The organism is Mesotoga sp. BH458_6_3_2_1, from assembly GCF_003664995.1.
Classification (GTDB): domain Bacteria; phylum Thermotogota; class Thermotogae; order Petrotogales; family Kosmotogaceae; genus Mesotoga.
Genome location: NZ_JFHL01000008.1, coordinates 1 through 47954 on the forward strand (window position 1 = coordinate 1; position 47954 = coordinate 47954).

Consider the following 47954-nt stretch of genomic DNA (forward strand, 5'->3'; position numbering starts at 1 on the left):
ATTTCCGGGAATGCAGGTTGTATCAGCTTTGATACTATTCAATGGTCCAATGGACTGGACATCTGCCCAGAGTACCTCTTTGATCATTCAAGGCCTATAGCAGCACTTGGCTGAGAAAACAGGATATGAATTGAAGAAACATGATAAACGCTCTTCGAAAGAGCGGGAAAGCGATTCTTTTTCTTACTTTCAGGAGCGTAATCAGAAGTCGACTATTAAGAAGATGGTGTTCCTTTTATCGGATTGAAGCATCAACAATCTGTCTCAAAGATTCTTGTATACATTTCTGCGATGTCCGACATGCAGAATAGTAACTGACTTATCTTGCTAACAAATCTCATAGATAATCCGATAGTCACCAGCTCTTATCCGCCATCCCTCTCTTCCGGTCAACTTACTTGAACCTCTTGGACGTGGATTCGATGCTAGCAACAATATCCTTTGCTTGATTCTGCTATAGTTTGGCTCTCGAAGAGACTGAAGCTCTTATGCAGCTTTGCTAAGAATAAGAAGTTTGTATGAGTCAGACATCTTTGCGCTTGGATTTTTCTAAAGCTTCTTCAAACGGAAGAATCTCGTCGGCTGACTTCTTAGCTTTGTCGTATGCTCGAATCTCTTCCAATTCTTCCAACTCATCAAGAATCTTCTTATATGTAGAGATACTAAGAATCACGCTAACAGGTTTTCCATCTTCATTAACAATCATGCGGGGTTCTTTCATTAAATCACCTCATCTGGAATTGTAGCATTTCGAAGAGCGGTTCTCCGTTTCGACGCTGTACGTACAGCTTTTTTGCTAAGAACTATGAGAATAGGAGAGAGGAAGAGACTGGAGGGAAGCAAACTCTTTTCTCGGAGGATGGCGGACCGTTGACGGACAACGTTGTCTTTACAGCGATCAGCGGGTTTTGCTTCTATGCGTATAGCGGTTTCCGAATGTGAGATCCCGTACAGGATCCCTGAACAGGAACGCTTCAGGGCAGGCTTTACGGGATGACAATGTCAGACGATTATGGGATTCTTTTGTAGGGGCGAACGGCTGTTCGCCCGTGAGTGGATTTCAGGGCAGGCTAAAGGGATGACAGAAGAGGCGCTCATCAGAGAAGATCCTAGGGGATGACAGTAACGCACGATTGCGTAAAACGGGACAGACCATAGCAAAAGTCGCAATGCGCCGAAGATCATCGGCGGACGCAAGGCCGGCAAGTTCATCCCGGGACGCAGGGCTGGCAAAGATCATGCCAGGACGCAAGGCCCGCTTCGCGGGGAAGAGCCGCTTGGATAAAAAACACTGAAGGCTGTACGCTGGAAAAAGGAGAATATGGCTAATTAGAGCGGGTTTTAAACAGAAGACCGCGTTAGGAAGACCGGGTTGATAGAAGCGGGTTATGGTAACCGGGTTTTGAAGAACAATATGCAAAAAGGGGACTCAATTTCTCCTACTCAGGATTCCGGACTGTCCTTCTTTTTCGTTTTTTGACTCGAAGTGTACAGGTTAAACTGTAATTGCATTGTAGTTCCTATTCGATGGGACTGATGCTTGCTTTGTTGTCACAAATACTATATACTCTTTGTGACAAGAGGAGTGAACCTTATGAAAGAAATAAGCACCAGGGAGAAAATAACGAATTATATAAAGAGGAATCCAAAATCAAGGATTTACTCTATCTCTGACTTTTCAAGATTTGGTACTTATGATAGTGTTCGAAAAGCTCTATCACGGCTGGAAATCGAGGGGAGGTTAATTCGTGTTTCGAGGGGCTTCTATAAATCCCAGGAATTCAACATACTTGTAAATGAGGAAGTCGCTTCAGATCCTGATCAGTTTGCTAGAGCCTATGCAGAGTCCTACGGCTGGAAAATCGCTCCGCACAAGGAAACAGCTTTGAATATGTTGGGTTTGTCAACTCAGGTACCAAATGTCTTTCAGTACGTAAGTGATGGCCCATATAGAACTGTATCTCTCAATGACGGACGGAAAATAGAGTTCAGACATAGAACTATTCGCGAAATAAGCAAACTTAGCTATAAGGAAGCGGCCCTCCTTGAAGCACTCAAGACTCTGGGGAAGGAGCGGATTTCTCCTGATGTCAGGAGTAGGATCCTTCGAAGATTCAGTAAGAAGGAACTAGAAGCTTTGAGAAAGCGAGTTCAGAAGAGCAGGAAATGGATTTATGAGGAAATCTGCAGATTGATTGAAAGGAGCGAGAACAGTGTATCGCATCGCTAACGAAACTAGCTCAAACCTGAGAGCCATTTTCGGAAATACTGCAACTAGAAGAGGTATCAGTCCGGCAATTATAGAGAAGGACTTTTGGGTATGTTTCCTGCTTGAGGTTCTCTTTCATCACAGCAAGTATTCAAAGCATTATGCCTTTAAAGGTGGAACGTCTCTTTCAAAGGTATATAAAGCAATAGAACGTTTTTCTGAAGATATAGATCTGATAGTTGATTGGAGGCTTCTAGGATATTCGTTAACACAACCATGGGAATCAAGATCTAGAACTAAGCAAGAGAGTTTTAATCAGGAGGCAGCTTTGAGAACTGAACGGTTCGTCGCTACCGAGTTTGTTCCGAGTCTAGAAGAATCATTGAGTTCGTTCATTAAAGATTTCGATTTGCATGTCGATCCGGATGATTCTCAGACCGTTCTCTTTAGATATCCACAGATATTCGCTGACCAGAGCCTACTGCAAGAAATTAGATTGGAGATCGGACCCTTGGCGGCGTGGTCTCCATCTGGCGATAAACCCATTACTCCATATGCCGCCGAGGAGTTCCCTAAAGCTTTTCGCATGCCGAGTACTCTTGTAAGAACAGTAGAAGCAAAACGTACATTTTGGGAAAAGGCAACTATCCTCCACCGTGAAGCCAACAGGAAGAATGGAAGGTTACCGCTTAGGTATTCCAGGCACTACTATGATCTTCATATGTTGTGCAACACCTCAATAAAACGCGAAGCACTTGAGGACATCGAATTGCTTTATAAGGTTGTGGCATTCAAGGACAAGTTCTTTCATTGTGCATGGGCAAAATACGAAGAAGCACTCCCCGCAACGTTGCGCCTAGTACCGCCCAACAATGTACTAAAGAAACTGGAAGAAGACTTTGAAAAAATGAAGCCAATGATATTTGGTTCGGTCCCTTCTTTTGAACAAATACTTGCCACTCTTCGCGAATTTGAGCAAGAAATGAGAACTCGTTAAGAGCTGTCCTTGTTTCGACCAATAGCGTGGATCCGTCCTCGACAAATAGGGGCTCTATTATTGAATAGACGGGGACAGACGTCAGGAGCTCGTCAGTCCCCTATTTGTGTTTGAAGACGCTAATCGCTAGAAAAGCAAGACAACAAGAAGAACAAGATCCCGTACAGGATCATTACGGGATGACAATGTCAGACGATTATGGGATTCTTTTGTAGGGGCGAACGGCTGTTCGTCCGTGAGTGGATTTCAGTGCAGGCTAAAGGGATGACAGAAGAGGCGCTCATCAGAGAAGACCCTAGGGGATGGCACCCTTCACGTCATCCTGACAACGCTCCAGGTCAGGATCCCTGCCCCTCGCGAAAAAGGGACAGACGTGAAGAGAATCGTCAGTCCCTATTTTCGCTTAAAGCGTACAGAGGTTCTAATGGACCCGGTAAGTTTCTACTTTCGAAAGTTACTTAGAATCAAGTAAGGATCACAGAGTGCTTATGATACTTCAGCAATGGTGATGAATGAAAGAGTAATTTGACCCGTTAAGCATTGTATGACGAAATTTCTTCAAGGGTCACGCTCTTTTTGAAAACTCAAAAACGAACATTGACAATACTTAGAGCGTTACTTTGCTGCTGGAAGAGACTGACGTTGCGAAAGTATAGTCCGGCTCCTAAAGGAATAGCAGACATGATTTTCAAGTATAGTAGTATATGATGTACTAACGTGTGGTATGTGATATACTAAGGTTATGAAGATGAATATGAGTTTTTCAGATATTGAAGTTGCTTTGAAGGCTTTGAATTCTCAGTTAAAGAGAATTGGAAAGAAAGTCGGCCTGGTTGTTTGTGGCGGTACCGCATTGAACGCTCTTGGTTTAGTCCAGAGGACAACTGCTGATATAGATGTAGTTGGTTTCGCAGAGGAAGTCGAGGATCAGATCGTTGTCAGCAGGGCCGAATTCCCGGATTGGCTTCTAGATTCTGCCGGAAAAGTGGCCAGGGATATGGGCCTTCCCAAAGACTGGATAAACAACGGGCCGACATCATTAGTTGAACTCGGTTTACCTGAAGGATTTTCAGAGCGACTAACCAAGGTTCAAATTGGGAGCTCTCTTTCTGTTTATTATATTTCGCGAACAGATCAGATTTACTTTAAGTTGTACGCTTCAGCTGACCGCGGCGGGTATCACGTAGATGATCTGATGAAGTTAGAACCAACGGAGAAAGAGATTGTAGAGGCAGCGAAATGGACAATGAGTCATGATGTCTCGTTGACTTTTAGAGGAATCATGATTGATCTTTTGCGGAGGCTTGGTTTTGATGATGCATCCAAAGAGCTTTAAGAGATTGATTGTAGATAATGCCGTTGGGATGCTGTGGAACCAGTGGGTAAATCTTGGTGCATGGTCGAGAGCTGAGCAAAGGGTGACCTCTTTTAGTGATCCGGAGTGCGCTATTGCCTTTTCGAGTTATTTCTGTAAATACGAAAAGCGTCTAGAAAAGATCTCTCTGGACTGGAGCAAAGTGAACCTCCAATACATTAATCATTCTCGCTTGAAAAGACTTTGGAAGACTGTGACCGATCATATTGAACTACGCGATAATTTTCACGAAATCCAAGCTGCCACTACTTCCAGCAAGTATATCACTGAGCCTAATGCAAAAGACATGGCGAACTTGCTTGTTAGACTGAGACTGCTCTTTGGATCTACTACCAGAGCAGACGTGATATTCCATTTGCTGACCAAGGGAAGCGCAAATTCGAATCAAATAGCAACCTATCGCTTTCTCAATCAGAAGGCGGTACTTCTGGAACTAGAGAAGCTGGCTAAGGCCGGTGTTTTGGTAGAGAGAAGATCATCGCGGGAGAGACTCTTTTCCGCTCAAAGACAGTTCGCCAAGTTTTTTGAATTCGAAATTCAGCCGATTAGTTCTCCATGGTTTCTTCTTGCTTCGCTACTGATGTTAGAAGGATGTCTCACAGATGAGCTCATTGATGATGAATATCTAGTCTTTTCAGCATTCATGGATATTAAAAGAAAACTTTCTGACTATCTTCAGAAGGCTGGCGAATGCAACTTAAGTCTCTCAGGATCAACAGCAGACGAGTTTTATGAGAATGTTGCTGAGTACTACACATGTCTTTGTCCGGTCTGTGAGAGTATTAACGCCCGCTAATATACTCAGATGGAGCAGGTGTCAATTTTTGTGAATATCACCGAATGTGAGGCAGCTTCGCAGGAAGCCTCTCAGGTCAACCGTCAACGGTTCTCCGTCCTCCGACAAGAGTTGCAAGCAAGACGCAAGGCGCCGAAGATCATCGGCGATCAATTAAGAAGTGATGCTGCTCCGCAGGAAGTGAGGCCCGGAAGACCATCCGGGGAAGTGATGCCGACTTCGTCGGGAAGTGATGCTGGCGCTTTCGCGCCAGGAGGCAAACAACAAAACAAAATGACTGCATGAAAGTACTTGAATGGTGAGTTTTCAGATGATATATTATCCTCAGTTCATTTTGAGGAGGATAGATCATGGAGATCGAAAGGCTTAATATCTGGAAGCTGGGTGTTGAGCTTGCAAAGGATGTTTATGTTCTCACAGAGAAATTCCCTAAGAAAGAGCTCTATAGTCTAACCGACCAAATAAGAAGAGCTGCGGTTTCTGTACCCTCTAATATCGCAGAAGGGAAAGGTCGTTCATCTGCAAAGGACTTCATTAACTTCCTGAGTGTTGCCAGAGGGTCACTCTATGAATTAATAACCCAGCTCTATATTGCGAGGGAGATTGGATACCTGACTCAAGAAGATTTCTCAACTCTTCAAAAGAGAATCGAGGATCTTTCGCATAAGATAGTTGCTATGACGAAGTACCTTAGGAATAACAAGTGAGCTCGACTTTGTCGGGAAGTGAGGCTGCTGCGCAGGAGGCAGAAAAGAGACAGTCTGCTGACGCAGGCCATTTCCGCTATGCGGGAGATGAGATCCCGTGCAGGATCATTACGGGATGACAATGTCAGACAATTATGCGATTCTTTTTGTAGGGGCGAACGGCTGTTCGCCCGTGAGTGGATTTCAGTGCAGGCTAAAGGGATGACAGAAGAGGCGCTCATCAGAATAAGCTTAAGTGATGACATCCCTTCACGTCATCCTGACAATGCTCCTGGTCAGGATCTGGGTCACAATAGCTTCATCTAATTTCTAAACCTGAAGTTGTCATTGACTTATGCAGATCAAGATGCTGTATCTTTTTGTATCTAACGATAACTTTCTCTTATGTCTTCCCAAAGGTCTCGAAGGTCTGGATTTCTTGTCTTAATCAGCCTCAGTTTCCATTCTCTCTTCCAGCTTTTCAGCTGCTTTTCTCTTCTGATAGCCTCTTTGATTGTTTCAAAGTACTCATAGTAGACAACGACTACACAATTGTACTTATGAGTGAAGCCTTCTATCATCTTGTTCTTGTGCTCAAAGACCCTTCGAAAGAGATTGTTTGTTACACCAATATAGAACACATTTCTGGAAGGATTTGTCATTATGTAAACAAACCCCGAATTCATTACATCACCTCATATGAATCAGAAAATGAGTATTATTATGATAGCATTGTGATTTGCTCTTGATGAGTGCCTGTGAAGAGAAGGACTAGATCCCGTGCAGGAACATCACGGGATGACAGAAGAAACGTCCATCAGGGCAGGCTTTACGGGATGACTCCCTTTCACGTCATCCTGACAACGCTCCTGGTCAGGATCCCTGCCCCTCGCGAAAAAGGGACAGACCATAGGACCCGGTCCGTCCCTATTTTCGCTTACAGCGGTCAGCGGGTCTTCGTTCTCAGGCGCAGAGCGGTTCTTAGTGCGAGATCCCGTATAGGAGGATTACTGGATGACAGTCCCTTCACAGAGATCTTATCACTCCGACCTGGCCGACAAGTCCGTCAAATTCTGGACTGCTCCGACAAAAGCGAGAAGAGCCGTTCTGGAAAGAGACGCGAAAAATGGGACATGCGAAAAAGCGAGAAGAGGAGAGAGGAAGAGAGAGAAGAGAGACGCCTTCTCGTGAGCGTAGCGAATGTCTCTACCATGTTCTTTCTCGATTGGTCTTATCGGAGAACGGGTCCTCGCTCTTGGACGGCCAACTGAGGACTGCTATTACAGCCTACAGCGGTTTCTAAAGTGTGTTGAGGTAATCGGTGAATGTTAGGGTGGGAAGTTTTCGTCGTTTCTTGATCATTTGGCTCCAAATGGTATTTCCTTCAGATTCATCTACTAAACCTTTGAGTAACGCAGTATGAAGAATCATCGGAGTCGTTAGGTTTCTGAGATGAAATAACTGAATATAGTATTGAATGTCCTTCAAGTTGTTGCTTGCCAACACTCCTTTGCGTACCTTTGCTAGTGCTATTGCTGAAGCCTCGCCTTTTCCTATACGTTTCTGTCCACTCTGCGGGTTTCTTGTCAGCATGTAGTAAAGTTTGAATTCTTCTGTACCGACAAGCATTTCGGCCTTTCTAATTTCATCTTGAGACAGCAGCTGATTCACTTTGCTTGAAAGATGACTTATGCTTGGATTTGAAAGCTCGTCTAGTACTTGTTCTGGAAGAACTATTCTCTTTGGGTAAAGGCTTATCAATATGTCTGTCCTGTCGACCCACAAGAATGAAGAAATACAGTCGGTGTCAAAGAATATTGGCTCAATCATATCTCTCTTCGTCTTCTTCGGTTCCGTATACGATATCTGACCTGAAAGCTTCAAGAAGGTATTGTTCATATAGCCCTTTGGAGATCACTTCTCTTTCCCTCAGTGTTTCGGCAAGTTTCACATACTTGCCGAATGTTGTGGCTTTCTTCTCCCCAGAAGAGGGTCTGTACAGTGATACATCATAACCCTGTTCTTGAGCTGACTTGATAACTCCAGTTTGCATTTCAGCTGCCTTTGCTTTCGTCAAGTATCCTTCTCTGATAAGTCGAATTAGTGTTGCCTGCCTGCTTAGGCCGTAATACTGCTCAACCCGTACCACATCTTCCAGCGTAATTTCTTCTTCTTTCTGAATTCGCCGTTCAAGAAATTCTCTAAGTGATTCATACGGGGCCAGAAAATACGACGCGAATTTGTTGGCTTCGATTTCAGCCGCGTCTTTTTCATCAAATGCTGCTGGGCAGACAACTCTATGGAGTTCTTTGTGGAAATAGATGTGGCAGAGCTCGTGGGCCGCAGTGAAGCGCTGTCTGCCGTATGTTTGCTCTGAGTTTATGGCCATTATCTTGTTGTCTTTATCTCTTAAACACATCCCGCTGATTCTTTTGCCCAAAGGGTAATAGACAAGAGTCAAATCATGTATGCTACCAAGAACAGCGAAGATGTCTATTGGAGAGAAAACATCTTCGCCAAGTTGTTTTCTCATCCAAAGAGCGTTTGCATTTATCTGAATATCATCAAGCATTGTCTGTGTAGACCTCTGCCATTCTCTGCATATCCCTAAGGTTCAAAGCAATTCGGTTTATGACAGCAATTGATTCCAGGTCCTCAGATTCCAATTGTCTAGCTCTCATTGCAAAGGGAATCTGCTCGAGACAAAACTCTCCTTCCAGTAATGATTCGACAGGCAGACCAAAAAGATTAGCAAGTTTTTCGAGAGAAAGCACACTTAGCTGTCGCTGACCGCTTTCGAATTTCGAGATGTAACTCTGATCCACCCCGAGATACTCTGCAAGTTGACTCTGGGTTATTGAGCTCTTCACTCGTAGTTCCTTCAACCTCGCGCCTAAAGCTTTCCCGCCTAGCATATCGATCCCCTCCCAGACAATATTATATCACTTGTCATATCTACAATAGTCATTTATCTTTATTGTATGACACATTGAATGAGTTGGTTGGTTGAGAATGGAGCGAAGTTCCACTTTGTCGGGAAGCTCTTTCTGGTTCACCGTCAACGGTCCTCCGTCTTCCGACACGAGAGAGTTGCAAGACGCAAGGCGCCTTTAACAGGAGGCGAGGCCGACTTTGTCGGGAAGTGATGCTGGGAAGTGCATCCCAGGAAGTGATGCCCGGAAAAACATCCGGGGAAGTGAGGCTGCTTCGCAGGAGGTATCGCAGGTCAACCGTCAAGGGTTCTCCGTCCTCCGATAAGAGCATATTACATTTGAAAGATCTTCAGCGCAGTCTGCTGACGCAGGCCATTTCCGCTATGCGGGAAATGAGATCCCGTGCGGGGGCATCACGGGATGACAATGTCAGACGATTATGCGATTCTATTGTAGGGGCGAACGGCTGTTCGCCCGTGAGTGGATTTCAGTGCAGGCTTAAGGGATGAAATCGCATAGGCTCACTGTATGACTGCCCTTCATGTCATCCTGACAATGCTCCTGGCCGTCTCGCCTTCGGCTAGGCCAGTTCCGCTACGCGTCATCCTGACAATGATACTGGTCAGGATCTCGATTCATAAAGCGAAAAATGGGACAGACCATAGCAAAAGTCGCAATGCGCCGAAGATCATCGGCGGACGCAAGGCCGGGAAGTTCATCCCGGGACGCAAGGCCCGCTTCGCGGGGAAAGAGCCACGTCTAGGAACGGATAATGAAGATCGGGTTGTGGAAGCGGGTTGTCAGAACCGGTTCTTGAAGAGAAAGATGCTGAAACAAGTTCAGACGAATTTGTGGGCTAATTCGGAGAACGGAGGACCGCTGACGGACAACGTTGTCTTCCCAGCGATTAGCGGGTTTTGCTTCTATGCGTATAGCGGTTTCCGAATGTGAGATCCCGTACAGGATCATTACGGGATGACAATGTCAGACGTATATGCGATTCTTTTTGTAGGGGCGAACGGCTGTTCGCCCGTGAGTAGATTTCAGTGCATGCTAAAGGGATGACAGAAGAAGTGCTCATCAGAATAAGCTTAAGTGATGACATCCCTTCACGTCATCCTGACAATGCTCCTGGTCAGGATCACGGTCTCTCTCTTCTCGTGAGCGAAGCGAGCTCTCGGATATGCTTTTTCTCGGCTTTTTAAAGCGTTCTGCGGTTCTTTAGGCGCCGGGTGCGGACTCCATAATTCGATTCTTTATAGTATTATCGTCAGAAGCAACTTAAGCTAGATAGTTCATACGATCGACTCGTGATGTTCATTACGGATTGGTTTGCATTAGTTGTATACTATGGCGAATACAATCTTGGGGGTGATTATATGAAGAGGAAGATTGCCCTATCCATCGGCTTGATTGTTTTAGTTGTTGCTTTTTTGGTTTCAGGGTGCGTGAAGACTATTGATGTTCCTAATTCTGATACTACAGACTGGTCTCTGCAAGCTGTGGATGGGCAGGCGAGGGTGATCATAGGTTTCTCCGGTCTGCCCGACAAGGCTCTTGTCAAGGCTTTCGGTGGCGAGGTCTACGCGGAGTTCAACTTTATCAAAGCTTTGTCCGCGAAGATTCCCGTTGAGGCGATTGACGGATTGCTAAGAAATCCTCATATAGTCTATGTAGAACCAAACATTCAACTTCATGCTCTTGAAGAGCAGTATTTGTGGGGTATGGATAGGATCTTTGGAGACGAGTCTTTCGAGTTCCCAACATGGGTCACATCAACTGGAGACGGTGTTAAAGTCGCTATTCTCGACACTGGAATTGATGGAACCCATCCCGATCTCCAAGGCAAGGTTGCAGGAGGGGATGACTTTACAGGAACTGATTCTTATTCCGATAACAACGGACACGGGACTCATGTTTCAGGAACTGTTGCTGCGATCTACTCCAATAATAGCGGAGTCTACGGTGTTGCGCCTTCTGCGTCTCTTTATGCTGTTAAGGTCCTCGACTCAACAGGAAGCGGTTATCTTGATTGGATTATTGCTGGAATTCAGTGGGCAATAGTCAACGACATCGATATCATCAATATGAGTCTGGGTACTACAAGCGATGTGCAATCCCTCGAGGATGCATGCAACGCAGCCTTTGCCGAAGGAGTTCTCATAGTCGCAGCGGCAGGGAACAGCGGCAATAGACCTGGAAATAGGGACACCGTTGAATATCCCGGAGGATACGCTTCTGTTATTGCTGTCGCGGCTTCCGATTCCAACGATGCGCGAGCTTCTTTCTCGAGTACAGGACCCGACGTAGAATTAATTGCGCCCGGTGTAAGCATATTGAGCAGTATTCCCGGAGGCGGTTATGCTTATTACAGCGGGACTTCTATGGCTTCGCCCCATGCTGCTGGAGTTGCAGCCCTTGTTCTTGCTGCAAACTCTTCATTGACTAACGTTGAGGTAAGATCGATTCTTCAACAGACGGCAGAAAATCTGGGGCTTAAACAGGAACATCAGGGATATGGGCTGGTCAGAGCGGATCTAGCAGTCCAAGCGGCCTCTGGAAGCACTCCACCTGATCCGGATCCTGATCCCGAACCCGGTACAGTAACAGTCTCCAATGTCAGCTATTCATTGAGCAGAAATGCCAAGCATATGTATGTTTCAGTTCACCTGGAGCCGGTTGTCGGCGAAGCAAGTGTTTCGATAGAGGTCTATCTCAATAACGGTAGCTCCTCGTACTTTGTCGGAACGATCACAACAGATACTTCGGGAGTCGCCAAGTTCACACTTGTCAATGCACCGTCGGGGACTTATTCGACTGTTGTCACGGATGTCACGGCAGCTGGGTACACTTGGGACGGTGTATTTCCTGAAAATGGTTTTGAGAAATAGGAGATAGCCGGGCAAATCAAGAACATAGATTTCCAAACATTATGCAAGGTCATAATGATGACTATTCGCATATGATGGTCTAATGATAGCGGCTTCTAGTTTCAAGATGTTCCTGATGGCTATTTACTAGATGCTACTGTGAAAGAAGGATTGAAGCTCTTGATTCATCTATGGAGAGAAAGGGTCTTCTGCTTTCTTATTTGGAACTTTTCTTTTATTTCGTATCGCAATCTCTACTCCATCAAGTATTTCATAGAGTCTTCTGCTTTCCCATGTTACAACATATCTTTGAGGCACTCAAACTATAGAATCTAATTGACAATTGGCTCCAAGGGAGTAATAAGTATAGGCACTTCAGAACGGGTTTCTGCGTACGTTTGGCAAGAAGGGTTTGTGGTTTTTTGAGTTGACAATCAGAACTGCACCTACCAAGCTATAAGTGATTCAGCAAATGATGACAGGATTAGTCTATTGTGATCATATCTCTAATTCATGCCACCGTTACATTTCACTTAGTGATCTAGATCAATCCATTGTACTGAATTAAATATTCTCCACAAACTGTGTTTCCCAACATCTGGAAAATCTAGGATAGTAACTTCATCCGTTCAATGCAACATAAATCATTAGTTCAGGGATAACGTTTCTTGAATAATCCTATAGTACAATAAATTTAACCTAATTGTCTTTCATTTCATTTTTCAATCAACATGTGCTATTAATAGATACGGCATTTGTACCAAAGCGATCTGCTAATTTGGTGTTTGTTTAGAGTACGCTTTTTAATTGCAGACTGTTGGGAGAGATACCGAATGAACGTATTACATGTTGCTGCAGGGAAATATCCTACAGAAGATAATCCAATTTCATGTATCTTTGTGAAGAAACTAGTAGAAATGCAACGATCTAGAGGGCTTGACAGTAGAGTTCTCGATGCAGCTGAGTACATGCTTGCTTACTTCAGTCACGACGTTCAGGTTCGTGAGGAAAAGTTAATCATAAGATCCCAAAAGGGACTTGGAAAACTCCCATCGTTTCTACAGGAAAGGTATTTTGAGAGTGTTTTCTCAACGCTTCATAACCGGTACAGCTTGAGACCAGACATTATTCACTGCCACTTTTCAAACAACGCACCTTTAGGTAAGGAATTGTCTTCAAGGTTTGATTGTCCTTATTTGGTAACTCTTCATGAAAACCATTGGTGGTTTGAAGACCTCATTGTTAAGGACCCAAACAAGTGCAAGGAAGCCATAGTCGCTAGTGACATGGTAACTAGACCAAACTCGATAGATATCATTGACCTTTACAGATGGGAGATTCTCAGTAAAAAGATCATGCATTTACAGAACTATGTCGATGAGAAATCTTTCAGAATTCCTTCAGCGAGTGAACGTGCAGAAAGGCGTTCTGAAATGGGAGTAAGTGATAAGAAAGTAATTATAAACATCGCATCTTTGCACAAGAAGAAAGGCCACGAACTTCTCATTAACTCAACAGCAATCCTGAAGAAGCAAATACCGGAACTTGAGATTTGGATTGTAGGTGAAGGGCCAGAAGAGAAATCTCTCCGACAGTTGTCCAGTAATCTCCGGCTTCAAGAACGCATTAGGTTTCTTGGAAGAATAGACAACAGTAAGATACAGTCCTACCTTTCCTGCGGAGATCTGTTTGCGTTCCCTAGCATAGCGGAAAGTTTTGGAATAAGCCAAGTCGAAGGAATGTTAGCTGGCTTGCCCGTTGTTGCAACTCGTAATTTCGGGAGCGAAGACATTGTTCTAAATGGGCATAATGGTTTTATTATCTCTTCAAGGGATCCTAAGGAATACGCTGATTGCTTGTTGGAGGCCCTTACAAAGACTTGGGATCAGTATTCCATCAGACAATCTGCAGTAGAAAGATTCGGTTCAGACATAGTTTACGACAAATTACTCAAGCTGTATGAGTCACTGATAAAGAATCACTATCGGGATACTTAGCGAACATAGATCACCTTTTTTTAGGTTAGATTCTTTTGATAATTGATAATAGCGCCTTAGCAGACTCTGGTTGAAGACATCAGATCGCTTCTTTGTAGAAGACAAAATGATTCCGTGAAATCGTTGACTTAATCTTCGTATGAATAACGAGAAGTAAATCTAACTGCGTTTTTGAATGAATATTTTATAATCTTGAATCTATCCTCGATGCATTTATTTCTACTAGCTCCGGATACTTTCTTAGAAGATCTATGATTTCACGCCAGTTCATTTTGTTGGCGTCATACTTTTCAACCATGATTCTCGTGAATTCCAGATCTTCGGGATAATCAACTGTGAGCCTGTAGTGCGATAAATCCTCTTGCAGAGGCACCTCAATGAGTTTGAATAGCTCAGGGTGTTCAATTATGTAAGGTGTTACATGCTCTCTCTCTCTCTTTTCTTTTCCGTTTTTCCAGGCAATTTCCAAAGCGTCGAAAGTGAATACTTCAATATCCAAACCATGCGGCCAAGTCCTTTTCTTCAATCGATTGGAGACATAATCGGCACTTAATACCTTTTGGGTTAAGATAAGCAAGTCCATTACTTCTGGATCAACAAATGGGCAGTCAGAAGTGACCCTTACAATGATATCGGCTTTGAAATTTGAAGCAGTTTGAAAGTATCTATCTAGAACATCATCTTCGCTTCCTCTAAGAAAATCAATTCCTTTCTCCTTGCACCATTCTGAGATCAAATCATCTATATTTGAAGTAGTAGTTGCAACTATCACTTTATCGATATACCTTGCCTGTTTAGCTCTATCTACTGAATATTCAAGAAGAGGCTTATTACCAATCAACTTCATTGTTTTGCCCGGACTTCTTGTGGAACCGAGTCTTGCTTGTATAATTGCTGCTACCATCGTTTATTCACCTCATCAACTATTGCTTTAGCAGTTCTCATTACGCCTTTCCCATCAAATTTTGAGAACAACTCCGCTAGGTCATTCTTCTTTGCTTCTTTGATATCTGTTTCCCGTTGGATTATTTCAGGAAGTTTTTCAAAATCAATATTCTCATGCCATCCAAGATTCGTTATGCCAAAGCCCTCAAGCTTTTTGGATATCATTCTCTGGTTATCTGCGATAGTAAAGATTACGGGCAAACGCTTCATTGCGAGTATCTCATAAATAGTTGAACCAGAGGCAGAAAGAACAATCGAGGAGTGAGCAATGTAGTCCTTCAAGCTAGAAGGTGTATATATTAGTTCGGAGTCTGTCATGTATTTGGATAACATCTCCAGTTTCCAAATTTGACTCTGTGAAAAGCCGGGGCCAACGATAACTTTCTTTTTCACTGGCAATGTTTTCAGAGCCTCCAAGAACTTTGGCATCAGATCAAAGAAATCTGCTCCACCAGTAGTTATAATTAGACTCTTCTCGCTCTCATCGGAGCTTTCAGGACTCCAGTATTCACTTTTCATCACAAGATATTCCGGGCCTAGCAAGAATCTTGTCCTTTTCTTCTTGGAAACATAGTTCAAATCTCCGGCATGAATATTGCCGTTGATGAGAATATCTGCGGAAATCTCGCCGCAAATGTCGTTGTTGTCATCGAACTGAACGAGAAAATGCTCTTTTGCCAATCCTTCAATATAACTTGAATTAGCAAGATACGAATCAACAACCACAACGTCGGGATCAATAGTTCTTATTCTCTCTATATCGTTGTAGTTGAAGCTTTCTGAGCACATAAAAGCAAATCCATATTCGGAGATCTTATTTTCAGCTTCTGCATTCGCAAGAAAGACACTGTTAATACCGTACGATTCTAGCGCTTCTGCAAGAGAGAGACATCTGAATAGGTGGCCAAAACCGATACTATTACTTGCGACAGTTTTGAATAGAACTTTCTCTATCTTGTTTTTATCCATTTTTCTCTCAGGATAGACATCCTAATTGTATCTTTGAATTCGCCACGCTTAAAATACTCTTGCCTAAAACGACCTTCTTCGCTAAACCCCAATTTCTCGTATAGTTTAAACGCAGGTATGTTGTTTGCAAATAGCTCAAGGTAAATTTTATTAATAGGAAGATTTCTGAATACGTATTCTATGAAGATCTTACTAGAACCAAATGCGATCCCCTTTCCCTGGAAATCCTTCGCAATCAGTATTCCAAATTGAGCTTTTTGATGTCTGTAGTCGATATCGGTCAATCTTATCTGTCCAGCTCTTTCTGATTTGAATTCTACTATCAATTCTATGTTATTCTTTGCTGCGGATTGGAGCCAACTATTATGAGAGAAGTCATATACGGGAGGATCGGAAAAGAATTCATCGGCAAATTCAAGATCGTTTCTTATACCAAGCAAGAACTCCGTGTCCTTTATACTTAGCGGACGCAGAAGTACATCTCCCTCTTCTAAAATCATTCAGGAACCCCCTTCTTGCAGATATCGGTACAATTTCAGCAGATTTAGATTCTAGTCTATTCTTTACTTACTAAACTCCAGCTCAAAGGAGTACCACATTCTGTGTCATTAACAGCTTTTTTTCCAAGAATTTCTGGCAAGTACTTTGGATGCATACCATATCCCGGTCTTATGGATTTCACATTTTCTTCCGTGAATATGTCTCCCTTCTTCATATTTTTCACCACAAAGAGCGATCTTGCCATAAGACGACTTCTCTGCTGTTTCTTGCTTAGTTCATATGTCGTTTTCCCTATTGCCTTTTCGGCTTCTCTAACAGCATTCACCATTGTTTTGAATTCATCTGGTTCGAGAGAAAATGGTGCATCTGGTCCGCCCAGATTTCTATCAAGAGTTAGGTGTTTTTCGATAATCTTTGCTCCAAGCGCAACTGAAAGAACGGCGGTCGTAATCGTATTTGTGTGGTCGGATAAGCCAGGGACGACATTAAAAGTCTCTCTAATGTTCTCGATTGTCTTCAAGTTAGTCTCTTCTATCGGAGTTGGATAAGCACTAACACACTTCAAAACTGCAATATCGTTGTTCTCGTGCTTCCTTATCGTTGACAAGGCCAATTCAATGTCAGCTAGCGTGGCCATTCCAATTGAGAATATTATGGGTTTTCTCTTCGAGGCAATACGGTCTATGAGAGGGATATCCGTTATCTCATACGAAGCGACTTTATAAACAGGGATATCGAGATCTTCAAGAAAGTCAACTGAAGTCCTGTCAAACGGAGTGGAGAAGAAGATTAGTCCTTCCTCTTCAGCAATCTTCTTTAGTTTTGGCTGCCATTCCCAAGGCGTGTATGCTTCCTTGTACAGCTGATACAGATTCTTCCCTTCCCAGATGGTTTCATTCAGCCTGAAATACTTGTTGTTGCAGTCTATCGTCATAGTGTCCGGAGTGTATGTCTGAAGTTTAATAGCATCTGCGCCTGCATCTTTAGCTTTCTTTATGATTTCAACTGCATAATCGTACTTCTGCAGATGGTTGCACGACATCTCGGCAACAACAAAAACTGGATGATCGTCGCCTACAAGACGATCTCCTATCTTGAACTCCACAAAGATCACCTCACTTTCCCAGACTCTTTATGGACTCTATTACGCAGTTCACTTCTTCGTCAGTCATTCTTGGATACATAGGTATAGAAAGCTCATGTTCATAGTAATACTCAGCATTTGGATAATCGCCTCTCTTGAAGCCAAAGTTATCTCTGTAGTACGGCTGCAAGTGGACGGGTATGTAGTGTACTTGGGTAAATATTCCCCTTTCTCTCAGCTTCATATAGGCTTCTTTTCGATCTATTTGGGTCAGCAAAATCGGGTAAAGATGATATGCGTGCCGCGAGGTTTGTTGGGCTGGTTTTGGAGGAATCACAAGCCCTTCGATATCCTTGAACGCTTCATCATACATAGAAGCTATTTCGTTCCTTCTATCGAGAAAACCCTCTATCTTCTTTAACTGCGAAAGTCCTAGAGCACACTGGAAATCCGTGAGCCTATAGTTGAAACCAAGTTCTTGCATTTCGTAGTACCATGGCCCATCATTTCTTCTCAAAAGGGCTGGATCTTTCGTTATACCATGAGTAACAAAGATCTTCATTTTCTTGTAGTATTCCTCATTGTCAGTTGCTATAGCTCCGCCCTCTCCAGTGGTGATATGCTTCACTGGATGAAAGCTAAACAAAGACATCCCTGCTTCTGTTCCGACCATCTTGCCATTCCTTTTAGCTCCGAGAGCATGAGCCGAGTCTTCAACAACGACTAAGTTATGCCTTCCAGCAATCTCCATAACACTTTCAATATCCACTGGATACCCGGCAAGATCGACCGGGGCAATCACTTTGGTGTTCTCAGTAATCGCTTCCTCGATTCTTGAAGTATCGATGCAGTAAGTATTCAGATCAATATCCACAAATCTCGGTCTGGCTCCCAAATAGATCGCTGAATTTGAAGTAGCCACGAAGGTTATTGGAGAGGTAATTATCTCATCTCCAGGTCCGATTCCAGCCGCAAACATTGCGCCGTGTAGTGCGGAAGTTCCCGAACTGAAGGTGACAACATACTTGGCACCAACATAATTCGCAATAGCTTTTTCGAACTCTTCGATATCTGGTCCCTGAGTCAACCAATCACTGCCAAGTACTTCTGCAACTGCTGATATATCTTCTTCATCTATCCATTGTCTGCCGTAAGGGATATTGGTCACGATTCGCCCCCTATAGTTCTGGATTGCTTTCAATCCATTTTTTCGTTTTCTCAATGCCCTTCTCGAGTGAGAATTTTGGTTCCCACCCTAGCAAGTCCCTAGCTTTGCTAGAATTGCACTTGAGTTTCATGATTTCAGCTTGCGGGTGAATATGTGGAACGTGCTTAATTAGTTTAGAAGTTCCTGCAATCATAAGAGCGAGATTGTTAATCGCAACATCGTTTCCCGTTCCCGCATTTATTATTTGGCCAAGAGCAAGGTCGTTGTTTCCTGCCCTTATTATAAAATCTACGCAATCTTCCACGTATAACAAATCTCTTGTTTGTGTTCCGTCCCCATATATTCTCAAAGGTTCATTCTTGAGAGCTTGCTTGACGAATATCGCCACTACTCCTCCCTCGCCGTTCGTTTTCTGGAAAGGACCATAAGTGTTGAATGGTCTGATAACAGCAGTTGGCAACCCGTAGGCATGAAAATATGAAAGTGTGAGCGCTTCGCCGCTAAGCTTGGCCGCTGCGTATGGTGATGCGGGTTTGGTGGGGTGCTCTTCAGTTATTCCTGATTCGTCATAACTGCGATCATAGACCATGCAGGTTGACATGAACACAACTCTCGTCTTCTGCTTTCTGCAATGTTCAAGAATATTGAAAGTTCCGAGAATGTCTCTTTCGATTGTCTGAGAGGGGTTATCTATAGAATTCTGTACATTGATCTCTGCGGCCAAATGATAGACAATATCGTATTCCTCTTCGAAAAGCTTCTCAAGAGTTCTCTCATTCCTTATGTCCCCTTCCAGAAAATGGAATGAGCCTCTTTGGAAAAACTCCTCGATATTCTCTCTTCTACCATTTGAGAAATCATCTATAGCATTTACTGAATGGCCTTCATCTAGCAATCGCTTCACCAACCAGCGACCTATAAATCCTGCCCCACCCGTTACAAGAGTCTTCATTACAAAACCTCTCCTTTGTTCAGTATATCCCATATTATCTCTTTTACTTGAGCATATTGGAGTATTGGTTCCTTCTCTGATGAGTACATACCAACTTTGGCTGGTTTTGCTTTTTCTTCATAGTGCATAACGTAATTCTCTCTTTCTCCAAAAAAAGGTAGTACTGCAAACATATCTTCAAGCTCTAATGCCCTCATACTCTCTTCTTCCGTCATTAACTCCTCATACATCTTCTCGCCAGGTCTCTTTCCAATTATCCTCATTGAGTCGTTATCGAAGTACTCCATAACGCTTTTTGCAACATCTCCCATCCTGACAACAGGCATTTTGAGAACAAATATCTCTCCTCCAAGAGACTCAATAGCAGCTTTTTGTATTAGCTCAACCGCTCTTTCTTTGCTCATAACAAAGCGAGTCATATCTGGTTCTGTAAGAGTTAATGGAGACTTCTTTTTTGCCTGTTCGACAAATAGTGGAAGCACGCTACCACGACTCATTAAGATATTGCCGAATCTGACGGACACGAATTTAGTCTTAGAGCTTCCCCTTGAGAATTGGGCTGCACTCATTAACCTTTCGGCAAGAAGTTTAGTAGCACCCATTGTGTTCGTTGGAGAGGCAGCTTTGTCTGTACTTGTATATACAACAGTTTCTACCCCAGTCTTCAGAGCAGCTTCGATCACATTCTGCACACCCAAAACATTCGTCTTGACAGCTTCAAAGGGATTGTATTCACAAGCTGGAACGTGTTTCATCGCGGCTACATTGAAAACGACATCTATTCCTTCCATTGCTCTCATTACTCTCTCTTTATCGCGGACATCACCAATTAGAAAACGAACATTTGCGGTACTGGGTATCTCGTTCCCATTGTCCGCGCTTTTTATTATCCCTAGCTCGTTCTCCATTATGAACTGTTTATGTTCGTCCCTGGAGAAAAGCCGAATGACTCGCGGGTTTTGCATCAGAAGACTGTAAAACAAGGTCTTTCCAACAGTCCCAGTTCCACCGATTATTAGGATGCTTTTGCCATTTAACAATGTTCTCACCTACACCAAGATTTCTTTACTTCAGGTTCTTCACCATTCTCATTATAATGCCAAGGACAATCAATATTAATGACTTATACTTTGATTCAACACTTGATTTTGATGATAAACCCAACAGCTAAACCTCACATCCCACTCATATAAACCATAAGAGAAGATCTTTATAATTCAAAACGGCATCTGATCTCTGAATCGCCAAACTTATTAATCCCTATGCATAAGAGTCTATTCCATGCCTATCTTCGAAATCTCATCAACAAATGCTCTATTGCAACAAAACAAGCATTCACTGGTTACACTAATCTCATTGACTTAATAACTATCATTCTCAGATATCGAATAATTCTCTCTTCTCCTCCTTAATTGCTTCCTACTTCTTGTTCATAAAACTCTTTTGAAATAGCTTTTTGACATGCCTGGCTCCAAAAACTTTGCTTTCCATTCTTCAACGGAAGAAAGATAGTTCTGCTCAAAGAACACTTTAAGAGCAAGTTGCTGAGGCCAAAATGATTTCTCTTCGAACAATAGAGTTCCGTCATCCTGCAAAGAATATGCGCCGGCGACACCGTTCACTTTTAGTTGCTCGGGAGTCCTTACGTATATGAACGGGCTGATTTCAATTATCCAGTATTTTCCGTTTTCATCCTTTAGCATATCGACTCCAAGCATTGCCTTTCCAATCTTGCTATAGGTTTCAAGAGCAATCTTAATAGCCTCGATGGGAAGATCTTCTTTTATTACGATCCCGCTCCCAGAAGCTCTGAAATCGTTCCCCCTTGGTTTCCTGTAGTATCCAAAGATCATTTTCCCAATTACATTGACCCTGGTATCCAGGCTATCGCCTTTCAAGAAACGCTGAAAGTAGATCGAGTTCTTCTGTCTCATGTACTTCAAATGTGTTCTCTTGCCGTAGATTGAAAAGACTTTCCTTACAATTCTCTTCGCGTCAGAGGGTTTTGTGACCAATGTGACTTCTTTTGAACCGGCTCCAAAAGATCCCTTTGAGACCAGTGGATAACTAAATCTGTTGATCATCCTATGGCTTTCTTTGTAGTCGCTCGAGATGAAAGTATCTGCGATTGGAAGATTGTTTATCCTTAGCAAATATGTCGAAAATATCTTGTCGTCACATAGCAAAAGAGTCTCATAGTCGGGAAAGCAGATCTTACCCAGCTTCTTCTCAAGGATGTACACTTTTCTTTTAATGTCATCCATTTCGAACGGACCATCTTTTGGAGACCAGATAATAGTGTCAAATTTCGAAGCCTGCTCTATCCAGTCAGATCTATGGTGCTCGAATATTGAATAGGGGAATCCGTTTTTTTCAAGGAACAATGCGTACTTTGTCCAATACGGTGCTGCATTGCAATCTTGTGTTAGCCCTACATAAGGTCTCTTGATCTCCTTTGGCCAATCGAGTTTTACTTCCTCGAAATTGAACTTCCATGGATCATCAAAGGTTGGGCTATTCGATTCTGGAAACCAGAGAATTCTTTCCTTCAGTTTCCTCTTCGTTCCTTCAAACAAGATTTCCCTCCGTCTTTGTAATATATGATCTGTCTTGTACACTCTTTTCGTTGCTTCTACATACCGTTCTTAGTCTTCGCAATAGTATCCCGAATAAGACTATTATTCGTTCTGGCGCAATCAGTCACGAATACTTTTAACAGTCCCATGAGGAGTACTCAGAATGAAATCTGAAATAGGCTTCATTTTCACAACCCAGTCTAGTGTTCTAGCAGCGTGATCCCGCAGAACTCTTCTGCCGTCTTGCGGTCCATTGTAGATCTCTATTGCCATAGTCACCAATTCTTGAATATCGATAGGGTCCTCTCCAAACTCAACTTTCTTCACAAATGGTTCAAGGCCAGCAAAATCGGGGTCATCAGTTGCGTGTACAAACGGCAAGCCTCTCGCACAGAATTCTCTGTGTTTCAACGGGGAAGGATACTGTCCTCCAATCTTATGTAAGGCAAGCGAGCCAATGCCTATGTGGGACTTGTTAAACAAATCATCAAGTTTCTTCCCATCAACGACACCATGGAACTTGATACTTTCATCGACATTCAAGCTATTCACCAACTTACGCAGGTTGTCAATTTCATTTCCGTCACCGGCGATGTTAAATACTACTTCGTACTCACCTTTGTAGTCAGCAATTCCCTTGATAATTCGATCGTATCCATGATAGCTCGTGATCTTTCCAAGCCCTAGAAGCTCTATAGTTCTGAGCAAAAAAGGGCGCTCTCTCATTGGTAATTCATCAATACCAACACCGTTGGTAGTGAGAAGCAATCCCTCCCTTTCAAAGCCACTTATGCCTGACACTCCAACAATTAGATCGATATGTCTCTCCAGAAGTGACGCAAGACTTCTCTCTACAATACTCCGAAAAAGGCTATGCGAGTGCCTGTATTCGCTTATCCAAGGATAGGTGGGATACTCCCAGACAATCTTGCTTTGGTGTGAAAGGGATCTTAAGAACCTTATGACCAAATGAGAAAGAGCAAATCTCCTAATATATACCGCACCAATTTCTTTCTTCCTGCACCATTCCTGTGTGAAGCGCATAATTTTTGATAGAACTAGCTGATTATTGATTCTCTTGATTATGCTAGCCCTGCTCCTAATGGATTCCATTATGCTGCCAAAGTGGAAACTGGTTTCTCTTTCAAAGCCCGAATTGACTACTCTGTAAATGACATACTCGGTGTTTCGCAGGATTCCGAGAAAAACCGAGTGACCAAGTTTTTCGAAGGCTTTGCACTGAGACCTAACTTTCTTTAGAAACCCAAGTGATTTCGACTCTTCGTTGAGGATTGTGAAATACAACAATGAGTTATTCATAACTTCCTTACTCCTAACAAAGACTATAAATGGCGTAGGGCCATAGAGTCTTCAACTATGATTTTGACCGGCTACACTGGAAAGTGTTTCATTATATTGAGTTCCAACTTTTTCCCACGAGAACTTTTTTACGTGTTCCATCATTTGCTCTCTTCCGATTTTTCTTGTGGATTTTACGATTGCTTCCGCTAACTCAACTGAATCGTATTCCTCGACAAGTTCAAAGCAATCTGGTTGATAGATATCCTTCACTCCTTCGAGATCTTCCATAGTAACAACGGGTAGTCCACAAGCTAGCGCTTCCAGGAATACAAGTCCGAAGGCTTCTGAAGTCGATGTAAGAGCAAACACATCGCATTCACTATATGCCTGAATAAGTTCTTCACCCAGTAATCTACCTGCGAAATCGACTCTTGAAGCCAGTCCGTTTGAATTAGCAAATCTCTCTAGATTCTCCCTTTCAGGTCCGTCACCAACCACTACGTACTTATAGTTTTCGGGGAGATGCTTCATTGCTTCCATCACGAGAAGCTGATTCTTTCTCTTTATGAGACTGCCAACGGTAATTAGCTTAACTTCGGAACTTTGAGCATTTCCTTTCTCCTTGACTCTCTTTTCCTTGTATCGTGACGCCCTTTCCAGGAATTCGTGGGAAATCCCGTTTCCTATAACCGTGCAGAGTTCGCTTTTATAGCCAATGTCATCTATAATTTTACTTCTGAGGCCTGAACTCACAGAGATTACGGGTATTTCGTTACTCTTGAGAAATCCGAAGAAATCTTCGAGAAAGACTTTTAGATCATATTTTACTTCCTCCTCTTCCGATATACCGTGGGAAGTGAACACGAATGGAGCACCCGATTCCACGGCCGAGAGAATCATCGGTAATCGATCTAGATTATTGCCGTGTATACTAATGATATCCGGCTTGACGCGATCGATTAGCTTTTTCCAATAGAGTCTTACACCAAGAAATCTCGCTTCTTCAAGCAAAGAAGGACGCCCGTAATACTTTTCCACGTTCCTTTCGCCTTTGAAAAGTTTCAATGCGATTCTTGGTGAGGCTTTGAGAAATTCCCGCAGTTTTCTTCTGCGTAAAATGTGTAGAGTTTGGTCCGAACTCCCTGTGAAATCATGAAGTGTCGCCAAGTAGACTTCATGGCCTAACTCAGACAGTGATCTTGCTATCTCATATGTTGCCATTGCTGCTCCACCAGCAAATTGACCGCCCTGGTTCACGGGGGCCATTCCAGGTCCGATAAGTACTCTCACAGTCGATTCTCCTCTAATTGTTCATATAACCCAGCACGGGAATCAGTAATCCCCAAGTTCTGCATCGTAATTACTGAATTACTCCGATTTGTCTTTAAGAAGACTATTCAGAACGCTCACCAGTCTGTCTGCAGAACCATTGGCCATGAATTTGTCATCAGATAAAGTAAGTTTTCCGCTACTACAAAAATCAATTGCTTCATCGACGGATCTCTCCTGAAAAACAACGCCTGAAAAACCCCTCAAAGCTTCGAGATGCTTCTGGTGATCTTCGAATCTCAGAACAACGGATGGTACGGAGTATTGAAGGGCGTCAAGTGCACATGTTGACGAGATGGTCAAATGAATATCTGCTATTTTTAGTAATTCAAAAACCGAGAATGTGGATACAATGACGTTCCTGTCTTGAAAGGCGAAGTACTTCTCCTTTAGCTCACTGGGGTGTGGCTTGATTATTACAAAATAGCCCTTTTTTCCCAGCGAAGTGACAGCTTCGGCATAAGCTTTTGCTTCGTAAATTGGTTGTGTAGTGATCAAAGCGACCTGCTTATCTTTTGAATCATTCTTAATTACCTGAACTTCAGGAATAGTTGGCTGGTTTTTCACTGACTCGATATAGTAGTTACCAACCACATGTATGCTTTCAGGTTTGAAAAGAACACTTTCATCTGTAAGAACTTCTTTAAATGCTTGACCATAGACAAGCAATTCATCTGGCGTATCACTTCTATTTACTACATGCCTGTATATATATCCAGCGTGAAACCTGTTTATTATGCCGTGCTGGATCTCCGCAACTGGAATTCCGCGAAGCTTTGCTGCATAGGTTAACGCTCTTGAAGATAGATTATACGAGCAGACCTCGAGAACTAGTTTCGGAGTAAGCCTATCCAGCATATCTTCCATCAAAGAAATCAGCGCCAAATATCTGGGTACAACTTTCCTAATGCTCGCAATGAAATCTTCGATTCCTTGTGAATCCAGGAAACCTTTCAAAAGGTTTGTTATTTTGCTGAGAATTCCGTCTGCGCGTTTTTGGTAACTTTTTGCTTTAATGAGGCTCTTTGTGAGAAGATTCATTCCTGATATTCTCTGCTTAGTGAACACGTTGTGCCTTGGATTAGGAACTGAAACATTAGGTATCTCGATAATGGAATAGCTATGTTCTGTAAGCTTTCCAATCCAGTCAATATATATGTCAAACTCCGATCCTTCAAATTCCCTTCTAGTTGTGTTAGCAGATATAGCTAGAATCTCGTTTTCCATGGGCAATTTAGAATTCAGCAATGAAGAAACCATCGTAGAGAGCATTCTTATGCTCTTCGAATTAGAGTACCTAGAACTGAAATCCCCGGTCAAGTGAGAAAACAAACTAGTCCTTACAACATTCCAAAGCGGAATCTCATCAATCATCAGTTCAGTACATGCATTGCCCCGCTCTTGCTCTATCCTCGAGATTATTGATAGTGCTCTTGCGCTATCCATGGACAAATATCCTTTGTACAAGTCCCTTCAAAGATCCTATGCCGTATGCTATATGGAGAACAATAAACCCAGTGAATGCTGGCAAGAAGAGATCAAATCTTCCGGGTTTCAATGAGATACCCAACGATGCGATGAGCAATAACGAGATGTACAAGGTGATAATAGTTAGGTAGAAGATTCTCACCAAAGGCACCCATATGGAAATCAAACCGAATACTACAATGAAGGAAACGAAAAGATACGGAACGATGTGCCTTAGTGAGAACGGTATGTTAGAGAATTGAGAACCAGCGATTACCCAGTAGCCGTTCCCAAAGCTGTTTCTCCACAGATCCTTATAGGTAGATCGGGCAAAATAAGTGAATTCGATATCTGGGAAGAGTACAATCTTTCCTCCTGCCCGCTTTAGTCGTAAATTCAACTCGATGTCTTGATTCCTTACAAGCTGCTCATTGAAATACCCGATCCTATCGAAAACCTCTCGCTTGTAGCAGCCGAAAGGCACAGTATCTACTTCTGTAGGTCTGCTTACACCTGTCCTGAACTTGGCTCCTCCAACCCCAAGAGGGCTTGAGAGAACCTTTGAGATAGCAATTCCGACACACGATTCGACTCGCGGTTCCGTCTTCATCACTCCGCCAACATTGTCTGCTCCAGTCTCGATGGCATGTTTGATACACCTCGAGATGTAGTCTGAGGGCATCTCGCTATGTGCACCGCTGAATAATATATATTCACCTCTTGAAGCCTTCACTCCTAAGTTCAGTGCAACAGGAGTAATAAGCTTCTGATTCTTGATTAGAATGATTCTCCTGTCTCGTTCGCAATACCTCTTGACTATTTCGTCTGTGCCATCTTCACTCATCCCATCAACAATGATTATTTCCATCAAGTGCTCAGGATAGTCAGATACGATAAACGAATTCAGACACTTTTCGATGAAATGAACTTCATTCCTGGTCGGGACTATTATTGTAACTTTCGGCAATTCCTGCTCTTCCACTGAAGACCCCTCCGGAGACTACTGTGTTCCTTCACCAAACCTTTCTCACTAGCCAAGCAGCGAAGCAATTTCTGCTGCAGCATTTCCTGAACCGTAAAGCCCTTTCTCATACTTAGTTTCATGAATGAGGAGAAGTGATTCTCGGATCATTTCTGGAGATGTTAGGCAGTTGATTCCAGCATCGACTAGCTCAATCCAGCCAGTATCAGGCATTATTACTACCGCTTGTTTGCCTGCGAAGTAGCTCTCTTTCTGAAGTCCACCGCTATCGGTAATCACTTTCCATGAATGCTTGACAAGTCCCATCATCGACAAGTAGTCAAGCGGGTCTATTATGTCTAGATTCTCTAAGTGATTCTCAAGACCAAACCCCTCAATTCGCTTTCTCGTTCTAGGATGAATTGGAAAGACTATTCTCTTGTCCTTCACAATCATGTTGAGTTGTTTGAGAATCTCCTCTAGCCTATACCTATTATCTGTATTGAAGTCTCTATGAATTGTCACAACAACGTATCCATTTTCTTCAAGGTCGAGTTGCTCTGACAAAGAATAATCGAATTGTTTCTCCATCTTCAAGTATAGGTCGTACATCACGTCGCCAGTAAACCAAACCCCTTTTTCCATTCCCTCTTTCTTAAGGTTTTTCACCGCCGTCTGTGATGGACAGAACAAGATGCTAGAAATTCTATCCGTTAAAACCCTGTTTATTTCTTCAGGCATATCTCTGGGTTCTTGACGCATACCTGCTTCCACATGAGCAACGCGTATCTTCAGCTTCGCAGAAACTAACGCTCCGGCAACAGTTGCATTTGTGTCTCCGTAAACAAGTACAACGTCAGGCTCTTCTTTTATCACAACTTCTTCTAGACGCATCATCGTTAACCCGGTCTGCACAGCGTGACTACCAGAACCAACTCCAAGATTGTAGTCGGGCTCCTTGATTTCTAAGCTATTGAAGAACACTTCTGACATGTTGTAATCATAATGCTGACCCGTATGTATTAGCACGTGTTCAAAACCTGCTTTTCTCAGTTCTTCTCCAACTACCGCTTCTTTAATAAACTGGGGCCTCGCACCCACTATAGTAGCTATCTTCAAGATTCACTCCTGTATTTGTGCTTTGTAAGTACTATTCAAATTTGACTGGTACTCCCTCTCTGGCAGACTTGTAAATTCCGAGAATGATCTCCACAGATTTCTTGCCTTCTTCTCCGTTGACGAACGGTTCTCGATCATCGATAATCGCTCTCGCGAAATCCTTGAAGGCCGTCATATGGCCTGAACCATAGACCGTATCCGGGTCAGGCAAATCCATGAACGGGTGTGACTCCTCGCCTTCGAACTTCCAGGTCTGGATTTTGTTCACAGCCAACCCACCCAATACGACCGTTCCCTTTTCACCGAAAACCGACAGGGTCTCTTCCAGATTCCTCGGATATACGTTTGCCGTTCCTTCGATTATACCAATAGAGCCGTTCTTGAATCTAACGATCGCAGCCCCAAAATCCTCTGTCTCTATATAAGGGTGCTTGTAGTTCTCGGTCATTGCAAATATCTCTTGGACTTCCCCTCCCAGCATCCATTGAAGAAGGTCGATGTTGTGGGCGCACTGGTTCATGATAGTGCCGCCATCCATCGCCCAAGTTCCTCTCCAGCTGGCCTGCCTGTAATATTCCTCGTTTCTATTCCAGAGGATCCTCGCCGTTGCAGTGAACACTCTTCCGAACTTACCTGAATCGATTGCCTTTCGAAGTTCCTGAACTGGAGGATTAAATCTGTTTTGAACGCAAACGGCAAGTTTCAGGTTCTTCTCTCTCGATAGGGCTATCATCTGGTCCATGTGTTCTGAGGCCAGTGCCATTGGCTTTTCAACAAGGATGTGCTTTCCAGCCGACAAAAAGTCAATTGTATTTCTAAAGTGATTCCCGCTCTCAGTGGCGATGGTGACGAAATCGATCTGAGACGAGAAGAGCTCTTTGTAGTCGGAGATTACGCGTGGACGTTGGAGATCAGGCTTGGATGCTGGAGAGGAAGGGAGTCTGTTTTGGCTATTCTTGGTCTCGTTTTTCTCTCCTATTCTCTCTTTTTCTCCTTCTCCGCGATTAAGCGATATCTCTCGTATCTTCATGTATTCTTCAGCTGCTCTTTCGGCTTTCTCTGGTACAAGATCGCAAACAGCAACGAGATCAATCAAATCACTGTTGGCTGCAAAGGCTTCTATGTGTTTTTTTGTTCCAATTCTTCCGCATCCAATAAGCGCGGCACGTAGTTTTTTCATTTTGTCACTCCGATCTTTTAAGTTATGGAGAAAGAGCATTGTCGAGAAGGAGAGACGACACTTCGTGTCGAGAAAAATTAACGACGAAGGATTATCTCTTCTTACATCAATTCCCCCTTCAGGTTGATTTCGAAATACTCTTCCTTCTAATTGACGTAATGAGATTCATCAGCATCTTTCTCAGTGTTTCATAACTCTCTATCAGACTTGAATAATCTGCTTCTTTGAGATACCCAAGCCTCTTGGAAATATCAATTTGAGTTCTCAGTTCCATCAGCGATCCTCTTGCGTTATATAAGAAGTGCAAATACTCTTTTGAATGACCCCTTCCATTTCCTTCAGCAATGTTAGACGGAACTGATATTGCAGCTCTTCTCATTTGAGAAACAAGGCAGTATCTCTCTTCTTCTGGAAAGCTCCTTGTTAATTTGTAGATTCTCTCTACAAAGCTCATAGATACTTCGTAGATCTCCATTTCGAAAAAAGCCACTCTTACTTTTTACTCTCCTTTCTCTCTTATTCTCGGCGATGTTCCTCGCCGTCTCCAAAAAGTCTCTATGTTTTTCACCAATAACGCACAACCAACAACGGTAACTAAAGAACTTCTATATTTTCGCCTGCGATGCCCATTTTGCTGAGGACGTTTTTCGCGTCGAAAACGTATTTTGCGTTCTTTACAATCATTGAATAGTTTATGAGCTTTTTGTGTGCCGTCGTGATTATTACTGCGTCCGACTCTTTTATTAACTCTTCTGTGAGGTTGACAGTCTTAACGGTCTTTCCTTCCCAGATAAATTCAGGAACATAAGGATCGACAACAGAGACATGGGCAAGATTCTTTTCAAGGTGTTCTAGAACTTTCAGGGCTGGGGACTCTCTCATGTCTTCTATATCTTCTTTATATGCGATGCCTAGCATGACGACTTTCGCGCCGTTCATGCATATACCGCGTTCGTTCAAAGCCTTCATAACCCTTGTGACAACGTATTCGGGCATTGAGTCGTTTATCTCTCCGGAGAGTTCTATCAGGCGCGTGTGATAGTCGTACTTGCGCGCTATGTATGTAAGATAGAAGGGATCTATGGGGATACAATGACCTCCGACTCCGGGACCGGGGAAGAAGGGCATGAAGCCAAAGGGTTTCGTCGAGGCGGCATTTATTACGTCCCAGATGTTGATTCCCATTTTGTCCGCGACTACTGCCATTTCGTTAATCAAGGCTATATTTACTATCCTGAATGTATTCTCGAGAATCTTTGTCATCTCCGCTTCTTTCGGAGATGAAACGACGAAGACTTCGGCATCAAGAACCGATTCGTAAAGAAGCTTCGCTACTTCGGTAGATTCCGGACCTACTCCTCCGACTACTTTTGGTGTGTTCTTCGTTTTGTATCTAAGGTTTCCCGGATCAACTCTTTCCGGACTGAAGGCGAGATAGAAGTCCTTTCCGCATACAAGACCAGTTTCTTCAAGAATAGGCTTCATAACATCTTCTGTGGTTCCGGGATATGTTGTTGATTCAAGAACTACTAGCATGTCTTTGTGGAGTCTCTTCGCGACATTTTCTGTTGAGTTGATCACATACGTGAGATCCGGCTGTTTAAAGACGTCAAGGGGAGTGGGAACACAGATCGCAATTACATCGCAGCCTGCCAGTTCTTCAAAATCGGCAGTCGCGCGAAGATGACCATCAGAGACTATCTTCTCGAGATCAGCGTTGACAACATCACCGATGTAGTTGTGCCCCTCATTGACCATCTTCACTTTGCTTTCCTGGATATCAAAACCGATTACTTTGAAACCGGCCTTGGCCTTCTCTACCGCTAACGGCAATCCTACATAGCCAAGGCCGATTACGCCGATTATCGCCGATTTGTCTAAAATCCTTTCTTTGAGCATGGAAACCTCCTGTATTTTGAAGCGAGACAACGACTGGATGTTGGAGATAGACGAGATTACGTGATGACGTTGAGATATTAAGATCATTATGACCGTTGATCAGAACATCCTATATGCAATCTCTCGTCCTCTCGAGATTTTTCTCTCGTTATTCTCGCTCTTCATAGAATACTTGTTCTTCTATCAGCTGTTCTTGTGGTACGTCTCGGATAAATTTTGCAGGGATGCCTGCGTACATCTTTCTTGGAGCCAGATCTTTTGTAACGACGCTTCCAGCCGCAACCAACGCATCCTCACCTACAGTTACTCCCGGAAGCAGTGTTGCATTTGCCCCAATTCGAGCTCCTTTTCTTAATGTTGGCCCTTTGAAGTGATTTTTTCTCTCTTCTGTTCTGCCCAGATAGTTGTCATTTGTGAAGGTTACCTCAGGGGCGATGAAGCAGTAGTCTTCAATAGTTGAGAAGGCTGTTACGTAGGCTCCGGTTTCTATCTTAACTCTCTTCCCAACTGAGGTTCCGTTCTCGACAGTGGCTCCCTTTCCGACAATTGTTCTATCTCCGATTGTCGTCTTCTCTCGAATAGTTGCAAGGTCACCCACAAAGCACTTTTCTCCCAGAGAGGCTCCCTTGTAGATAACACACGAGGCGCCTATTGTAGTTCCATTGCCGAGCGATAGTGGTTTGAGTTCTTCAATACTTGTAGTGGCGCTTGTACTGGCTGCAAAGGGCTCTTTTCCAAGGACTGTATTGTCTCCTATCGTTACATCGTCTCCTATGACCACACCTCTGTGGATTACAGCGTTGTGGCCTATCACGCAATTTTCACCGATCTTCGCACCGTCTTCGATTATTACGTTAATTCCTTTTTCGATGTTAGACATGGGAGTACCTCCATGTGAGGTTGCTCGTTGTGGGTTGCTGGTTGTAGGTGACAAGATACGACAAGGAAATTGTCGAGAAGCTCGCGAAGCGAGCGAGACGTTTCTGCGACACGAGAGATTTTATAGAACCAAAGAAACAATGGAGGACTTTGCCTGCAACTTCTAGAAACAAATGCAAAGCAGATAACCTACAGAATCTCGCAAGTGTAGTCGTTCCAAGATTCTCATCCCAAAAACCCAGTGCATACTCGTTTTTTAACAAACCAAACCACCTCGATCAATTCATTTCCTTTCTCTATTCATAGTGTCTTGAAGTTTCTTTCTCGCGCAACGCGCACTCTCGAAAACGCCCTTTCTCTCTTATCTCTCGTTCGTAACAGATTCAGCGATCTTGTCGACCACATATTTGATTTCTTCGTCTGTCATCTCGGGGAATATTGGCAAAGCGAGTGTTTCTTCACAGGCCATTTCGGTTTCCGGGAGCGCTCCTGTTGGGACTCCTAAATATGCAAAACACTTCTGCTGGTGGAGACCCATTGGATAGTAGATCGAAGTGCCTATGCCCTGTTCTGCCAAATAATCCCTCAACGAGTCTCTCTGTTCTCTACTGAAACCCTCGAATCTCACAACGTATTGATGAAAGACGTGAGAGAAGCAGTAATCGTTTGCCGTTCTCGGTTCGCCGTTCATCGAATAAGGAGCAGAAGGGCAGTGGATCACCACATCGCTGTACGTTGTAGGTTGTGCGTTGTGCGAAGAACGGTCCTTCGTCATTTGTTGCGTGTTGTCCGAAAGAAATTGATCTTCATCCATACTCGAGACCCCAAACCCCAGACCCGCTCTTTCGAAGTGCTCTGCGTATTTGCTGGCTATTTCAATTCTTCTTCTTTCATATTCTTGAAGGTGCTTGAGCTTTGTGTTGAGGACTATCGCCTGAAGCTCATCGAGTCTCGAGTTGATTCCTATCATGTCGTGAACGTACTTCACAGGCGAGCCATGGACTCTGTAGCTCCTGCAGAATGCAGCGAGCTCGTCGTCATCTGTTGTGATCATCCCGCCGTCGCCATATGCACCGAGATTCTTCGTAGGAAAGAAAGAGAAGGTTGAAAGGTCTCCGATTGAACCTGTCATCACCGTCGATCCATCAGGATAGCTCCAGCTCGCACCTATCGACTGCGCACAATCTTCTATTATCTTGACACCATATATTTCTCTAATATTTTCGAGTCGACCGAGTTCCATTGACTGACCAAATAAATGAACTGGGATGATAGCCTTTATTCTTTCCCTTTCGGGATGTATCTGAAGTAGCTCCTCAACTTTGTCAAGATCGATGTTGTAAGTTATCGGGTCAATATCTGCAAAGAGCGGCGTTGCTCCATTTCTTGTAATAGAGCTAACGGTAGCGAAAAAAGTATAAGGAGTAGTTATCACGTAGTCTCCAGGACCGATTCCCAGAGCGGCGACGGCAATAAGAAGAGCATCGGAACCGTTTGCCACACCAATCGCGTGTTTAACCCCGATAAGATCTGCTATGCTTTTTTCCAGCTCTTTTACGGCTTCACCGAGAATTACCCTCCCCCCAAGAAGCGCTTCATCGATCTTTCCGAGTAGCTCTTCTCTCAAATCACTGTACTGTCTAGTCAAATCAAATAATGGTATATGCATAGAACCTCCACGTTCCTGTCGAGAGGACACTTGTATTTGGAGAAGATGGAGCAGAGATTGCAAACGGTCGAGGAGATGCAAACCAAAAAACCATCACTGCGTATTTCTGGCTATCTCTGCGCTCAAGACAATTCTCTCGTCATCTCGTCCTCTCGAAAATGGTTTTTCTCTCTACTCAATTTGCTCAAGTTCGACTTTGCCCAGTTTGGATATGGTAAAGACCATTACGTTATCTAAACCTCTATCTTTTGCATTCTTGACAATGTGGTTAGCATGTCTGAAGGAAGCAACAATGACTGCTGTATCATCTCTACCGTCGACCTTTTCTGGTGAAAAGACGTGTAGATCGTGAAACGTTCCGTTCTGTTTCGCTGCCGAATCGTCTATGAAGCCAATAATTTTTATGCCCTCAGTTCTTAGAACGTCCGCAAGAATTCCGCCGATTATTCCCGCACCGTATAGATAGAAGCTTTCATGATCGCTTCCCTTTATCGTGTCCAGGACTTCTCCAAAGATATCTCTCGATTCCGTGTAAAGCTTAGCTGCTTCTTTGAGGTAAAGAATAGTTAAATACTGAAGCCTGAACTTTCCCGCTTCAGTCAAGACATACTTCATGTTCCGCCTGTTCTCCCCCTCTTTCTGGATCAGCTCCGAATCTTCAAAGTCTCTTATGTATTTATTCACCATGCTGGGAACAATCCCAGCGATTCTGGCAAGTCGTTCTTGGGAAACTGATGAACTTTCAGTAAGAGCCTTCAGAATGCTCATTTCTCTGAAATTCGGAGAAGGATTGAAAAACGAAAACTCAGAAAGATCCATAGTTGCTCCTTTATTATTCATTCACTGACAGAATTATAACAATGCGATGGGTCATAAGTCAAGCCTAAAGAAGCGAAAATTAGAGAGAACTCGCTTCGCTCGTGAGAGGGGGAGACACGAGCAATTGAGAGATGGTGAGAAGAGGAATTACGAAGAACGGGTTACTAGGAACGGGTGTGAAACAGAAGAGCGGGTTTCGAGGATCGGGTAATAAAGATCGGGTTACTAGACCCGGGTTCATGAGAGCGGGCGTGGAGCAAAAGAACGGGTTGAAAACAAAAGAACGGGTTTCGAGGATCGGGTTACAGAGTGCGGGTTAGTAAGATCGGGTTGATAAAAGCGGGTTGTCAGAAACAAGTTTTGAAGAGCGAGATCCCGTGCAGACCCCCTGAACAGGAGCCCCAAACAGGATCATATTGGGGCAGGCTAATCAGGGCAGGCTCTACGGGATGACAATTCAAGATGATTGTGCAGTTCTCTTGTAGGGGCGAACGGCCGTTCGCCCGAAAAAGATCCTGGTTGGAATTTCTGCCTTTTACGCGAAAAAGATCCTGGTTGGAATTTCTGCCTTTTACGCGAAAAATGGGACCATAGGAGCCGGTCAGTCCCTGTTTTTGGTTATAGCGTGCAGCGAAAAGCGAATCTCAGGTGATAGATCCCGTGCAGAAGCATCACGGGATGACAGAAGGTGAGTTCATCAGGGCAGGCTCTACGGGATGACAACCCCTTCTCAGGTCAATCGTCAAGGGACCACCGTCCTCCGACAAGAACATATTTTAGTCGAAAGCCACAATGCGCCGAAACGCATCGGCGGTCGCACTATATGCAAAGATTGTGCCGGGACGCAAACCACTGAAGAACATCAGTGGCCGCAAGGCTCCCTACGGCAGGAGGCCTTCGAGACCTTGCCCTAATGAAACCACTATTGATCCGGCTTCATTTCAGGCAAAGAGGTCGTCTAAGGTCACGAGGTAAACACTTGCATCTCTTGCAGCTAGTTCTTCCAGATCTGCAGTAAATCCTCTCTTGGAAAAGATCACGAATATCCTGTCTTGACAAGCGATAATCGATCCCTTTTCTCTTAATCTCTCAAGTTCACCTACGCCGACTCTAGCGTTTGTCCACTTGCATTCACCGATTATTACTTGACTATCTCCGAGACCAAGAAGGTCAATTTCCTCTTGCTTCTTCATTGCAGGATTGCTTCCCCACCACTTGCCCAACTTCATAATCCTGAAGGGTAGTTCTCCCCTGACACTCTTGTACAGTAAATATTCTCTGCATATGTTTTCGAAAGCTAGGCCCAGATACTTGCTGAGTCCGCTAGCGATCTTTTTGTTCAGAAGCTCTTCTGTCATGCCGGTTTCGATAAGCGAGAGGTTAGGAAACACAAAGGTGTACCAGAACTTAAAAAGGTTGTCTCTGATATAGTAGATCGCCTTCCGTGAAGTGTTCTTCTCTGTAACGGGCACTTCTCGTCCCAATATATTCAAGTTCAGCAGTGTAGCTATGTACTTTGCAGTCTTATCATTAGGCTCTCCTACCCTTGTGCTTATCTCGTTCATGCGAGTAGCGCCTTGCGCAATTGATTCAATTATTGTGTTGTATAGGGAAGGTTCGCGAAGTTCCTGTCTCAACAAGAATCTCGGCTCGGCATAAAGATACGCCGATGTATCGAGAAAGTTGTTTGCAATATTCTCTTTATATGGAAGATGCTGGTTCCACTTCTGCAAATACTGTGGGATTCCCCCCAACACTCCATACGCGATGATTTTTCCTTCGTTGCTCAGTTCCGGAAAGAACAGCGAGGCTTCGCGATAGGTGAATGGCTCGACTCTCATCTGAGCAGTTCTTCTTCCAAATAAGCGGCTCCTACTGCCCAATACTTCACTCTCCATGAAACTCACAGATGAACCGCAAAGAACTAAATAGAGCCTTGTTTCAAGTAGCTCATGATCTATAAGGCGCTGTAAGAGAGACGGGAAATAGCTACTAGCATTCGCCAAATATGGGTACTCATCTATTACTAGGAGAAGACGCTTTTCTTTTGCATGGGACGCGACGAACCTAATCGCCTTCTCCCATGACTCAAAAGGAGATAATGTGTCTTTCTGGCCGAAGTGTTCTAGAACGACTTCCGAAAAGTTTCGCAGCATCATTTTCTCGTTGACCTCATCGCAGACAAAGAAGATGCTTTCCATCTCTTTAGAGAACTCTTTAAGAAGAGTTGTTTTTCCCACTCTTCGACGTCCATAAACAACGACCATCTCGAACTTTCCACTATTCTTTAGCTTCCTAAGAGAAGCAAGCTCTTTCTCTCTGTTGATGAACATTTAACAACCTCCAACACAATTACTAACTCGTAAGTTACTAACTCTAGAGTTAATTATATCATTATCTGTGCAGTTCACTGAGGAGCATCAGTGGACGCAAGGCTGGCAAAGAACATGCCAGGACGCAATGCCCGCTTCGCGGGGAAAGAGCCGCTTGGATAAAAAACGCTGAAGGCTGTACGCTGGAAAAAGCAGAATATGGCTAATTAGAGCGTGTTTTAAACAGAAGACCGCGTTAGGAAGACCAGGTTGATAGAAGCGGGTTACTATAACTGGTTTTGAAGAGCAAGATGATGAATCAAGTTCAGCATGACGAAATGTATACATTCCTAACAACCTCTCATGAGCAAAGCGACTCTCATAAATGACCTTTCTCGCCTCTTCCAACCAATCATGATACTTTGCACTCCGGAACAAGAGAGACTCTTTATGAGTTAGGAGAATTCGAGGAGATTTAAGGTTGAGACCAAACGAAGAACTCAAACTAAAGCTCTCCATTTGAAGAAGGCTTAGAGAAATTCAAGCGCGAGTATTCCTGATCCTTACAATCTATTTATTCTTTGCACTGCTAAGAAGGTAGAGCATTACATATTTCGAGAGATCTCAAGAATTACAGTTGTTTGCCTCATCGGCCGAGCCTCCTGCGATTAGGGTGCTCAACCTAACGAAGAGCACTGCACAATTAGCCAAAGAGACCAGTTCAAATATACTAAACAACTAATCGAAGAGAAACTCAAGCAAGTCTTTCTTTGTCATTTCGAAGTGTCCGGCAATTTCAATAAGTATGGCGTTAAGTGTACCGGGCTTCAGCGTACTGTGATGAGGAATAGTTATATGATGCTCCCCCTTCCGCTTTGTAGTTAGTCTCACGTGGCTGCCGGTTTGACGTGTGACCTCATACTCCAGCTTTGTGAGAACTTTCAGAAGTTCTTCAAAGGTTACATCTCGAGGGAGTTTCAAAGAGCAATTACCTCTTCCTTAACGAAATGAAGCCTAATTATCCTCGGTAGCTCGCTTTCGTCAAAATGACATCTAATTGCGTCCCTGATGTTCTTCTTCAGCTCTTCAAGTGTTTCAGCTTGAGTAAATATGGGGTGACCTAAGGCGCGTGCAAAAAATCCAGAAACGGAATCTTCTTCGACGAGAAAGATTATTTCGGTATCCAAGTTCCACCTCCGTTCTATCTCCAAGGTATCGCTCGTTTTACGGGCTATACCAATAGATATGATTAATTCTTGAGCTGTTCTGCCCTGATCAGCGTGGTTTACGTCGCAAACAGTTGCTCAAAAGAATTATAGCATCGTTAAGTGAGTACTCGAAAACCAAATATCCCGCCGTACAATAAGAACGGATTTTGAAGAGAGGACGCCTTGAGTCTGAGACGAAACTTCGCTTGGAGAAAAACCATATTCGAGACTTGAAAGAAGCCTCTCAGGTCAACCGTCAAGGGTCCACCGTCCTCCAACAAGAGCTGCAAGACGCAAGGCTGCCTCCGGCAGGAGGTCTAGGAACCTTGACCCCGTGCACAATCATCAACTGACGCCGACGTTTGGTACTCCTGAAAGGCTTAACAATCCGTCATCTGTACTTGATTCAACATCTTAGTACTACTTTCTAACTCTTCAAATTTCGTTTGTTTTCCATAGCGCCATCGGGTGGAATCTTATTCTCTCGACAATTTCTTTATCATTGAATAGCAGCTCAGGATGATAGTCATGCTTCCTGAACCTATCTATGAAATTTGTCTCTTTTGTAGTGAAAACGAGTAGTTTTGAAAGGAATTTCTCAACCTTACTGAGCATTTCATCAAGATCAATTTTCTCTTCTTTCCGAAGCACCGGGAGAAGTTCGGTGCGTATTCGGTACTTAGTAATGCTTTTGAGCCTTTCAAAATCGAAGCTTTCAGGAATACCAGTACTTCCTATCGAAAAATAGAAGAGGGTGCACTTTCTAAGTAGTTCTATCTCTCTTTCATTCAAAGAGAGAAGAGAGATCATTTTGCTGACATCATAGAGATCACGAGTTGCTCCTCTTGTGAGAAGTGCAACTATTTTGCTTGAAAGTATTTCGATAGAACTTACACACCGACTTCGTATTTCTTGAATGATTCCAGGAATCGCAGTTCTTCTGACTTCCAAAGGTAGTACATGAGCTCTCATTGAAAAGTTGATCTCGATCTTGATATTATCTTTTGCTCCTCCTGAATTCGTGTATTCGAAAACGTGTGATTCGAGAGAATAGTGACGCTTCGATTTGTCGCTATGTCTATAACCGTTCGCGTCCATGAAAAGAGTAATCTTATCTGTAATGACGGTCCTATCTTCAATCATGATTTCCCTGGATATGCTTCTGCAGTAGTCAAGGTCAATATCAACTGATAGCCTTGGAAACTGAATGATCATCAAGTTAATTGCCGTTCCGCCCTTCAAAGCCAAAGCTTCCAAAAGAAGTGTATCCGAGTCTATGAATTGAAGTATCTCGACTAATCTCAATGTTTTCTCATATGTATCACGCACAAATCCCAGTTCTGAAGCTAGTTGCCCGATAGTTTGTTTATCGTATCTCACCTGTATCTTCTACTCCTTTCGAGACTATTGCCAAAAGATCTTCCGGAACAAGTAGTTTCCATTTTGGATTGTAAGTTGGTGATTCAAAGCGTATTGCGTTATAGAAGTATCTAACGCTCTTGCCTTTCTCGTGTTCACATAGCTCGAAGAAACCTTTTGATAGGCGAAACTTTTCCTGAAAATGACTCAGTATGTATCCGGTCTTCTGATAAAGAAATCTCTTATTATATTGACCCAAATACGATACCAATGTACTTTCATGAAGTGAGGGAACAGCGTCTAAGCAATTAAGAAGTTCCTCTAGACCACCAATTCTCTCAAAGTCATTGATGCTGTCTAGCGTAGTTCTCTCCACGTCTGTTGTCCTCACCCCATCTGGATTCATAACAACTCCCTCGTGTATTCGCGGAGAAATGAAACGATATCTAACATCATCATAGGAAAACTCAGCGAACTTCGTTTCTGCGCTCACATATACCTCATAATAAACTTGGTTGGCATACCCGTAATATTCAAAAGCAGAATGATGCGTAATATAAGACCGTGGCTTGATCTTCGATGCGATTCTATAGCGCCCAGCTATTGCCTGTCCCGTCTCTAAGCTTTTCGTCACATATAGGTTTCGCTTAACCTGGTCAATCAAGCCACGCCTCTTGTAGCTCTGCAGCAGTGAATTAGCTGTTTCGCTCTTTCCCACAAGTTTTTCGACATCGCTCTTTGTGAAAACTCCCAGTCTCGCCAGTTGCTCATAGTACTTCAAATCAATCACCTTCACTGTTTTAATTCTAGCACATTACTGGTGCTTTCTTAATATTTACAAGCCCAGAATAAAACACATGTGGGATTCTGATTTCGAATTCCTTCTTCGTCGGGCAGAAGAGCGGATTCTAGGATCGGGTTAATAACAACGGGTTACGAAAACCGGGTTATGAGAATCGGGTTAATTAGAGCGGGTGTGAAACAGAGGAGCGGGTTACAGAGTGCGGGTTAGAAGGATCGGGTTGATAAAAGCGGGTCATCAGAACCGGGTTTTGAAGAGCGAGATCCCGTGCAAAAGCATCACGGGACGACAAGGTGGGTGGATTTAGGGGCAGGCGCTACTGGATGACAATTTAAGATGATTGTGCAGTTCTCTTGTAGGGGCGAACGGCTGTTCGCCCGAAAAAGGTCCTGGTTGGAATCTCATACCTATTACGTGAAAAATGGGACAGACGCGAGGAGAATCGTCAGTCCCTATTTTCGCTTACAGCGTTCAGCGGGGTTTCGTTATTAAGCGTGAAGCGGTTCTTGAATGCGAGATCCCGTGCAGACCCATCACGGGATGACAGAAGGGGCGCTCACCAGGGCAGGCTTTACGGGATGACAATTTAAGATGATTGTGCAGTTCTCTTGTAGGGGCGAACGGCCGTTCGCCCGAAAAAGGTCCTGGTTGGAATCTCTGCATTTTACGCGAAAAAGGGGACAGACCATAGGAGCCGGTCAGTCCCTGTTTTTGCTTACAGCATTCAGAGGTTCTTTGCATCTTTGGATTATTTTCACACCATGGCTGAACTTGTGCATCGACGCCCGACAGGCGAAGATCAGGTTCGGAAGTCATTTCAGTTTTCCTCAGTCTGAAGTATTTCACGTATCCTCGCTCGTAGAGAAGGTAAGTCACTTACAATGACCGCCCACACTATGTCATAGTTGACACCTGAGTAGTCGTGAATCAGTCGGTCTCTTGTTCCAGCTATTGCTCTCCACGGAATATCGCTGTGGGCTAGTGTGAAGCTATATGGGAGTTGTTTTGCTGCTTCTCCTATTATCTCAATGTTTCCGATTACTGCATCCTGTGTCTTCAAATCTGACATAAATTCATCATATGACATGTTGTCTGCATAGGCTGTGATTCGATCTATGCTGTCGACTATATCCTCAAGGATCTCAGTAGTTTCTCTCTTAGACATATTTTATCGACTGCTCAATATCCTGCCTAATTCTGGCGTTTCGTATGCTTTTTAATCCAAGAGGAGTTAGTAAATCAACCTTTTTTCGTACGATCCGTTCAAGCTGCTCTGCGAGCTCCACAAATTCTAAACCAGGCACCCTATCAAACTCTATGTAGATATCTACGTCGCTGTCGTCATTCTGATTTCCTTTCACATACGAGCCAAAAACCCCTATCTTCGAAACAGAAAAACGATCTTTTAGCTCGGGAAGGCTTTTACGCAATGCTTCTATAACGTTTTCTAGGTCTTGCATAGTATCACCTCACGCAAATTCTATCACACCCCCGGAACGGTTAAATGAACTGTCAAAGAGACTTCAATAAGCGGTGCTACTGCGCAGGAGATATCTCAAGTCAACCGTCAAAGGTCCACAGTCCTCCGACAAGAGCAGAGTTGCAAGATGCAAGGCGCCGAAGATCATCGGCGAACAATTAAGAAGTGATGCCGGGAAGAGCATCCCAGGAAGTGATGCCCGGAGAAACATCCGGGGAAGTGATGCTGCTTCACAGGAAGCCTGTCAACGGTTCTCCGACCAGAACGAAAAGCTAGATCTACGGTCTATGAAGAACGAGATCCCGTACAGGAGCACTACGGGATGACAATTTAAGATGATTGTGCAGTTCTCTTGTAGGGGCGAACGGCCGTTCGCCCGAAAAAGGTCCTGGTTGAAATTTCTGCCTTTTACGCGAAAAATGGGACAAGAGGAGAATTGTCAGTCCCTATTTTCTCTCTCATCTTCTCGTGAGCGAAGCGAACGTCTCCAATGTGCTCTTTCTCGTTTTTTACAGCCTTCAGCGTTTTTTCCTCCTAAGCGCAGAGCATTTCATAAGGAGCCGGTCAGTGCCCCTTTCGCAAAGCAAACAATGATCTAGCAAGGGTCAAACTAGGCTCTTGAAAGTCGGGAATCGCGTCGTGCATCAATGTCAGGGTTGACAGTGTCGAAGCCCTGCTGAACATTTTTAGTCCCCTTTTTGTCTTCGTTTGAAGGCATTATTGTAGGCTAGAAGATCTTCTCTTTTGTTGATGCTAACTACGAAGATCGTTCTTGAATCTGAATCAATGGAATACACAATTCTGAACTTCTTCTTGAAGAAATAGGCTTTATAGTATCCGGTTAGATCTATTCCATGTTTATTCCCAACCGCTATTCCCACAAAAGGATTTGCAGAGATTTGCTTCAGTTTGCTCTTTGCAAGCGATTTGATCTGCCCATCCATTCTCTCTACTTCTTTCAGAGCTTCAGGATGAAATCGTGTCTTCCAACTGCTCATATTTCGTCAATATCTACTTCCAAATACTCTTCTTTCGGAACTGCTGCTCTTTCTTTCAAGATCTCAGCTATCTGCGAATTTTCGAAGAGCTCTTCCACTTCGATTAGTTTCTTATAAGTCTCAATATTCATAACCGCATACTTTATCTCACTGTTCTTGATTACCAAGAGCGTATCGCCACTGCTTTCTAGCTGCCTGAAATACTTACCCGGGCTTCTAGACAAGTCTGTCATGCTGACTGTGTTGGTTCTTGATGTGTAATGCGTGATTTAGCACCTCCTTCATCTAGGTACTTTACTACGTATTATTATACATATTATGATGCGGAACGACAACTCTTGTTTCTTATTGACAATTTCTTTCTCAAAACAAAGCGATTCAAATGACAGTTCAAATTTCACTCTCTTTTTTCAAGTTCTGATCGATCAGCTTCTCCAACATACATAATCGATATCTATGTCAACTGGTAATCTGGGAATCCTCAGGAAAGAAAAATTTATCGCGGTTCCGTCTTTGAAAGCGAATCTAGCGGATAGATATTCATTTCTTGATGCCCTATCTGAAAGGTCAGTAGTACTGAAACCTTCTGGAGGATTTCCTGTTGGTAACCGGTTTGACCTGACAGTCTAAAGAGCTCTCTCTAGATAATTTCATCGTTCCTCCGGAGCTTCATCCTATAAATACTTTGGCACCACAAGATTCCGTTCGCCGGCAAGTTTTGATTTTTCGTTACATCTTCGAACCATGTGTTGTGGCGAAGCAGGAATCGTTTTTTTAACTCATCCAAGAAATCGCTATCATTGTTGAAGATTCCGATATTTGACTGTAAGAAGAAGCCAACTTTTGCTGTTGCTTTGTCGAGAAGCTTGGGGTAATCAAGTGCTTTGTCGGGATAAAGATTTTCCACCATTTTTTGGGGAACGCCAAACCTTTTCCCAAAATCAGACAAGCTTTGAAGAGTTATTATCAAATAACTGGAAAGCAGCCGGAAAAGCACTGAAGGGCTTTGCTTAAGCACCTTCAGATTTAGTGTAGTTAACTGGCGAGCTCAGCACACGTAGACTAATGCACATTTCGGTCATCTTTTGTATACTATAGATGAAGGAGTGGCTTTATGGATAATGATCTCAAGAAACTGAAAAGCCGAATAGCAGAACTTGAAGAGGCCAATGAACGTTTGAGAGAAAGCTCGGCAAACCAGAGAACTGGCAATCACATGGTCTCACACTATTCATCGCCCAATGAGAAGATAGCCCTCTTCAGATCGCTTTTCTTCGGCAGGCAGGATGTGTATGCAGTTCGATGGGAAGGAGCCAACGGTTCTTCCGGCTACCAGCCTGTGTGTAAAAACATTTGGAAGAAGGGAATTTGCAGGAAACCTCAGATCAAGTGTTCTCAGTGCGAGTCGAGAGAGTTCGCGCCGCTCACAAATCGGGTAATCTATGATCATCTTTCCGGAAAGATCGAAGTAGGCATCTTTCCGCTTCTTGAAGACGAAACCTGCAGGTTCCTTGTCACCGATTTAGATGGTGACGGATGGGAAGAGGATGCGAAAGCTTTCGCAAATGTCTGCGCTTCACTTTCGATTCCGTTGTATGTAGAGAGATCAAGATCTGGCAACGGTTGTCATCTCTGGTTATTCTTCAAAAGCGCAATTAAAGCCTCTATAGCTCGGAAGCTCGGTTTCAAATTGCTTAACCGGGTTCTTGAAAGCCGGCCAACACTGGGCTTAGGATCATATGACAGGTTTTTTCCTAATCAAGATGTGCTTCCAAAGGGCGGACTTGGTAATCTGATAGCCCTTCCCTTGCAGGGATCTTCAAGAAAAAATGGAAATACGGTATTCCTGAACGATGAATTTGCGCCGCACGCAGACCAATGGGCACATCTCTCATCGATTGAGAGGATTGATTTCTCGAAGATTGTGAAACTTTTACGTGATTTGGAGAACCCCAATACTCAAAAAGCGACAACACAAGTGAGAGTACCTAAAGAAATCTTCCCTGAAGAAGTACCATTGAAACTAGACAGTGTGATAAGTATTGAGAAGGGTTCTCTTCCATCCTCCTTAATGAATGAGATTCTGAAGTTAGCATCTTTCGATAACCCTGATTTTTTCAGAGCGCAGGCAATGAGGCTGCCAACATACAACAAGCCAAGGCGGATTAGCTGCGCAGATGAAGAAGGAAACTACTTCCTGTTGCCCAGAGGTTGTTTGTATGATTCACTTGATCTTCTTGAAAAGAATGGAGTGCGGGTTAATCTAATCGACAATCGGTCTAAGGGAAGTGACATTGAGTTCACTTTTTACGGTAAATTGACACAGGATCAGGATAGAGCCGTCAGCGAGATGCTCGCCCAAGAGTTCGGAATTCTTTGCGCTCCAACTGGTTCCGGAAAGACTGTAATTGGTCTAAAGCTAATTGCACAAAGAAAACGGGGCACACTTATTCTTGTTCATCGAAGAGAGCTTTTACGACAGTGGCAGGAAAGCGCTTGCGAGTTTCTTGAGATCCCACCCGAGGAGATTGGACAGATAGGTCTCGGAAAGAATTCCGCAAAAGGTTTCCTGGATATAGCTCTCATTCAGACTCTTGCGCGTAATGAACAAACTCTCAAGAGCCTTCCAGACTATGGTCAAGTAATAGTTGATGAATGTCAGCATATACCGGCTTTTACGTTAGAAAGAGTTATCAAGAGTATTCCCGCTAAGTTTATTACAGGGCTTACTGCCTCACCAAAAAGAAGAGACGGTCACGAAAGGATTTTGTTCATGCAGTGCGGTCCTATCAGACATCGGATGGGTAGAAAAGGGAAGATCTTCTCAGAAAGAACGTATGTACCCAGGCAGACTAATCTTGAGACAAAGGCAGACTGCAAACCCAAGGAAATCTACAGGGCAATAGAGGCAGATGAAAGTAGAAATGCTTTGATCTGTGACGACATTAAGAGAGCTGTCGAAGCCGGGAGATGTTGCCTAGTATTCTCGGAAAGGGTCTTCCATATTGAGAGTATTTTTGAACAGTTGAGCTGTTTGAAGGAGAGAGTCATCCTCTTGCATGGAAAGCAACCAAAGAAGCTTCAGAATGACTCCCTTGAGAGCTTCAGGAAAGCAAATGAAGGCGTCGCTTTACTCTCCACAGGAAGATACCTCGGTGAAGGATTCGATGATCCCAGGCTTGACACTCTTTTTCTCACATTTCCGATTTCCTGGAAGGGAGTTCTTCAGCAATACGCCGGAAGACTACACAGAGAGAACTTTGGCAAGCATGAAGTCAGGATATACGACTACGTAGATGAGAACGTCCCCATGTTGAAGAAGATGTTTGAAAATCGCAAGAAGGGATACAAGGCGCTAGGATATAGGGAAGTGATGCATCTATAAAACATTAGGCGCAAGGCGCTGAAGATCATCGGCGGACGCAAGGCCCGCTTCGCGGGGAAACAAAGGATCGGGTTAGAAGAGCGGGTTAGGAATTACGGGTTAGCAAGACCGGGTTGAAGGAAATAGAACGGATGATACTTATTTGCTGGTTCAGGCCAGTCACCTTCAGTACCGCTTTACGGGCAAAGAACTGCTGTTCACTCTAAAAAACACATTGACCGTCAACGGTAAACCGTTCTCTGAATTGAGGTAAATACCAATTCAAGTTTCGTAAAGGTCGCACGGTTTGAGGCGTGCTTCAGAGCGCACACTCCCCACCGCAAGCGGTCCCCCCCGCTCAAGCGGGGATTTAGAAGCTTGAGTTCGAGAAGAACATCCGGGTAAGTGATGCCCGGAGGAACATGCGGGGAAGTGATGCTGCTGCGCAGGAAGCCTGTCAAGCAAGACGTCAACGGTTCTCCGACCAGAACGAAAAGCTAGATCTACGGTCTATGAAGAACGAGATCCCGTACAGGAGCACTACGAGATGACAATTTAATATGATTGTGCAGTTCTCTTGTAGGGGCGAACGGCTGTTCGCCCGAAAAAGGTCCTGGTTGGAATCTCTGCATTTTACGCGAAAAATGGGACAGACAATAGGACCGTTTGGGAGCCAGTCTGCTGACGCAGGCCAGTCACTCTTTGCAGAAGTGAGGCTCGCTGGCGCGAGGAAGTGATGCTGGGAAGAACATCCGAGGAAGTGATGCCGACTTCGTCGGGAAGTGATGCTGCTTCACAGGAAGCCTGTCAACGGTTCTCCGTTCTCCGACAAGAGTTGTAAGACGCATAGCGCCGAAGATCATCGGCGGACGCAAGGCCGGCAAATTCATCCCGGGACGCAGGGCTGGCAAAGATCATGCCAGGACGCAATGCCCGCTTCGCGGGGAAAGAGCCGCTTAGATAAGAAACGCTGAAGGCTGTACGCTGGAAAAAGGATGATCGGGTTAATAGAGCGGGTGTGAAACAGAGGATCGGGTTACAGAGTGCGGGTTAGAAGGATCGGGTTGACAAAAGCGGGTCATCAGAAACGGGTTTTGAAGAGCGAGATCCCGTACAGGAGCACTACGGGATGACAATTTAAGATGATTGTGCAGTTCTCTTGTAGGGGCGAACGGCCGTTCGCCCGAAAAAGGTCCTGGTTGGAATCTCTGCATTTTACGCGAAAAATGGGACAGACAATAGGACCGTTTGGGAGCCAGTCTGCTGACGCAGCCCAGTCACTCTTTGCAGAAGTGAGGCTCGCTGGCGCGAGGAAGTGATGCCGGGAAGAGCATCCCAGGAAGTGATGCCCGGAGAAACATCCGGGGAAGTGATGCTGCTTCGCAGGAAGCTTGTCAAGCAAGACGTCAACGGTTCTCCGACCAGAACGAAGAGCCAGATCTACGGTTTATGAGAGAGCGAGATCCCGTGCAAAAGCGTCATTGGATGACTGCCCTATGTATTATGGTCATCCAACAATTCTCCAGCTGAAATCTGGTTTCGGCATTGTTCTTCTCGGAGGAAGGAGGACCGGTGACGGTGAACGGGGTTTTTAAGCGTTCAGCGGGTCTTCGTTCTTAAGCGTACAGCGCTTTCTATGGTCCGACCTTCCTGCCACTCAGCAATTTAACCAGAGCGTTGCTCGATCAAATACTTATGTGATACATATGTATCATTTTAAATCACCTCAGTGATACAATAATATTGAGG

The 47954-nt window shown here is 43.8% G+C and carries 43 protein-coding genes; 9 read left to right on the plus strand and 34 right to left on the minus strand.

Going from position 1 to position 47954, the window contains the following annotated elements:
• Positions 1-327: 327 nt before the first annotated feature.
• Both Y697_RS15135 and Y697_RS05575 read right to left on the minus strand, forming a co-directional pair.
• On the minus strand, positions 328-450 hold the full coding sequence (locus Y697_RS15135) for a type II toxin-antitoxin system RelE/ParE family toxin (RefSeq protein ID WP_121550691.1): 123 nt from the start codon (positions 448-450) through the stop codon (positions 328-330).
• A 73-nt stretch (positions 451-523) separates the two neighbouring features.
• The gene (locus Y697_RS05575) at positions 524-721 is read right to left on the minus strand and encodes a hypothetical protein (protein ID WP_014730846.1); all 198 of its coding nucleotides are present in this window, start codon (positions 719-721) and stop codon (positions 524-526) included.
• 852 nt (positions 722-1573) lie between these two features.
• Between Y697_RS05575 and Y697_RS05580 the strand changes: the two genes are divergently transcribed.
• The 5 genes from Y697_RS05580 to Y697_RS05605 all read left to right on the plus strand — a co-directional run bounded on the left by Y697_RS05580 (position 1574) and on the right by Y697_RS05605 (position 6084).
• Positions 1574-2230, plus strand: a complete 657-nt coding sequence (locus tag Y697_RS05580) for a DUF6088 family protein (protein WP_183083727.1) — start codon at positions 1574-1576, stop codon at positions 2228-2230.
• Entirely contained in the window at positions 2214-3206 is a 993-nt protein-coding gene (locus tag Y697_RS05585; protein WP_121550693.1) for a nucleotidyl transferase AbiEii/AbiGii toxin family protein, read from the plus strand. Before Y697_RS05580 ends, Y697_RS05585 begins: the two co-directional genes overlap by 17 nt.
• A gap of 748 nt (positions 3207-3954) precedes the next feature.
• Complete coding sequence (locus Y697_RS05590) at positions 3955-4542, plus strand: DUF6036 family nucleotidyltransferase (RefSeq protein ID WP_121550694.1); 588 nt, start codon at positions 3955-3957, stop codon at positions 4540-4542.
• Entirely contained in the window at positions 4520-5377 is an 858-nt protein-coding gene (locus Y697_RS05595; protein ID WP_183083728.1) for a hypothetical protein, read from the plus strand. The genes Y697_RS05590 and Y697_RS05595 overlap by 23 nt, the downstream gene beginning before the upstream one ends.
• A 350-nt stretch (positions 5378-5727) precedes the next feature.
• A complete protein-coding gene (locus Y697_RS05605) occupies positions 5728-6084 on the plus strand; it encodes a four helix bundle protein (RefSeq protein ID WP_014730851.1) in 357 nt (118 codons plus the stop codon).
• A gap of 365 nt (positions 6085-6449) precedes the next feature.
• On the opposite strand, the gene Y697_RS05610 is transcribed toward Y697_RS05605, so the two are convergent.
• Entirely contained in the window at positions 6450-6749 is a 300-nt protein-coding gene (locus tag Y697_RS05610; RefSeq protein ID WP_014730852.1) for a GIY-YIG nuclease family protein, read from the minus strand.
• A gap of 328 nt (positions 6750-7077) precedes the next feature.
• On the opposite strand from Y697_RS05610, the gene Y697_RS14595 reads away from it, so the two are divergent.
• Positions 7078-7254 (plus strand): hypothetical protein, encoded by a 177-nt coding sequence (locus tag Y697_RS14595; protein ID WP_183083729.1) that lies wholly within the window; start codon positions 7078-7080, stop codon positions 7252-7254.
• A gap of 108 nt (positions 7255-7362) precedes the next feature.
• Here Y697_RS14595 and Y697_RS05615 read toward each other — a convergent pair whose 3' ends face one another.
• Genes Y697_RS05615 through Y697_RS05625 form a run of 3 tightly spaced genes read right to left on the minus strand, consistent with a single transcriptional unit; the run spans position 7363 to position 8978 of the window.
• Entirely contained in the window at positions 7363-7893 is a 531-nt protein-coding gene (locus tag Y697_RS05615; protein ID WP_121550697.1) for a hypothetical protein, read from the minus strand.
• A complete protein-coding gene (locus tag Y697_RS05620) occupies positions 7886-8635 on the minus strand; it encodes an ImmA/IrrE family metallo-endopeptidase (RefSeq protein WP_121550698.1) in 750 nt (249 codons plus the stop codon). Before Y697_RS05620 ends, Y697_RS05615 begins: the two co-directional genes overlap by 8 nt.
• Positions 8628-8978: a helix-turn-helix domain-containing protein gene (locus Y697_RS05625; RefSeq protein ID WP_121550699.1), complete on the minus strand. Its 351-nt coding sequence runs from the start codon at positions 8976-8978 to the stop codon at positions 8628-8630. The genes Y697_RS05620 and Y697_RS05625 overlap by 8 nt, the downstream gene beginning before the upstream one ends.
• Positions 8979-10375: 1397 nt before the next feature.
• Between Y697_RS05625 and Y697_RS05635 the strand changes: the two genes are divergently transcribed.
• Positions 10376-11887 (plus strand): S8 family peptidase, encoded by a 1512-nt coding sequence (locus Y697_RS05635; RefSeq protein ID WP_121550701.1) that lies wholly within the window; start codon positions 10376-10378, stop codon positions 11885-11887.
• Between the two features lie 812 nt (positions 11888-12699).
• Positions 12700-13863 (plus strand): glycosyltransferase, encoded by a 1164-nt coding sequence (locus tag Y697_RS05640; protein WP_121550702.1) that lies wholly within the window; start codon positions 12700-12702, stop codon positions 13861-13863.
• Between the two features lie 184 nt (positions 13864-14047).
• Here Y697_RS05640 and Y697_RS05645 read toward each other — a convergent pair whose 3' ends face one another.
• The 28 genes from Y697_RS05645 to Y697_RS05790 form a co-directional block, all read right to left on the minus strand.
• Positions 14048-14767: a cytidylyltransferase domain-containing protein gene (locus tag Y697_RS05645; RefSeq protein ID WP_006486479.1), complete on the minus strand. Its 720-nt coding sequence runs from the start codon at positions 14765-14767 to the stop codon at positions 14048-14050.
• A complete protein-coding gene (locus Y697_RS05650) occupies positions 14761-15777 on the minus strand; it encodes a PseG/SpsG family protein (protein ID WP_006486480.1) in 1017 nt (338 codons plus the stop codon). Before Y697_RS05650 ends, Y697_RS05645 begins: the two co-directional genes overlap by 7 nt.
• Positions 15759-16277, minus strand: coding sequence for a GNAT family N-acetyltransferase (locus Y697_RS05655; RefSeq protein WP_006486481.1), 519 nt, complete (start codon positions 16275-16277; stop codon positions 15759-15761). Before Y697_RS05655 ends, Y697_RS05650 begins: the two co-directional genes overlap by 19 nt.
• Positions 16278-16333: 56 nt before the next feature.
• Positions 16334-17392 carry a pseudaminic acid synthase gene (gene pseI, locus Y697_RS05660; protein WP_006486482.1) on the minus strand — a complete coding sequence of 353 codons (1059 nt, stop codon included), beginning with the start codon at positions 17390-17392 and terminating at the stop codon, positions 16334-16336.
• Between the two features lies 1 nt (position 17393).
• Positions 17394-18530, minus strand: a complete 1137-nt coding sequence (pseC, locus tag Y697_RS05665; protein WP_006486483.1) for a UDP-4-amino-4,6-dideoxy-N-acetyl-beta-L-altrosamine transaminase — start codon at positions 18528-18530, stop codon at positions 17394-17396.
• A 10-nt stretch (positions 18531-18540) separates the two neighbouring features.
• Entirely contained in the window at positions 18541-19482 is a 942-nt protein-coding gene (locus Y697_RS05670) for a dTDP-glucose 4,6-dehydratase (RefSeq protein WP_006486484.1), read from the minus strand.
• On the minus strand, positions 19482-20522 hold the full coding sequence (locus Y697_RS05675; protein ID WP_006486485.1) for a polysaccharide biosynthesis protein: 1041 nt from the start codon (positions 20520-20522) through the stop codon (positions 19482-19484). The genes Y697_RS05670 and Y697_RS05675 overlap by 1 nt, the downstream gene beginning before the upstream one ends.
• A gap of 390 nt (positions 20523-20912) precedes the next feature.
• Entirely contained in the window at positions 20913-22058 is a 1146-nt protein-coding gene (locus Y697_RS05680) for a RimK family alpha-L-glutamate ligase (protein WP_006486486.1), read from the minus strand.
• A gap of 120 nt (positions 22059-22178) precedes the next feature.
• Positions 22179-23378, minus strand: a complete 1200-nt coding sequence (locus Y697_RS05685) for a glycosyltransferase (RefSeq protein ID WP_006486488.1) — start codon at positions 23376-23378, stop codon at positions 22179-22181.
• A 51-nt stretch (positions 23379-23429) separates the two neighbouring features.
• Positions 23430-24650, minus strand: a complete 1221-nt coding sequence (locus Y697_RS05690) for a glycosyltransferase family 4 protein (protein WP_121550703.1) — start codon at positions 24648-24650, stop codon at positions 23430-23432.
• A gap of 78 nt (positions 24651-24728) precedes the next feature.
• Complete coding sequence (locus tag Y697_RS05695; RefSeq protein WP_006486491.1) at positions 24729-26135, minus strand: polysialyltransferase family glycosyltransferase; 1407 nt, start codon at positions 26133-26135, stop codon at positions 24729-24731.
• Positions 26128-27138: a glycosyltransferase family 2 protein gene (locus tag Y697_RS05700; protein WP_006486493.1), complete on the minus strand. Its 1011-nt coding sequence runs from the start codon at positions 27136-27138 to the stop codon at positions 26128-26130. Before Y697_RS05700 ends, Y697_RS05695 begins: the two co-directional genes overlap by 8 nt.
• Positions 27139-27186: 48 nt before the next feature.
• Entirely contained in the window at positions 27187-28236 is a 1050-nt protein-coding gene (wecB, locus tag Y697_RS05705; protein ID WP_006486495.1) for a non-hydrolyzing UDP-N-acetylglucosamine 2-epimerase, read from the minus strand.
• A gap of 31 nt (positions 28237-28267) precedes the next feature.
• Entirely contained in the window at positions 28268-29416 is a 1149-nt protein-coding gene (locus Y697_RS05710; RefSeq protein ID WP_006486498.1) for a Gfo/Idh/MocA family protein, read from the minus strand.
• 118 nt (positions 29417-29534) lie between these two features.
• On the minus strand, positions 29535-29906 hold the full coding sequence (locus tag Y697_RS05715) for a four helix bundle protein (RefSeq protein WP_259462335.1): 372 nt from the start codon (positions 29904-29906) through the stop codon (positions 29535-29537).
• Positions 29907-30010: 104 nt separating this feature from the next.
• Positions 30011-31315: a nucleotide sugar dehydrogenase gene (locus Y697_RS05720; protein ID WP_121550704.1), complete on the minus strand. Its 1305-nt coding sequence runs from the start codon at positions 31313-31315 to the stop codon at positions 30011-30013.
• A 148-nt stretch (positions 31316-31463) separates the two neighbouring features.
• Positions 31464-32195, minus strand: a complete 732-nt coding sequence (locus Y697_RS15080; RefSeq protein ID WP_006486503.1) for an acyltransferase — start codon at positions 32193-32195, stop codon at positions 31464-31466.
• 360 nt (positions 32196-32555) lie between these two features.
• A complete protein-coding gene (locus tag Y697_RS05735) occupies positions 32556-33863 on the minus strand; it encodes a DegT/DnrJ/EryC1/StrS aminotransferase family protein (RefSeq protein WP_121550705.1) in 1308 nt (435 codons plus the stop codon).
• A gap of 171 nt (positions 33864-34034) precedes the next feature.
• On the minus strand, positions 34035-34703 hold the full coding sequence (locus tag Y697_RS05740) for a winged helix-turn-helix transcriptional regulator (RefSeq protein WP_259462336.1): 669 nt from the start codon (positions 34701-34703) through the stop codon (positions 34035-34037).
• 920 nt (positions 34704-35623) lie between these two features.
• The gene (locus tag Y697_RS05750) at positions 35624-37015 is read right to left on the minus strand and encodes an ATP-binding protein (RefSeq protein WP_121550707.1); all 1392 of its coding nucleotides are present in this window, start codon (positions 37013-37015) and stop codon (positions 35624-35626) included.
• 717 nt (positions 37016-37732) lie between these two features.
• Positions 37733-37975, minus strand: coding sequence for a type II toxin-antitoxin system HicA family toxin (locus tag Y697_RS05755; protein ID WP_121550708.1), 243 nt, complete (start codon positions 37973-37975; stop codon positions 37733-37735).
• Complete coding sequence (locus tag Y697_RS05760; protein WP_014730874.1) at positions 37972-38181, minus strand: type II toxin-antitoxin system HicB family antitoxin; 210 nt, start codon at positions 38179-38181, stop codon at positions 37972-37974. The genes Y697_RS05755 and Y697_RS05760 overlap by 4 nt, the downstream gene beginning before the upstream one ends.
• A 456-nt stretch (positions 38182-38637) precedes the next feature.
• Positions 38638-39582 carry a nucleotidyl transferase AbiEii/AbiGii toxin family protein gene (locus Y697_RS05765; protein ID WP_183083730.1) on the minus strand — a complete coding sequence of 315 codons (945 nt, stop codon included), beginning with the start codon at positions 39580-39582 and terminating at the stop codon, positions 38638-38640.
• On the minus strand, positions 39569-40342 hold the full coding sequence (locus tag Y697_RS05770) for a type IV toxin-antitoxin system AbiEi family antitoxin (protein WP_121550710.1): 774 nt from the start codon (positions 40340-40342) through the stop codon (positions 39569-39571). The genes Y697_RS05765 and Y697_RS05770 overlap by 14 nt, the downstream gene beginning before the upstream one ends.
• A gap of 838 nt (positions 40343-41180) precedes the next feature.
• Positions 41181-41528 (minus strand): DUF86 domain-containing protein, encoded by a 348-nt coding sequence (locus Y697_RS05775; RefSeq protein ID WP_121550711.1) that lies wholly within the window; start codon positions 41526-41528, stop codon positions 41181-41183.
• On the minus strand, positions 41521-41823 hold the full coding sequence (locus Y697_RS05780; protein ID WP_014730878.1) for a nucleotidyltransferase family protein: 303 nt from the start codon (positions 41821-41823) through the stop codon (positions 41521-41523). Before Y697_RS05780 ends, Y697_RS05775 begins: the two co-directional genes overlap by 8 nt.
• Before the next feature lie 706 nt (positions 41824-42529).
• Positions 42530-42841 carry a type II toxin-antitoxin system RelE/ParE family toxin gene (locus Y697_RS05785; protein ID WP_121550712.1) on the minus strand — a complete coding sequence of 104 codons (312 nt, stop codon included), beginning with the start codon at positions 42839-42841 and terminating at the stop codon, positions 42530-42532.
• Positions 42838-43074 carry a hypothetical protein gene (locus Y697_RS05790; protein ID WP_121550713.1) on the minus strand — a complete coding sequence of 79 codons (237 nt, stop codon included), beginning with the start codon at positions 43072-43074 and terminating at the stop codon, positions 42838-42840. Before Y697_RS05790 ends, Y697_RS05785 begins: the two co-directional genes overlap by 4 nt.
• 881 nt (positions 43075-43955) lie before the next feature.
• Here Y697_RS05790 and Y697_RS05805 point away from each other — a divergent pair.
• Positions 43956-46226, plus strand: a complete 2271-nt coding sequence (locus Y697_RS05805; protein ID WP_121550715.1) for a TOTE conflict system archaeo-eukaryotic primase domain-containing protein — start codon at positions 43956-43958, stop codon at positions 46224-46226.
• The last annotated feature ends 1728 nt before the right edge of the window (positions 46227-47954 follow it).

Excerpts from the sequence above, each read along its gene's own strand:
- Y697_RS15080 (WP_006486503.1), bottom strand. The coding sequence starts at position 32,195 with ATGTCTAACATCGAAAAAGGAATTAACGTAATAATCGAAGACGGTGCG.
- Y697_RS14595 (WP_183083729.1), top strand. The coding sequence starts at position 7,078 with ATGACAGTCCCTTCACAGAGATCTTATCACTCCGACCTGGCCGACAAG.
- Y697_RS05655 (WP_006486481.1), bottom strand. The coding sequence starts at position 16,277 with ATGATTTTAGAAGAGGGAGATGTACTTCTGCGTCCGCTAAGTATAAAG.
- Y697_RS05720 (WP_121550704.1), bottom strand. The coding sequence starts at position 31,315 with ATGCTCAAAGAAAGGATTTTAGACAAATCGGCGATAATCGGCGTAATC.
- Y697_RS05575 (WP_014730846.1), bottom strand. The coding sequence starts at position 721 with ATGAAAGAACCCCGCATGATTGTTAATGAAGATGGAAAACCTGTTAGC.
- Y697_RS05640 (WP_121550702.1), top strand. The coding sequence starts at position 12,700 with ATGAACGTATTACATGTTGCTGCAGGGAAATATCCTACAGAAGATAAT.
- Y697_RS05735 (WP_121550705.1), bottom strand. The coding sequence starts at position 33,863 with ATGCATATACCATTATTTGATTTGACTAGACAGTACAGTGATTTGAGA.
- Y697_RS05775 (WP_121550711.1), bottom strand. The coding sequence starts at position 41,528 with ATGTCTAAGAGAGAAACTACTGAGATCCTTGAGGATATAGTCGACAGC.
- Y697_RS05620 (WP_121550698.1), bottom strand. The coding sequence starts at position 8,635 with ATGCTTGATGATATTCAGATAAATGCAAACGCTCTTTGGATGAGAAAA.
- Y697_RS05605 (WP_014730851.1), top strand. The coding sequence starts at position 5,728 with ATGGAGATCGAAAGGCTTAATATCTGGAAGCTGGGTGTTGAGCTTGCA.
- Y697_RS05710 (WP_006486498.1), bottom strand. The coding sequence starts at position 29,416 with ATGAAAAAACTACGTGCCGCGCTTATTGGATGCGGAAGAATTGGAACA.
- Y697_RS05650 (WP_006486480.1), bottom strand. The coding sequence starts at position 15,777 with ATGGATAAAAACAAGATAGAGAAAGTTCTATTCAAAACTGTCGCAAGT.
- Y697_RS05790 (WP_121550713.1), bottom strand. The coding sequence starts at position 43,074 with ATGACAGACTTGTCTAGAAGCCCGGGTAAGTATTTCAGGCAGCTAGAA.
- Y697_RS05635 (WP_121550701.1), top strand. The coding sequence starts at position 10,376 with ATGAAGAGGAAGATTGCCCTATCCATCGGCTTGATTGTTTTAGTTGTT.
- Y697_RS05805 (WP_121550715.1), top strand. The coding sequence starts at position 43,956 with ATGGATAATGATCTCAAGAAACTGAAAAGCCGAATAGCAGAACTTGAA.
- Y697_RS05685 (WP_006486488.1), bottom strand. The coding sequence starts at position 23,378 with ATGAATAACTCATTGTTGTATTTCACAATCCTCAACGAAGAGTCGAAA.
- Y697_RS05610 (WP_014730852.1), bottom strand. The coding sequence starts at position 6,749 with ATGAATTCGGGGTTTGTTTACATAATGACAAATCCTTCCAGAAATGTG.
- Y697_RS05695 (WP_006486491.1), bottom strand. The coding sequence starts at position 26,135 with ATGGATAGCGCAAGAGCACTATCAATAATCTCGAGGATAGAGCAAGAG.
- Y697_RS05780 (WP_014730878.1), bottom strand. The coding sequence starts at position 41,823 with ATGCAAGACCTAGAAAACGTTATAGAAGCATTGCGTAAAAGCCTTCCC.
- Y697_RS05740 (WP_259462336.1), bottom strand. The coding sequence starts at position 34,703 with ATGAATAATAAAGGAGCAACTATGGATCTTTCTGAGTTTTCGTTTTTC.
- Y697_RS05625 (WP_121550699.1), bottom strand. The coding sequence starts at position 8,978 with ATGCTAGGCGGGAAAGCTTTAGGCGCGAGGTTGAAGGAACTACGAGTG.
- Y697_RS05590 (WP_121550694.1), top strand. The coding sequence starts at position 3,955 with ATGAATATGAGTTTTTCAGATATTGAAGTTGCTTTGAAGGCTTTGAAT.
- Y697_RS05785 (WP_121550712.1), bottom strand. The coding sequence starts at position 42,841 with ATGAGCAGTTGGAAGACACGATTTCATCCTGAAGCTCTGAAAGAAGTA.
- Y697_RS05615 (WP_121550697.1), bottom strand. The coding sequence starts at position 7,893 with ATGATTGAGCCAATATTCTTTGACACCGACTGTATTTCTTCATTCTTG.
- Y697_RS05645 (WP_006486479.1), bottom strand. The coding sequence starts at position 14,767 with ATGGTAGCAGCAATTATACAAGCAAGACTCGGTTCCACAAGAAGTCCG.
- Y697_RS05595 (WP_183083728.1), top strand. The coding sequence starts at position 4,520 with ATGATGCATCCAAAGAGCTTTAAGAGATTGATTGTAGATAATGCCGTT.
- Y697_RS05750 (WP_121550707.1), bottom strand. The coding sequence starts at position 37,015 with ATGTTCATCAACAGAGAGAAAGAGCTTGCTTCTCTTAGGAAGCTAAAG.
- Y697_RS05670 (WP_006486484.1), bottom strand. The coding sequence starts at position 19,482 with ATGAAGACTCTTGTAACGGGTGGGGCAGGATTTATAGGTCGCTGGTTG.